This window comes from Agrobacterium sp. 5Ca50 (assembly GCF_055381905.1).
The window spans coordinates 1,024,475-1,080,449 of the sequence record NZ_AP026438.1; the positions used below are offsets into that span (position 1 = coordinate 1,024,475).

Here is a 55,975-nt window from a genome sequence, read left to right on the forward strand (position 1 = left end):
GAACCTTGTAGCCTGGGCCGAGATACTTGTTGATCGTCTTGGCCTTGGCCGGAGATTCTACGACGACGACATTCATATTATTGTTTCTCTGGACAAGGTTCCGCCAATAATTCCTGCCGCGCCCTTTGCCGACACACGGCTCTCAAGTCTTTCGACATGGACAGGGAATTGCTCCGGGTCAAGGGGGAAACGCAATTTTCTGTCCTGTAAAACAAATTGTATGAGTGGGTATTCCGCTGCCGTTTTACAATCGAAGATGGTTTTTTGCCCGTTTTCATCCATTGGAAATCAGCGATATCTTGCCCCCGGCATGGCGCTGGATGCGCCCGGCAATGTCCAGTTCCAACAGCACAAGCATGATGGCCGATGCCGACAGACCTGTGTGGCGAATAATGTCATCCATCTCGACCGGCGAGGGGCCGAGCGCATTGGCAACCAGCGAACGGTCATCGTCGCGCGGCTCGCTTATGTCGCGGTGTTGGGCCGGTTCACTGATGTGGCTGAACAGCGGCAGATCGGGCGCGACCAGCGGCGAGATCGCATCCAGCACGTCTTTTGCTTCGGTAATCAGCGTCGCACCGTCCTTGATAAGGCCGTTGGTTCCCTGACAGCGCGTGTCGAGCGGTGAGCCGGGAACCGCAAACACCAGCCGCCCGAAATCGCCAGCCAGTCGGGCCGTGATCAGAGAACCGGAACGCTGCGCCGCCTCGACAATGATCACGCCCAGCGAAACACCGGCAATCAATCGGTTGCGGCGTGGAAAGTCGCGGGCACGTGGCTCCCAGCCAAACGGCATTTCACTGATGGTCACGCCGCCATTGGCATAGATCTCATCCAGCAGCGAAAAGTTTTCCGGGGGATAGGGGCGGTCCAGTCCGCCGGCCAGCATGGCGACGGTGCCGGTGGAAAGGCTGGCTCGATGGGCGGCCGCATCAATGCCGCGTGCCAGACCGGAGGCGATCGTATAGCCTTCACGCCCGCAATCGCGCGCCATCATCGCGGCAAATTTGACACCGTTGATCGATGCGTTGCGCGAACCGACAATGCCAATGCTGGGGCGAGTTGCCGTGCTGCCGTCACCCCTCATGGCAATCAGCGGCGGCGCAGCATCAATTTCCTTGAGGGCTGGCGGATAGTCCGCCTCACCAATGCCGACGAAGCGCGCGCCAAAACGCTGGGCGATTTCAAGTTCGCGCTCAGCTTCGTTCAAGGTGGTAATATGAAGGTTGCGGGTGGAGCCGCCCCGCCGCGACAGATCGGGCAGGGCATCCAGTGCCTTTTCGGCGCTGCCAAAATGATTGATCAACTGGCGGAAGGTTGCAGGGCCGATATTTTCGCTGCGGATAAGCCTCAGCCATGCAATTTTCTGTTTTTCGGAAAGCGGCATGCCGCTCGGTCTTGCACCGTCATCCGGCATTTCGCGCCCCCGCTTAGGGCCGCACATGCTGTCAGCCCTTTTTCCCTATCTTGCTTTCCGTGCCAGCAATCAGTCTGGCAATGTTTTCGCGGTGTTTCCACCAGGAAATGATGCTCAGCAACGACACCAGCAGGGCCGTCTTTTCCGGGCCCAGTATCCACAATGCAACCGGAATGACAAGCATTGCAACCAAGGCGGAAAGCGAGGAATAACGCGTGGTGAAGGCGCACAGCAGCCATATCAGTGCAAAGGCCAGCATCATGCGCCAGTCAGCACCCAGCAATACGCCGATATAGGTGGCAACACCCTTGCCGCCCTTGAAACCCAGCCAAACCGGGAACAGGTGACCGATAAAGGCGAAAAAGCCAGCAACCAGCGAGGCTTCATAACCCCACAGCTTGGCTGCGAGAAGCACGGCAACCGTGCCTTTCAGCGCATCGCCCACCAGTGTTGCGGCAGCCAGTTTCTTATTGCCGGTGCGCAGGACATTGGTCGCGCCGATATTACCGGAACCGATCTTGCGCACATCGCCCAATCCGGCCATGCGCGTCAAAAGCAGGCCAAACGGAATGGAACCGAGCAGGTAGCCGAGAAGTGCAGCCGCCGCCAGAAGGGCAGGCGCCGTTTGCAATGTCATGAGTTCACTCATTCAGTCCCCCTTATGCGCATCGGCTAGAGAACCGGACCCAATTTCCGGAAAGCCGATGCGTCATTCTATATATAGAGCATTGTTGTGTAGTGTCTTTAAAGACGCCTGTGCTCTACGCGCTGTACACCAGCTTGCCTGCCACGTAGGTCGAAACTGCCCGGCCGCTGAACCGCGCATCTTCAAACGGTGTGTTTTTGGATTTAGAGACCAGTGCATCCCTTGAAACCAGCCATGGCTCGTCGAGATCGATCAGCGTGATATCCGCCTTGGCACCCGGCTTGAGCGTGCCGGCATCCAGGCCGAAAATCTGTGCCGGACGGGTGGACAGCGCATCGATCAGGCGCATGAGTGGCACATGGCCGCTGTGGTGCAGACGAAGAGCTGCCGCCAGCATGGTCTCCAGACCTACGGCACCGCTTGCCGCATCACCAAACGGCAGGCGCTTGGTGTCAACGTCCTGCGGGTCATGCGAGGACACGATGATGTCGATCGTGCCATCCTTCAGTGCTTCAACCATGGCCATGCGATCATCTTCGGCGCGCAATGGCGGCTGCAGCTTGAAGAAGGTGCGGTATTCGCCAATGTCGTTTTCGTTGAGTGTCAGGTGGTTGATGGAAATGCCGCTGGTGGCTTTGACACCACGGGACTTGGCAACCTTGATCGCTTCTGCCGATTCCGGCACGGAAATCTTGGCCGCGTGGTAGTTGGCGCGGGTCAGACCGGCAATGCGCAGGTCACGCTCCAGCGGAATGATCTCGGCTTCTTTCGGCACGCCGGACAGGCCGAGCCAGCTTGCAAAAAGCCCCTCATTCATGTCGCCGCTGCCGATATATTTGTCGCGGGTTTCAAGGGCGATCACCGCACCCAGTTCGCGGGCATAGGTCATGGCACGTCGTAACACCAGCGTATCGGACAGCGCGTGGCGACCATTGGTGAAGGCGACCGCACCGGCTTCCTGCAACAGGCCGAACTCGGTCATTTCCTCACCCTTCAACCCCTTTGTCAGGGCCGCTGCCGGGTGCACGTTCACGATGGCCTTGTCACGCACCATCTTTTTGACGAACTCGACCAGCGCGATGTCGTCAATGACAGGATCGGTGTCCGGCATCATGATGAAGGATGTCACGCCACCGGCGGCCGCTGCACGCGAAGCGGATTCGATGGTTTCGCGGTGTTCGGCGCCGGGTTCGCCAATAAACACGCGGGCATCGACCAGGCCGGGAACGGCAAGCAGACCCTTGGCGTCACGGACGGTGGCACCTTCAGGCGTGCCTTGGTTTTGCGCATCCTTGCCAGCGGCGAGGATCGTGCCATCGGCGTCGATGATGATCGTGCCGGTTTCATCGATATTGCGGGACGGGTCGATGATACGGGCGTTCTTGAGAACGGTTGCGACGCTCATGCGCGTTCTCCCTGATTTTGCGAAAGAAGCAGGGTTTCCATGACAGCCATGCGCACGGCGACACCCATTTCAACCTGGCTTTCGATCACGCTCTGTGGGCCATCGGCCACTTCGGAGGCAATTTCGACACCACGGTTCATCGGGCCGGGGTGCATGACCAGCGCGTCTTCCTTGGCGGCTTTCAGCTTTTCGGCATCCAGTCCGTAATAATGGAAATATTCGCGCACCGAAGGCACGAAGGAACCGGCCATGCGCTCACGCTGCAAACGCAGCATCATCACCACGTCGGCACCTTTCAGACCCTCCGCCATGGAGTGGTACACTTCCACGCTCATGTCGGCGATACCGGATGGCAGCAGAGTTGGCGGTGCAACCACACGCACCCTTGCACCCATCTGATTGAGAAGAATGATGTTGGAGCGGGCGACGCGCGAATGCAGCACGTCACCGCAGATCGCAACCGTAATGCCGGATAGACGGCCCTTGGCGCGACGGATCGTCAGTGCATCAAGAAGCGCCTGAGTCGGGTGCTCATGCTGGCCATCGCCGGCGTTCACCACTGAGCAGGCCACTTTTTGCGCGAGAAGCGCGGCGGCACCAGCCGAGGAGTGGCGCACGACCAGCACGTCCGGCCGCATGGCGTTCAGTGTCATGGCCGTATCGATCAGCGTCTCACCCTTTTTGACGGAGGAGTTGCCAACCGACATGTTCATCACATCGGCGCCCAGACGTTTTCCGGCCAGTTCAAAAGAAGACTGTGTGCGGGTGGATGCTTCGAAGAACAGGTTGATCTGCGTCAGACCACGCAGAGTGGTGGTCTTTTTCTCGCGCTGACGGCTGATTTTGACAGCCTCATCGGCCTTGTCGAGAAGAGTGGTGATATCCTGATGAGAAAGGCCCTTGATGCCAAGCAGATGGCGGTGGGGGAAGAAGACCATGCGGTGTGCCTCCTGACGGGCGCCGCATCTTCCCTTGAAAATGCCCGGAACGCCCGAATGCTGTATCCGTGCGCTCCCATTCGCTGTGAACACGCCTGTGGAGTGCCGCGGAATTCGGTCCTGCGCTCTATAGAGAACGCATCGGCGTGGGGCAAGCGTCCGATGGTGGATGAATGTGAAAACGTGATGATGTTTCCCCCACTTGCTTTATATCAAGGCGTGAACCGAGATGAATGGGCAGTGTCGGGACAGGTTGAGCGGTCACCACGGCCGTTCAGGGTGAATTGGAAACGATAGATATGCAGTCCTATTCCGCTTTTGCATTTGCCATTCTTGCGCTGTTGCTGACACCGGGCCCGACAAATACGCTTCTCGCCTTGTCCGGTGCCGGGCGAGGGGTGCGCGCATCGCTGCCTTTGATGCTGGGCGAAATCTGCGGTTATCTGCTGGTTGTCGTGCCGCTGACCATGCTGGCATCGGAGTTTCTGGCCACGCACACCGCCATTTCGCAGGCAATCAAGCTGTGTTCGGCGGTCTGGGTATCGTTTCTGGCGATTCGCCTGTGGACATTGCCACAGTCGACAGCCACCGCACATGCCATCACCGTGCGCCGCGTTTTCGTCACCACATGCCTTAACCCCAAGGCAATCATCATCGCACTCGTGTTAATGCCGCAGGGGTCGGTCGCGGAACTTCTGCCCTATATCGCCATGTTTTCCATGCTGATCATCTGTGTGGCACTCGTTTGGTTGTCGGCCGGTTCTTTCTTCATTCGCGGCGCCAGCGAACATTCGCCACGACTGGTACGCTGCGTTGCCTCGGTATTTCTGATGGTGCTGTCGCTTGGCCTTGCCGGAAATGTCTTCGGTATTTTGTAAGGCTGGTTGCAAGGCAGAGAAAGTTGCACATGGGGGAATGGAATTGCCACGACAGCTTCTGATGGGTGGCATTATCCAATATGACCCCCATGCAATTTGGAAAAAACTCAGCTAGAAGCAATTCATGACTCAGAATTCCCGGACTGAAGAAGCGCTCGCCGAATTGAATCAACCTGCCCCATGGGCGGGAATCAATGCCTATCGCTCGGACCCTCTTATCGTTGACCTGACATCGGATCTGGCGCGCCCGTTGCGTGACGAATTCGACCAGCTTGGACGCTATGTTACCTCGCCTGAGGCGCAGGAACTTGCCCGCATGGCAAATCAGGGCGTGCCGCAGTTGCGCACCCATGGTCCGCGTGGCGAGCGTCTGGATCAGGTTGAGTTTCATCCGGCATGGCATGCGTTGATGCGCCGTTCCATGGCGTCGGGCCTGCATTCCAGCGCCTGGGAAACCAATCCCGATACCCGCGGCAACGAGCATAAGGCACGTGCCACGCGGTTTTATCTGACAGCGCAGCTTGAAGCCGGCCATCTGTGCCCGTTGACCATGACCAGCGCCTCGGTGGCCGCTCTCATGGCATCGCCACGCGTCCAGAAAGAGTGGGCGCCGAAAATCCTGTCGCGCAAATATGATTCGACCAACAAGCCGGCCATGCAGAAAACTGCCGTCACCGTCGGCATGGGCATGACGGAAAAGCAGGGTGGCACTGATGTGCGTGCCAACCGCACCAGCGCAGAACGGGTGGGCGAGGGTATCTATCGTCTGTCCGGCCACAAGTGGTTCCTGTCAGCGCCGATGAGTGACGGTTTCGTCATGCTGGCGCAGATGGGCGACGGCATGGGTTGCTTCCTGGTGCCGCGCATTCTCGAAGATGGTTCGTCCAACGGCCTGCGCCTGCAGCGCCTGAAGGACAAGCTCGGCAATCGTTCCAACGCGTCGGCCGAAGTCGAATTCACCGATGCCTTCGGGTACATTCTGGGCGATCCCGGTACCGGCATTCGCACCATTCTCGACATGGTCACGCTGACACGGCTTGATTGCGCGCTGGCCTCTGCCGGTATCATGCGCGCCTCGCTGGCGGAAGCGGTGCATTACACCCGTGGTCGTCAGGTATTTGGCAAAAACCTGATCAGCCAGCCGATCATGACCCGTGTTCTGGCCGATATGGCGTTGGATGTGGCAGCTGCCACGGCGCTGTCTTTCCGTCTGGCGTCTGCCTTTGACAATGCGCGTAACAATCCGGCCGAAGCCGCTTATGCACGCGTCATGACGCCAGCCGTCAAATACTGGTGCTGCAAGATCGCGCCTGCCTTGATCTACGAATCCATGGAATGCCTGGGTGGCAATGGTTACGTCGAAGAGCGCCCGATTGCCCGTCATTACCGTGAAGCCCCTGTGAATGCCATCTGGGAAGGCTCCGGCAACGTCATGGCGCTGGATGTCCTGCGGGTGCTGGAACGGGGCAAGGATCTGTTCGAATTGGTGTTCAGCGTTCTTGAACGTGACCTTGGGCCATCTGGCAAGAAGACCACCGAAGTTCTGCGTGCCGCCATTGCGCTGTGCGAGCGTGATGAGGGTGCAGCCCGCCTGCTGATCGAACAGCTGGCACTGGCCGCAGCGGCCGCTGAACTGTGCCGACTGGGAGCAGGACGCATCGCCGATGCCTTCCTGGAAACCCGTCTGGCGGGTGGCTGGCGTTCGACCTATGGCATGCTGGATTCGCGCTTCGACGCCTCCTACATCGTCGACCTGCTTTATCCGCCTGTTTCATAAAGCCTGACTGCCCATGACAGCCTTGATCGAAAATATCTATGATCCGGCGCTGGTTGAGGGGCAGTCTGCGCGTTTCATCATCCTGACCGGCTGCTCGGGCGGCGGAAAGTCCTCGTTGTTGTCAGAACTGGCAAAACGCGGTTTTGACGCCTGCGAGGAGCCGGGCCGCCAACTGGTCAAGGAACAACTCTATATTGGCGGCGATGCGCTGCCTTGGCAAAACCTGTCGGCTTTCATCGATCTGACGATTTCGCGTTCCATCAATTTCATGATCGAGGCTGCCAAACGTCCCGGCGTGACGTTTTTTGATCGCGGTATTATCGATCAGATCAGTGGCGCGGCCCATGCCGGTCTTGAACCAAAACCGTGGTTTGAAACGGCGGCCCGCAGATTCAGGTATAACGAGACGGTATTTGCCGTTCCGCCATGGCGGGAAATCTACCAGACGGACAGCGAAAGACAGCATGGTTTTGACGATGCTGTGGCCAGTTACGAGGCCTTGATTCAAAGTTACAGCGATTATGGCTATCGCGTTGTAACGATTCCCAAAACAAATGTTGAGGATCGTGCGGATTTTCTGCTGAAAACAATTTCCAATCGCGATTCTATGCAGTAATCCGGCTAACAGCATGTCTCCCGGTGGTGAAACACATCAGGGGTAAAGACAGGCGACACAACATGACAACAGACAGGTCGCATGAATCAGATTGATGACGCAGCGCGCTGATAACGGCGCACCGCGTTGAAAGTTTTTTCTGTTTTCCGGCAACAACAACAGACAGTTAGACGCCTTGCTCGAATCGATACTTGAAACAAAACCGGCCCCGCGCATCAAGGATCGCGCCGCGACGGAAAAGATCATCTTCAATGCCGCAAAAGCTTTGCTGGCAGAGGAAGGCTTTCAGGGCTTCGGCATCAACGCCGTTGCGCGCCGTGCTGGCTGCGACAAGCAGTTGATCTATCGTTATTTCGGCGGCCTTGAAGGTCTGGTCGATGCGATTGGCGAAGACCTTGGCTCCTGGGTCAAGGACCGCATTCCAGAAGACACCGGCGGCATGTTTCTGCTGACCTATGGCGACCTGATGGAAAAGCTGGCGCTGTATTTCATGGATGCGCTGCGAGAAGACCCGCTAGTCTGCAAGATCGTTGCCTGGGAAGTGTCTGACAGTTCCCCGCAAGTGACCCGTCTGGCGGAAGCCCGTGCCAAGTCGTTAGCCAAGTGGCTGGAACGGATGAAGGGATCGCTGGCGGCACCCAAGGGTGTTGATACCGCCGCCGTTAATGCCGTTTTGTTCGGGGCGATCCAGCACATTGTTATTTCTGCTGCCACCAGCGGCCAGTTTGCCGGTGTCCCGATGAAGACGTCGAAGGATTGGGAAAAAATTGAAACCGCTGTCAAGCGACTGGTGAGGGGCGTTTACGGCTGAGATCGCCTGTATATCAAGGTATGTAAGTAAATCAAAATGCAAACCCGTCGGAACTTATCCGACGGGTTTTTGTTGTTTTGGCGGAGGGAAAGTTTTCCACAGTTGGACGGCTCACGTTAACCATGTTTTCATGTTGTGTTTGCGCCATCATTTCTGCAGGTCCACATTACGTTAATGATTTGTTAACCATGCGCCGGTTGAGCGTATGCAGAGGAACCGCCGTGTACCGTTGGATATCCTTGTGCGTCATGATGACGTTTTTTGCATTCTTGCCGTTGGACATTTATGCTCCGACTGTGAACCTGTGTATAATGGCCTTCGCCAGATGGATCGTCGTGTCCGGTCTGCCTTACGGTGTGTTTAATCAGGAGCAGGCGGCATGAAGTGGTTTCTGATTTTGTGGGCCGGGCCAATCACGCTTCTGGGTAGCTGGTACGGTCTGTCATACTACGACATGAGCTTCGGCATCTTTATGCTGACGCGTGAAGCGCATGAGTTGGTGTTCAATATCTATGGAAATATTCTCGGCATTCCGCCCGAGACAATTCCCCCATTGGTGGCACGCGCCATCGTGGTCGACAGCCTGATCGTGTTTGCGATCATGGGCTTTCGCAAGCGCAAGGCCATTGCCAAATGGTGGCGGGGAAATGCTCAGTCTTCAGATGGCAGCGAGATCGTCCTGCCGAGTGCCGACAATCTGTCCAGAGCGCCTTGAAGAATAAAGCTGGCGGCGGCCGAATCGATGCGTTCGGCCCGCTTGGCACGGGAAACATCCATTTCCAAAAGCGCACGTTCTGCCGCAACCGTTGAAAGACGCTCGTCCCAATAGACAAAGGGCAGGTCGGTTTTTTCACCCATTGAGCGCACGAAGGCGCGGGTTGCCTGAACACGTGGTCCCGCAGAACCGTCCATGTTCATTGGCAGGCCTATAACAAAGGCCAGAACTTTTTCCTTCGCCGCGAAATTCAGAAGAACCTGCGCATCCTGCGTAAACTTTACCCGTTTGATCACCGGGCGAGGGGTGGCAAACCGTCGTGAAAGATCCGACATGGCAAGGCCTATGGTCTTTGTGCCAAGGTCGAGACCTGCAATGGCCTGACCCGGTTGCAGAACCTGCGCCAGTTCCTCAATGGTAATGTTCGCCATGGTTCTGCCCTGTCATGATGTGTTTATCGTTGCTGACATATGACATTTTCTACCGTAACAGAAACGAAAATCTGAATTGAAATCAGGAGATACACGATGAAACTGACATGGCTTGGTCACTCCGCTTTCCGTCTTGAAACCGGAAATGCCAAAATTCTCATCGATCCGTTCCTGACGGGTAACCCATCCTTCACCGGCCAAGACGCCAAGGATGTGGCAAGCGGTATCACCCATATCCTTTTGACTCACGGTCACGGTGACCATGTTGGCGATACGGTGCGCTTGGCGCAGGAGACGGGTGCCACGGTTCTGGCCAATGCCGATCTCGGTGCATGGCTTGGCACCAAGGGTGTTGAAAAGATCGAAGTCGGCAACACCGGCGGTACCGTCGCGTTCGAAAAGTTCGGCTTTTCCGCCACCTTCACCAATGCGCTGCATTCTTCCGCACAGATCACCGAAGACGGCGTTTCGCACGCACTGGGCAATGCCAATGGCCTGATGCTGCATTTTGAAGACGGTCCAACCGTCTACCACATGGGCGACACGGATATTTTCTCCGACATGGCGCTGATCAACGAGCTGCACCAGCCTGAAGTTGGCCTTGTGCCGATCGGTGACCGCTTCACCATGGGTGGTGCGGTTGCAGCGCTCGCCTGCCAGCGCTATTTCAACTTCCGTTATGTCGTGCCTTGCCACTATGGCTCGTTCCCGATTGTCGATCAGACACCGGAAAAGTTCGTCGCTGGCATGGAAGGCGCCCAGTCCACGGTTGAAACGCCGAAAGCCGGGGCAAGCATCACGTTCTGATATTCTACCGTTGCGAATGACGGGCATGAACATTATAGCGAAGTAAAGCAGTTTCAGGAAAACCGGCCGCCGGTTTTTGCTGGAAACAGCACAAGAACACGAAAGGGCCGGTCACAGCTCCCGAAAGGGCGGTTACCGGCTCTGGATATTCCATCGGAGAAGAAACATGTCCGTCGATCTCGCCACCGTAAAACGCGTTGCGCAACTTGCCCGTATTGCCGTCACCGAAGACGAAGCAAACCAGATGCTGGGCCAGCTGAATGGCATCCTTGGCTTTGTGGAGCAGCTCTCGGAAGTGAATGTCGATGGCGTTGAGCCAATGACGTCAGTTACGCCGATGGAGATGCGCAAGCGTGCCGATGCCGTGACTGATGGCAACAAGGCGGAAGACATTGTGGCCAATGCGCCGGTGTCCGAACGGAACTTCTTCATGGTTCCAAAGGTCGTCGAGTAAGCCTTGGATATACTGGCGCGAAACGCGTGACGCAGTTTCGCAAATGCCAGTGCCAGACAGGAACTTGATAACCGCATTTGCCAGTCCGATTTTCTAAAATTCGAAAGCCGTTGCCGATATGACCGAACTGACCAGCCTCACCATTGCCGAAGCACGCGACAAACTGCATGCGAAGGATATTACCGCCGTCGAACTGACGGACGCCTATCTTGCGGCTATTGATGCTGCCAATGAAAAGCTGAACACCTATGTCGCCACCACGCCTGAAAAGGCACGTGAGATGGCAAAAGCGTCTGACGGGAAGCTGGCAGCCGGCAAGGGCGGTGCGCTCGAAGGTATTCCGCTTGGCGTCAAGGACCTGTTCGCCACGCGCGATATCCACACGCAGGCCTGCTCGCACATTCTCGATGGCTTCAAGCCAAAGTACGAATCGACAGTCACGCAGAACCTGTGGGACGCCGGTGCGGTTCTGCTGGGCAAGCTGAACATGGACGAGTTCGCAATGGGCTCTTCCAACGAAAGCTCTTATTACGGTCCGGCCATCAACCCATGGCGCGCCAATGGTTCTGACCAGAAGCTGGTGCCTGGCGGTTCCTCCGGTGGTTCGGCCGCTGCCGTTGCTGCACATCTGTGCGCCGGTGCAACCGCAACCGATACTGGTGGCTCCATCCGTCAGCCTGCTGCCTTCACCGGCACAGTCGGCATCAAGCCAACCTACGGCCGTTGCTCGCGCTGGGGTATCGCAGCCTATGCATCCTCGCTCGATCAGGCCGGTCCGATTGCCCGCGACGTGCGCGACGCCGCCATCCTGTTGAAGACCATGGCAAGCGTAGACACAAAGGATACCACGTCGGTTGATCTGCCGGTGCCGGACTATGAAAAGGCCATTGGCCAGTCGCTGAAGGGCCTCAAGATTGGTATTCCAAAGGAGTACCGCATCGACGGCATGCCGGAAGAAATCGAAAAGCTCTGGGCACAGGGTATCGAGTGGCTGAAGGATGCGGGTGCGGAGATCGTCAACATCTCCCTGCCGCACACCAAATACGCTCTGCCAGCCTATTATATCGTCGCACCTGCCGAAGCCTCTTCCAACCTTGCTCGTTATGACGGCGTTCGTTACGGCCTGCGCGTTGACGGTGGCAACATTGCCGAAATGTACCAGAACTCCCGCGCTGCCGGTTTCGGCAAGGAAGTTCAGCGCCGTATCATGGTTGGCACCTATGTGCTGTCGGCCGGTTATTACGATGCCTATTACCTGAAGGCGCAGAAGGTTCGCACGCTGATCAAGCGTGACTTCGAAAACGTCTTCCATGAAGGCGTTGATGCCATCCTGGCGCCAATCACCCCGTCGTCTGCATTCGCCATTGGTGATGAGGAACTGGCATCGGATCCAGTCAAGATGTACCTGCAGGACGTGTTCACCATTACGGTCAACATGGCTGGCCTGCCGGGTCTTTCGGTTCCTGCCGGTCTTGATGGCAAGGGTCTGCCGCTTGGTTTGCAGCTCATCGGCAAGCCTTTCGAGGAAGAAACGCTGTTCAAGACAGCTCATGCCATTGAACAGGCTGCAGGCAAGTTCACGCCTGCCAAGTGGTGGTAAGCACCTTTTACATTCGCGCTATGAACGAGGCTGACCGTGAAGCGGTCGGCCTTGTTGGTTTTCGGGCATGGCAATCCAGCAACGCATTCGAGGATGTCTATCTCGATCCATCAGTCATTGAGCGTGTCCGGGGTGAATTTGCGCAATTTGCCGCCACATCAACCAGCGATATCGCAGTGGTCGAGATCGACGGTGAGATTGCCGGCTGGGGTGCGCGGGATGGTGAGCCCAACCACATTTCTGACCTTTGGGTCGGCCCTGAATGGCAGGGGCGTGGCTTCGGTCGCGCACTGGTTGAGCATTTTCTGCAGAAGATGCGCGCAGCCGGCATCGGGACCGTGACGATCAGCACCCACGCTAAAAACGTCTCAGCCATCCGCCTTTACGAACGGTGCGGTTTTCAAATCGTCTGGCAGGGCCAGCAATGGTCTGACAGCATGAAGGTGGAACTGCAAAAGGTGCGGTTGGAACAGGTGCTCTAATCTGCAGAAATGCACCGGGCAGCATTGCTACCGCCCGGCACAGCCATTTACCTGTTGTCGAGTTCACCGCGTACCAGTTCCAGCCCGCGTGTGGTGATGCGATAAGGCTTGCCACCGGCAGACGCGATGGCCCGCTTGCGTTTCAGCTTGCGGAAGGTCTCTAGGTTGAGACCGCTGAAAACCCAGCCGTCACGGGTGTAAAGGCTCAGCTTTTCGATTTTGCGATTGTCGTCTCGAACGAGTTCTATTCTGCCGCCTTGCGCGAGCAGGTGAAGGATGCGCTGTTCGGCGCGTGAAATGTCCATTTTCGGAAATCCGGTCGGCGTCCTCAAGGACGCATGAAAACACACCCGGGTGCCATAAAAGCATCCGGCTCGGTTTCATTTGGGCCCGGCGCGCAAGATACTTGCGGGCAGGGCCGTTACCGGGACTCCGATTGAGAGAACATAAAGGCTCCTTCGTTACATTTTCTGGTTAGCGGGCAGGGCCGCCATGGTCAAGTCCAGGTGATTCTCGTGTTGTGCGCATCCTGTTTCAATCCGTGTTGCTGTGTTCGCATGGCCACAGAACACGGCCACGGCGGTAAATGAGACAACTCTCAAATATACATGTTGAATGAAGAGCTTGGCGAAAGCTTGTACTGGTCAAATGCGGGAATGAATGGTCTACTGCAACCGGACGATCGGAGGTAGCATTTGGTCAGCATACGCAATGCGCGGGAAGACGAAGCGGCATCACTTGCAGCCCTGGGGTTGCGGGCCTGGGAAATGGCCATGGCGCCGATTGGCGTTACCAAAGCGCTCAGTGAAAACGCCCGATCTGCCTTTGAAAATTTCACGCTGTCCTCGTGGCTGAGCATTACGGTCGCGGAACTGGATGGCGAAATTGTCGGTTGGGCGGCCCGCGAACACTTCGATGACAAGATCAGCGATTTCTGGATCGGGCCGCAATATCAGCGCAAAGGCGTGGGGGCATTGCTTCTTGCCGATGTCGAACGGGAAATTATCGAGCAGGGCTTCACATCGGTGCGGGTGGAAAGCCATGCCCAGAACGAGCAGGCCATCGCTTTTTTCCAGAAGCATGGCTACAGCGTGAACTGGTTGACCGTGACCTATGCGCCGAAGCTGGACCGCGACGTGCAATCCATCGGCTTGAGCAAGCAGTTGGTCGAGGAGCCGAAGGATACCTACGGCCCCGGATTTTGAGGTGTTGCACAGCCGCCCGAATTATGGGGCAGGCGACACGATCTCGTAGGTGCATTTGAACGAGTTGGCGGCGATCCGGTAGGTGTCCTTTTCGTCTGCTGGCACCTGCACAATAGCATCGCCCGGCTTGGCAACCATGCTTTCACCCCAAGGCGCGGTGAAGGTGAAAGCGCCGGTTTTCTCCGACACAATGAAATAGTTCATCTCGCTGCCAAGCGGCTTGAAGGCGCTGTAACCCTGCGCATCGGCTTTTGATTGCGCCTCGCCATAACGCTGTGGAAACTTGGCGGCCTTGACCAGTATCTCCTCGTTGCCGGTTTCCGGGCAACGGTTGCGAACAACCCAGTCACCGGCTTCTGCCGGTTTGGATTTGGTTTCGACACCTTCACCCTTGATGATGGTGACAATAACCTCTCCCGCCACTGCGGGGCGGGCATCGACGTCCTTGGTCTTGCGGGCAATGCCCGTCAGCTTCTGTGCCTTGGCGTCGGTCATCAGGGCGACCTGATCCTTCACCGGTGCATCCTGGGCGGGCGCCATGCCGGCAAAAAAGAGGCTGCTGCGAGTGATCCGTAAAAGAGGGAAGTTTTGTTCATGGCGATAATCTCTGTGTGAGGCGCAAAACGCTGACGGAACCGATAGAGTATGGTGCGATACCCAATATATTTTCCAATTGTGTGACAAGGCAACTTGTCTCGGCTTCAACAGCGCGACAAGTCTTGCGCATGCAGCACATTTGTTTTACCCCACAAACAGAAAAGAATGTATCCCGCGAGCTTGATATGACCCTTGTAGATGTGCGCACACCAGATCCGAAACGCTTCATTCCCGGTGCTACCGGCGATTGGGAAATTGTGATCGGAATGGAAGTCCACGCACAGGTTTTGTCCAATTCGAAACTTTTCTCAGGCGCATCCACGTCGTTCGGCAATGCGCCAAACGCCAACGTGTCGTTGGTTGATGCTGCCATGCCAGGCATGTTGCCGGTCATTAACCAGGAATGTGTTGCACAGGCCGTTCGTACAGGTCTTGGCCTCAAGGCCCAGATCAACAAGCGTTCGATCTTTGACCGCAAGAACTATTTCTATCCGGATTTGCCGCAAGGTTACCAGATTTCGCAGTTCAAGGACCCGATTGTCGGCGAGGGCAAGATCATCATCTCGCTCGGACCGGACCGTCAGGGCAATTTTGAAGATATCGAAATCGGTATCGAGCGTCTGCATCTGGAACAGGATGCCGGCAAGTCGATGCATGACCAGCACCCGACAATGTCGTTTGTAGACCTTAACCGTTCGGGCGTTGCCTTGATGGAAATCGTCTCCAAGCCTGACATGCGCTCCGCCGATGAAGCCAAGGCTTACATGACCAAGCTGCGCGCCATCGTGCGTTACCTTGGCACCTGCGATGGTAACATGGACGAAGGCTCGATGCGCGCTGACGTCAACGTTTCCGTACGCAAGCCGGGCGGCGAGTTTGGCACACGGTGCGAAATCAAGAACGTCAACTCCATCCGTTTCATCGGTCAGGCCATCGAATCCGAAGCCCGTCGTCAGATCGGCATTCTCGAAGACGGCGGTTCGATCGATCAGGAAACCCGCCTGTTCGATCCGGTCAAGGGCGAAACCCGCTCGATGCGCTCCAAGGAAGATGCGCATGACTACCGCTATTTCCCAGATCCGGACCTGCTGCCGCTGGAATTCGATGACGCTTTCATTGAAAGCCTGAAGGCTGACCTGCCGGAACTGCCTGACGACAAGAAAGAACGTTTTGTAAGCGAACTGGGCCTGTCGGTTTATGACGCTTCCATTCTGGTGTCTGAAAAGGCAATTGCCGATTATTATGAAGCCGTTGCGGCTGGTCGCGATGCCAAGCTGGCTGCGAACTGGATTATCAACGACTTGCTGGGCGCCTTGAACAAAGCCAGCAAAGGCATTGAAGAGACTCCTGTTTCTGCCGATCAGCTCGGTGGCATCATTGACCTCATCAAGGCTGAAACCATCTCCGGCAAGATCGCCAAGGACCTGTTCGAAATCGTCTGGAACGAAGGCGGCAATCCGGCCGAGTTCGTTGAAAGCCGTGGCATGAAGCAGGTGACAGACACCGGCGCCATCGAAAAGGCTGTGGATGAAATCATCGCCGCCAACCCGGATCAGGTCGAGAAGGTCAAGGCAAAGCCGACCCTTGCCGGCTGGTTCGTTGGTCAGGTGATGAAGTCCACCGGCGGCAAGGCCAATCCACAGGCCGTCCAGGCTCTGGTCAAGGCCAAGCTGGGCATAGAAGAATAAGGTCGTTTTGACAGAGATGGGGCCGGGACCGGAAAAGGTGCCCGGCCTTTTCTTTTTAGAAAAAGGAATTTTATCATGTTTTTCGTTCGCACAGCGAGTGAGCGCGATATTGAGAAAGTTCGCACATTGCTGGCCCAGACATGGCACGCCACCTATGACCCGCTCTACGGCGAGGACAAGGTCAAGCAGATGATTGCCAGCTGGCATTCGCCACAGGCCATCAAGGAGCGCATCGAGAAAAAGGGCGGCGAGTTTCTGGTTGCAGATGATGGCAAGCGTCTCGGCGGCATGGGATATGCTGCCATGTCCACCAAGATGACCAAGACGGCATTGTTGTATCAGCTTTATGTTGCGCCGGAATTCCAGCGCCAAGGCGTAGGCAGAGACATTTTTGCCGAACTGGAAACCTGCTTCCCCGACGCAGAAATCATGCGCCTAGAGGTCGATCCCAACAACAAGCCCGCGATTGCCTTCTATCAAGGCGTTGGTTTTGTCGAGGTTGATGAAATCGAGCGGATGGCCGGCGTTGAAGGTCTGCCCGGAATCGTCATGGAAAAGAGCCTGCGCAGATGAAGATCTCGGCCGAACAACTGACGATTCGCGAGGCGCAGGAGCGTGATATTCCAGCGCTTGCCGCCATTTACGCCGCTGACGAGGTTGGCTCGCACGGCGACACGACCGACCCGGAGGCGCTTGCTGATTACAGCAGGGCCTTTGATACCATTGCCGCATCCCCCAATGAAAGCCTCTATGTGGTGGAGTTGGAAGGCGAAATCGTCGGTACGTTCCAGACGGTCATTCTCAACAAGCTGGTCGGCCGTGGATCGGTTTCCATGGCCATGGAAGCAGTGCAGACGCGGTCTGACATGCGCGGGCAGGGCATTGGCGCCATCATGGTCGATTACTGCATCGACAAGGCAAAAAAGCTGGATATTGGCACGGTGCAGCTCGTCTCGAACGTGGCGCGGCTGGATGCGCATCGCTTTTACGAACGGCTTGGCTTCGAGAGGCGACATTTCGGCTTCAGAATGAAGCTGAAATAACATTGTGATGATTGGAAATACTGGACAATCGCGCCGCATGGCGGCATAAGCTGATGCCAGCATGCTGCGCTTGCGTAGGCGCTTGCATGGGCAAGCCGAAGGAACGGATATGAAGACTCTTATCACTCAAATCTTCACCTGGTGGAATGGCCAGACGATCGGAGCGCGCTTTCACACATGGCGTTTCGGCAAGAAGGTAGGGCAGGACGAGTTGGGTAATATCTACTACGAAGGCGGCACAACCTCCTGGGGAATGCCGCGTCGTTGGGTTGTTTACAACGGTTACGCAGAAGCTTCCGCAATTCCGCCAGGCTGGCACGGCTGGATGCACTACCGCACCGATGTGCCTCCTTCGCAGGAAGACTACAAGCCACGCGACTGGCAGAAGGCACACCAGCCAAACCTCACAGGCACGTCGCAGGCTTACCGCCCGAAGGGCTCGCTTGCTGTTCCTGGCGAACGTCCTCGCGTGACTGGCGACTACGACGCCTGGACACCGGGCAACTGAATCAGGCTGCTGCACGCTTTTCGCCATATTCGCACTATAGCTGGAAAGCAGGTTTGCTTTGGCGTGCTTGCGGTTTCAATTCTTGAGGGACGGTTTGATATGAGGAAATTCACGCGGGATGGTTCTTTGCGTGTGCTGGCTGTTATTGCACTGGCATGCCTGCCTTCCCTCGCAGTAGTGAACAATGCTGCTGCGGAGCGTATTTCCAACAAGGTTGCCGTCTTCTCCGGTATCGACAAGATCACCGGCCGCATCACGTCTTTTGATGTTTATATCGATGAAACCGTACAGTTCGGCGCGCTGCAGGTGACACCGAAGGTCTGTTATTCGCGTGACGAAACCGAAGCGCAGAAAATCGATTCGTTTGTCGAGGTCGATGAAATCACCCTCGATCGTAAGGTACGTCGTATCTTTACCGGCTGGATGTTCGCAGACAGCCCCGGTCTCAATGCCGTTGAACACCCGATCTATGATGTTTGGCTGACAGGCTGCAAACAGCAGTCGGAAGTCGTTGCTCCATCGCAGACCAACTGAGAGAGCGCGTCGCGCTCCTCGGAAAACCCCAGACTTTTCAAAGCCGACACATGACGACCAAGCGCCTCCTTTTATTGGCACGCGCTTTTTGTGCTGAAATCTCGGTGGTGTCGTGATAGCAGGTGAATAGCTCACACCGCAGGTGAGGGGCTCAGATGCTGGCCCTTAAAAACGAATCGTCGGCCGGTCGACGGCCTTTTCCAGCATCTTGGCATAGTCTGCCTTGGGAACGTCGATGGCACCGAAGGTCATCAGATGTTCGGTCGTGAACTGCGTATCGAGCAGGGTAAAGCCCTTTTCCCGCAACCGCTCGACCAGGTAGACGAGACAGATCTTCGACGCGTTGGTGCGGCGGGAAAACATGCTTTCACCGAAGAATGCCGAGCCCAAAGAAACCCCGTAAAGTCCGCCGACCAGTTCATCACCTTCCCAGGCCTCAACACTGTGGGCGTGGCCCATCATGTTCAACTCGCTGTAAAGCGCGCGAATGGTGGCATTGATCCAGGTGCTGGGCCGGTCGGAGGCTTCCGCCGCGCAACCGCCAACCACGGAATCAAACGCCGTGTCGAAGCGGATATCGAACGGTTTGCGCCTGATGGCTTTGGCAAGACTTTTGGAAACATGGAAAGCGTCGAGAGGAATGATGCCTCTGACTTCTGGCTCGACCCAGAAAATCTCCGGGTCATCAGCCGAATCGGCCATGGGAAACAGGCCAACGGAATAGGCGCGCAGCAGTATCTCGGGTGTTATTTCCGCGTTTCTGCTGCGTCGCCCAGCCATTTTTAGTGTGCGTCACCGGCCAGATATTTTTCCAGCCAGTGAATGTCGTAGTCACCCTTCAAGATGTCCTCGTTCTGCAGGAGGTCCTGGAACAGGGGCAGGGTGGTCTTGATGCCATCCACAACGAACTCGTCGAGCGCGCGGCGCAGACGTGCAATGCATTCCTCACGGTTACGACCATGCACAATCAGCTTGCCGATCATGCTGTCGTAATAAGGCGGGATCTTGTAGCCCTGATAGGCACCGGAATCGACGCGAACGCCAAGACCGCCCGGGGTGTGGAAATAGGTCAGCGTGCCAGGGGATGGTACGAAGGTGCGTGGGTCTTCAGCATTGATACGGCATTCGATGGCATGGCCATTGAACTTGATATCAGCCTGCGTAACCGAGAGGCCCTGACCGGAAGCAACGCGGATCTGCTCCTGCACGAGGTCCATGCCTGTGATGGCTTCCGTGACCGGATGCTCCACCTGCAGACGAGTGTTCATTTCAATGAAATAGAACTCGCCGTTTTCGTAAAGGAACTCGATGGTGCCTGCACCGCGATATTTCAGCTTGCGCATGGCATCGGCGCAAATCTCGCCAATGCTCATCCGCTGCTCGACGGTCAGAGCAGGAGAGTTTGCTTCTTCCAGGACCTTCTGGTGGCGGCGCTGCAAGGAGCAATCGCGTTCACCCAGATGCACGGCATTGCCTTCACCGTCACCGAAGACCTGAACTTCGATGTGGCGTGGTTTGCCAAGGTATTTTTCCATGTAGACAGCATCGTTGCCGAATGCTGCCAGAGCCTCGGAGCGGGCCGTGGAAACGGCTTCGTCCAGATCGGCCTCGGTCTTGGCAACCTTCATGCCACGGCCGCCACCGCCTGCCGTTGCCTTGATAAGCACCGGGAAGCCGATCGACTTGGCGATTTCCATCGCGTTTTCCGGCTTCACTTCACCATCAGAGCCGGGAACGACGGGAATACCCAGTTCCTGGGCTGTCTGCTTGGCGGTGATCTTGTCACCCATGATGCGGATATGGTCAGCGGTCGGTCCGATGAAGGTAATGCCATGCGCATCGAGAATGTCTGCGAACTTGGCATTTTCCGACAGGAAGCCGTAACCGGGGTGAACGGCATCCGCGCCGGTGATTTCGCAGGCCGCAACAATCTGGTGAATGTTGAGGTAGCTGTCGCGCGACGGAGGAGGGCCGATGCAAACGCTTTCATCAGCAAGGCGCACATGCATCGCATCCGCATCCGCCGTGGAATGCACGGCAACGGTTGGAATGCCGAGTTCCTTGGCGGCGCGCAGTACACGAAGCGCGATTTCGCCACGGTTTGCTATGAGGATCTTGGATACCATGCTTATCCGCCTTATTCGATGACCACGAGGGCTTCACCATACTCCACAGGCTGAGCGTCGTTGACGATGATTTCCGTGACCTTGCCGGACTTTGGAGCCGGGATCTGGTTCATGGTCTTCATGGCTTCAACGATGAGAAGCGTCTGGCCTTCCTTGACGGTGGCACCAACTTCGATGAATGCGCGGGCGCCTGGAGCTGGCGACAGGTAAACCGTGCCGACCATAGGCGAAGTAACGGTGTTTGCCGGGTTGCGGGCAGGGGCAGCAGATGCCGCTGGCGCTGCGAGCGGCGCCGGTGCTGCTGGGGCAGCTGGTGCCGGTGCTGCATAAGCAGGAGGAGCCGCTGCGTAAACGGTTGCTGCCGGTGCGGAGCGCGAAACGCGAATGCGCAGGTCGTCCTGCTCGATTTCGATTTCCGACAGGTCGGTGTCGTTGAGAATGTTCGCGAGATCGCGGATCAGTTCCTTGTCGATACCGTTTTTCTTTTCAGCCATAACGAGACCCTATTCTCTTGTTTATTCTTATTGCGTGATATTCTTCAGTGCGTTGAGCGCCATGATGTAGCCGTATGGGCCGAAGCCGCAAACCATGCCTTTGGCGGCGGGCGCTATCATCGATTTGTGGCGGAATTCCTCGCGGGCGTGGATATTGGAAATGTGCACTTCCAGTACCGGCACGGAAATAGCGCGAATGGCGTCATGCAACGCAATTGACGTATGCCCGTAAGCACCCGGATTGATGACGACGCCGATCGCGCGGTCGTCGGCTTCGTGAAGCCAATCGACCAGCACACCTTCATGATTGGACTGGCGGCAATCCACCTCAAAGCCGAGCGACTGGCCTGCCTCGCGGCAATCCTGCTCAATATCTTTCAAGGTTTTTCCGCCGTAAATACCCGGCTCCCGCTTCCCAAGCATGTTCAGATTGGGGCCGTTGAGGACGAGGACTAGCTTGCTCATGTACGGTTCCGTCAAAAATTCAGCGCCACCTATAGACTTTAAGGCGATCAAGGAAAAGCCCTGTTCGCCTTAAAGCACGGGTTGTCCTTAATCTTCTGGTCATCAACGGCATTTTGATGTGGATAGTTTGCCTGAAACGGCAAGACCGGCGCTACCGCACGGCACGAGCGTGATTCCCGTTTTGGCACAGAAAAACCGCTCGTCGATGTCTTGAAAAGGCGGAAGCCTTGTTCCCAACCTGATGATCGGGGTTAGGCAATTCCCGTGACCGGCACGGGAATTGAAGACCTTGAAGACGCGAGGCGCAGGCTGCTCTGTTACGAGCAGGTTGCCTTGCCGCAGGTGCGCATATTGGCAATCTTCTCTTTCAGTGGATCAGCGCCAACGGCGCCGAATACGGCCTCGGTGCCGATGATGTAGGATGGAGTGCCGGTAATGCCGAGGTTGTTGGCAAGCGAATAGGCTTCCTGCACCTGTGGGGTATTGGGGCTTTCTTCCATCGACTTGCGAATGGCGGCCTCATCGATACCGAGCGAGGTTGCGACTTCCATGGCGCTGTCTTCATTGGCGCGACCGGTGCTGCCAAGCAGCGTGCGCTGGAATTCCGGGTACTTCTCCGGCGCTATCAGCTTCACGGCATTTGAAACCTTGTGGGCAGCCAGCGACTCAGGACCAAGGATCGGAAATTCCTTGAGCACGACGCGAATGTTCTTGTCGGATTTCAGGATGTTGTCCATGTCACTCATGGCGCGCTTGCAATAACCGCAGTTGTAATCGAAGAACTCGACCAGCGTCACGTCACCCTTCGGGTTGCCGAGGCTGATATCGAATTTCGATTCGAAAAGCGCTTTCTGGTTGCTGCTAACCGCCTCTGATGCCTTGGCGTTGCGTGCCTCAGACTGTTTGCGCTCAAGCGCATCCTGCACTTCCAGCATGATCTCCGGATTGGCGATCAGGTATTCCTTGATATACGCGCCGATTTCCTTTTTCTGCTGGTCATCCAGTGCGTGAGCAGGGGCGCTGATGCCAACTGCCGTAAAGGCCATGACGCTGGCAAGCGTTGCGGATGCTAGTGAAAATTTCATTTCGGCCTCGTTGTCATTGAAAGACGGTAGCAAACATATGTTGCGGTGTTTGCAGATTAATTCATTTTACGGCAAGCCATAAACGCCACAACCGAAAAAATAGCGCCCATTGTCGCGGCGGCTGGATTGTTATTGGCAAAAGAATGCGGCAAGTCTCCGACTTGAAAGCGGCACACGTCCTCAAAACAACACATCCCTGTGCGCAACAGTTTTACCACCACACATCTTGCTTCACCAAACCCTAACCATTTTGGGGGCTGATGCTGGAGAAAATAAGAGAGGCTTCGTTTTGATTCCTGTTTCCAGCCGCAGTGCCGTTGAACCCTTCCATGCCATGGACATTTTGGCGGAAGCCAATCGTCGCAAGAAAGACGGTCGCCCCGTCATTTCCATGTCACTTGGCCAGCCAGCCCATCCCGCGCCCAAAGCCGCTCTCGCGGCGGCCAGCGAAGCGCTGAAACACGGGAGGATTGGTTACACCGATGCGCTTGGCCTGCTTGAGCTGCGTGAAGCCATTGCCGGTCACTACCGCGTGCAGCATCGCATTGATGTTGACCCGGCGCGCATTGCGGTAACGACAGGCTCTTCCGCCGCCTTCAATCTGGCATTTCTGAGCCTGTTCGATGCAGGCGATGCGGTTGCTATCGCCAGACCCGGCTACCCGGCCTATCGTAATATTCTCAAAGCACTCGGCCTGAAGGTTGTGGAAGTGCCAGTGACGGCTGAAACGGGTTTTACGCTGACGCCAGCAAGCCTTGAGCGGGCGGAAACCATTGCCGGCTGCAAGCTGAAGGGCGTTCTACTGGCAAGTCCAGCCAACCCGACCGGTACCGTCACCGGACGTGAGGCACTGAAGCGGCTGGCAACCTATTGCGAAAGCCGCTCCATCGCTTTCATTTCCGACGAGATCTACCACGGACTGACATTTGTCGGCGAGGAAACCTCCGCGCTGGAAATCACTGATCAGGCTGTCGTCATCAATTCATTCTCGAAATATTATTGCATGACCGGCTGGCGTGTCGGCTGGATGGTGCTGCCGGAAAGTCTGGTGCGCCCGGTCGAATGTCTTGCGCAGAGCCTTTATATTTCTGCTCCGGAACTGTCTCAGATTGCTGCTGCCGCCGCTTTTGGTGCAGCTGAAGAACTGGATGTCTACAAGGAAAGCTACCACACCAATCGTGACTTCCTGATGGAGCGTCTGCCACAGATCGGCCTGCCGCTGGCGTCGCCGATGGATGGTGCCTTTTACGCCTATGTCGATGTTAGCCGCTTTACCAATGACAGCATGGATTTCGCCAAGCGCATGCTCACGGAAATCGATGTTGCAGCTACACCGGGCATGGATTTTGACCCCACAGAGGGGCACCGTGCCCTGCGTATTTCCTATGCCGGTGCCGTCTCTGACATCGCCGAGGCGGTTGGCCGCATGGCCGGCTGGCTGAAAGAAAAGCGCTGATTTCAGCGCTTTGATCTAAGGGATAAAAGAATCTGATTTCAGTGCCTTGCGGCGATTTGCGGAATCAAACCCGCAGGCACTTGAATCAGTTTATCAACCGGCATTGTTGTCGGCAGTTTCACAGACAAACGTGTTATCAAAAGCCGTGCGGCCTTTGCTGGTGAAGGTCAGAACCCGACCTTCCGCACGCTTGATCCATTGTTTGTCCAACATGGCGTTGAGCAGCGATGCACCGAGCGAACCACCGAGGTGGTGGCGTCTTTCACTCCAGTCCAGGCAGTGCAGGCAGACCGGACGACGCGCCTTTTGCAGACTTTCCAGATCAATACCGAAGTCGGAGAAAAACTGCTGGCCCTGATCGGTCAGCGCAATGGTTTCATCTTGCGAAATCACCAAACCGCGCTGGGTAATGCCGTGCAGCAATTGCACGCCGCTTTCCCCGGCCAGATGGTCGTAACAGACCCTTGCTTCACGCAGCGCCGCGTCCTTGGGGCCGGTGCGCACCCGAACGGCGCCGGTGCGCTGGGCAAGCCCCATCAGCGCTTCCAGCACCTGCGCCACATCTTCGCCCGACAGACGGAAATAACGATGCCGTCCCTGTTTTTCGGCTTTCAGCAGATTGGCGTCGCTCAGCTTGGAGAGGTGCCCGCTGGCCGTCTGTACCGTGACGCCGGCAGCGTTTGCCAATTCGCTGACGGTCAGCGCGCGGCCATCCATCAGCGCCGTCAGGATGTTGGCGCGGGCCGGGTCGCCGATCAGAGAGGCGATAGTTGCGATAATGGGTCCGTCTTTCATAGTTCGATCATAGCCGAAGCATTGACGTACAGCAATGGCGTAGACCGGAGGCATGTCATACGAAAGGAAATCGCCATGCTGACCTGCTTTATTCGATATGAGATTAACCCCTATAAGGTTGATGCATTCGAACACTATGCCCGCAATTGGGGACAAGCCATTCCACGCTGTGGTGCGGAACTGATCGGGTATTACGCGCCGAAAGAGGGCTCTAGCACCATTGCCTACGGCGTCTATAATATTGAGAACCTCGCCGCCTATGAAGCCTATCGTGCACGTCTGGCCGCCGATCCGCTCGGGCGTGACAACTACGAATTTGCCAGGCGCGAACAATTCATCCGCCGCGAAGACCGGCTATTCCTGCAACTGGCGTCCGCACCACATGGGGAGAGTGAGCGATGATATCTGTGATATTCGAGGTGTGGCCGGCCGAAGGTGAACGGCAGCACTATCTCGACATAGCCTCCAGATTGCGCGAAGACCTCCAGACTATTGACGGGTTTATCTCGGTCGAGCGGTTCCAGAGCATCACCAATCCCGACAAGATGCTGTCGCTTTCGTTTTTTCGAGATGAGGAAGCGGTCAAAGCCTGGCGCAATCTCGATGCCCACCGCGCGGCGCAATCCGCAGGCCGCAATGGCGTCTTTGCCAATTACCGTCTGCGTGTTGCCAGCGTTATCCGTGATTATGGCTTAGATGAGCGCGAAGACGCCCCGCCGGACAGCCGCCAGCGTCATGAAGCATAGTCGCTGAAACAGAGGACTGGCGCACCAGCCATTTTTCCTCTCGCCAATCTGTCAGACAAAAGAAAACACCCGCAGCGTCGTTGCGGGCGTCTTTTGTATTCGTCACGCTTTATCGCGGCGCTTTGGCGAAACCTTTAACGAGAATTGGCCCTGTGGGTCTGCCAGTCGGTGATCCTCCCGCCGTTTCCAGCGTGATTTCATAGAGCTGTTCGCCCTGCGGTTTGGGCAGGGCCGGTCCTTTCAGAGCTGCAGAGCGGCTGTTTTCCAACAGTCCAAGCGACACTGGGCCCATGTCCTGAGAGGGCAGGGTCCACACCTGCAACGTCTTGCCTTCTGGGACAGTGAAATCTGCAAGCAGCTTCACCGTCGCTTGCTCGTTGCCGAAGTCTTCGACGATTGCCTGTGCTTCACCCTTGGCATCAAGCAGAACAGCGATCACGACAGGATCGGGTCTGGTGAGCAGGCTCCAGCCGAGTGTCACGGCAAGCAGCACTGTGGCCGCAAGCGAAGCCATCGCAGTCCAGCGCCAGCCAGACTTGATATTGTCATTGCTGGCGGCAGGGGATGGCGCTGTGGCGATCTCAGGGGTAGGGCGCGCAGCCGAAATACCGGCATCAATCCTCTGCCAGAGTTCCTCCGGGACGTCCAAAGGGTCGGCCGTGGCATCAAGCGGCAGAAAACGGTCACGGCTTGCTTCAACGGCGGCACGCAGTTCGGCGTCGCGCTCAAGGCGGACCTCGAAGGCCGCAGCCTCCATTGGCTCCATCAGGCCAAGAACATATTCATCGGCAAGGTGTATGATGTCGTGTTCAGGGTTGGTGCCGGTCATCGCATGCACTCCCTCAATGCGGAAAGTCCTCGTTTTATCCACGACTTTGCGGTGCCAAGCGGCAACCGCAGGCGTCCGGCAATTTCGCCGTGTGTATAACCACCGACATAGGCCATGAGGATCGTTCGTCGTCGCGTTTCTTCCAGTGCGCCAAGACATTCATGCAGGCGGCTGCCACTTTCCAGACGTTGCCAGGAGGCCATGATCTGATCGATCTGTTCACGGTCCTGCAATTCCTCAAGTTTGTCGCTGGTAACAAGATCTTCGCGTTTGCCATCCCGCAACATATTGAGCGCGTGATTGCGAATAACAGCATAGATCCAACCACGTGCCGAACCGCGGCCCGGTTCAAACTGATGCGCCTTGGTCCATATGCGGATGAACCCTTCTTGCACGGCTTCCTCAGCAAGATCACGCCGCCTCAAAATGCGCTGGGCGACAGCCACCAGCCGTCCGGCTTCACTATCATAAATATGCCGCAGGGCTTTGCGGTCACCTTTTGCACAGGCTGCAAGCGCAGCGCTCAAATCTTCGCTTTGATCCTGCATCACCTGCAAACAGTTCTCCTCCCGAACATTTCTCTCAAACGGGTATCTCACAGATAGGGCGCCTGTTCCAGACATCAGCTTGTCCTGTTTTTTGAACGCAAGGCTTCATCATTCTCTGTGGGGTTACCCCTCAAAGGCGCAAATGGATGCAGCATAATTTTTTTATTTGCCTGCATCCAAACGGCATCTCCCGTGTGTCTACCCATTGAGAGGCGCTTCACAGGTGTTGAAGCGGGGTTCTCTGAAACAGATATCCAAAGGGAGAAATGCCATGCACATGATCCGTTCCGTACTGATTGCTTCCACCGCCGTTCTAGCTGCCGCATCCGCACATGCCGCACCTGTTCTTGGCCTGACCGGCGACAAGACGTTGGTGATGTTCGACACAGACAAACCGGAAGTTTCCAAAACCATGGATGTGACCGGTGTCGACAAGTTGGTGGGCATTGATTTTCGTCCTGGCAACAAGACCGTGGTCGGCGTAACGCCTGAGGGAACCATCGTCACCATTGATCTGACCAGCGGTGCCGCAACCGAAGTGGCCAAAATGGACAAGCCGCTGGCAATGACGGACGCGCCTGTGGTCGTTGATTTCAATCCGATGGCAGACCGTCTGCGTTTCATGACCGGCACCACCAATCACCGTGTTCACCCTGATACCGGTGCTGTGACGGTTGATGGCACATTGGCCTATGAAGACGGTGATATGCACAAGGGTGAAACCCCCAACATCGTCGCGGCCGCTTACACCAATTCCTGGGGCAAGCCTGAAAAGACTGCGATGTACAATATCGATGCCACCATTGGTGCGCTGATCCAGCAGACCAAACCAAATGACGGTACGCTCAAGGCAATCGGCAAGTTGGGTATCGAAACGACACCAGCCACTTACGCTTTCGACATTCAAGGTGCGGAAGACGGCAAGAACACCGCCTATCTTGTCGCCAATAAAACCCTCTACACTGTCAATCTTGAGACCGGTGCTGCCACGCAGGTTGGTGCAGTCACTGGTATCGACAACGAGGTGAGGGATATCGCTATCTTGCCTGCCATGTGAGGCAGCAACAGCTGAAACCTCACGCTAAGCAGTGAATCAAAAAATGAAAAAGCCGCCCGTAAGTGACTCTACGGGCGGCTTTTTTTGCATTTTATAAGGCTTCTATCAGAAGAAACCGCGGCGCTGCCACCAGCCGCCCTTACGCGGCTTTGGATCATCGCCATCACCTTCGTTCGAGGCTGTGGACGTTACCACAGGCTCGGAAGACGAAACATTCTCACCACGGTTGGCGCGGACGGGTTTTGCGTCATCACTCAGATCGGCAGAAGCTTCACCAACTTCTTCAATCGCGGCGTCGACAACCGTCTCTTCAACAACCACCGGCTCTACGGTTTCAACCTTGGCCTTGGCAGGTTTTTCAGCTTTGGGAGCAGCAACAGCCTCTTCAGCTGGAGCTTCTTCCTGTGCCTTGGCCTTGCGAGTGCGGCGTGGCTTCTTGGCTTTTGGCTCTTCGGACACCACTTCGCCGCTACCGCCTTCAACGACGCTGGCCGCCGCGGTTTCCACAACGACGACGTCGCTTTCGCTGGCAACAGCGGTTTCAACCGCAACGCCTTCATCGGCAGTGCTGTTGTCGTCACCATCAGTTTCACCCGAGGCTTCGATATCGTTCTCTTCATCGGAGCGATTGCGACGACCGCCGCGCTTGCCACGACGGCGACGCTTGCGCTTGTTTTCTTCGTCAGACGAACTGTTGTCAGCCGAAACTTCATCGGCAGTCTCGTTGGTGTCACCACCAACGGTTTCTACGCCGTTGTCAGCATCGTCATCGCTCTCGTCGCCTTCATCATCGCCCTCGGCACCATTATCCTGTGCCTGCGCGTCCTGACCGTTCTGGCCGCCCTTGCGACGACGACGACGACGACGCTTGCGCTTGCCGCGATTGCCATCTTCATCACCCTCAGCGCGTGCTGGCTGGGCAACTGGTGCCTTGATGATTTCTTCCTCGTCTTCGTCCTCTTCGATTTCGAAGACTGGATCATCTTCTTCTTCGATCACAGGCAGAAGCTGGAGCAGGCTTTCAATTCTAACCGGGTTCTCGACAGGTTCGCCACGATCGATGGCAAAGTGCTGCGAGCCAACGCTGGCATCGGCGGCGATGATGATCGAAACGCCGAAGCGGTTTTCATAATCGACAATCGTGCCACGCTTGTGGTTGAGCAGGTAAAGGGCAGTGTCCGGCGTTGAACGCACAGTGATGTTGTGCGTTGTGTTGCGCAGCAGATATTCCTCGACGCCACGCAGCACGTGCAGGGCGATGGAAGACTCGGAGCGCACGTGGCCGGTGCCGCCGCAATGCGTGCAGACCTGTGTTGTGGATTCCAGAACCGAAGCGCGAATGCGCTGGCGGGACATTTCCAGAAGGCCGAAATGCGAGATGCGGCCAACCTGAATGCGGGCGCGATCGTTTTTCAGGCAATCCTTCAACTTCTTCTCGACGGAGCGGTTGTTGCGCTTTTCTTCCATGTCGATGAAGTCGATGACGACAAGACCGGCAAGGTCGCGCAGGCGAAGCTGACGTGCAACTTCTTCCGCTGCCTCAAGGTTCGTTGCCAGCGCGGTTTCCTCAATGGAATGCTCGCGGGTCGAACGGCCCGAGTTGACGTCGATGGAAACCAGAGCTTCTGTCTGGTTGATGATCAGGTAACCACCAGATTTCAGCGTGACCTGCGGCTGCAGCATACGGTCAAGCTGCGCTTCGATGCCGGAGCGCGAGAAGATCGGGTGAATATCACGGTACGGCTGAACCACCTTGGCATGGCTCGGCATCAGCATCTTCATGAAGTCTTTTGCTTCACGGTAGCCTTCTTCGCCGGACACGATGATTTCGCTGATGTCGCGATTGTAGAGGTCGCGAATCGAACGCTTGATCAACGAGCCTTCCTCGTAAACGAGGCAAGGGGCTGTGGAGTTCAATGTCAGTGTGCGGACATTTTCCCACAGGCGCATCAGGTATTCGAAGTCGCGCTTGATCTCGACACGTGTACGGTTGGCACCTGCTGTACGCAGGATAACGCCCATGCCGTTCGGCACTTCCAGATCGCGTGCGATTTCCTTCAGGCGCTTGCGGTCCTGCGGCTGGGTGATCTTGCGGGAAATACCGCCGCCACGAGCCGTATTCGGCATCAGCACGGAGTAACGGCCGGCCAATGAAAGGTAGGTGGTCAGGGCTGCGCCCTTGTTACCGCGTTCTTCCTTGGCAACCTGAACCAGAATAATCTGGCGGCGCTTGATGACTTCCTGAATGCGGTACTGCTTGCGTGGCTTGCGCGCTACGCGATCAGGAACCTCTTCCATGGCATCTTCTGCGCCGACGGATTCGATAACTTCCTTCTCATGGTCGTCGTCATCGTCATCATCGTCGTCAGAGCCATTGCGGCGAAGACCTTCGACCTCTTCCGAAATCGTGTCGGCGTCAACCATCGCAGCCATTTCGCCGCCGGGGGTCTCGTCATCGCTGCCGGAAGCTTCGGCGGATGCTTCTTCTTCAGCATCGGCCTTCTTCTTGCGGGGGCGGCGTACGCGCTTCTTTGGCTTTTCTTCCTCGGCAGGTGCCTCAATGTTGGCGGCTTCTGCTTCTACATCTGCAGGCGCAGCTTCACCTTCGGCAGTTTCCTGCGGCGCGGCGGATTGCGGCTCTGATGTGGCGGAGACTTTCGCATCAGTGCTCAGCGGTACAATGCCGATGTCCGGCTGGTCAGCTGTGGAAAGATCAACTGTCGCTGTATGGTCGTGCGGTGCATCCGCTGGCTCGAAATCATCGCTACCGCGATGTTCTTCTGCTTCTGCTCTCAGAAGTGCCTGACGATCCGCAAGCGGGATCTGATAGTAGTCGGGATGGATTTCTGCGAATGCCAGAAAGCCATGACGGTTCCCACCGTAATCGACGAAGGCTGCCTGAAGCGATGGTTCTACCCGGGTTACCTTTGCAAGGTAGATATTGCCCCGGATCTGCTTCTTGTGCTCGGATTCGAAGTCAAACTCCTCAATCCGGTTGCCTCTGACGACTACAACCCGCGTCTCCTCTTCGTGGGAGGCGTCGATAAGCATTTTGTCTGCCATGTAATCTCTGCTCCTCGACGCGACCCCGTGACAGACGAGGATCGTACCGCCGAAAAGGCGGTTCTCCCGTATCTATGAGAGGGTGCGTCGGAAATGATGTTTACCGCTTGGCGCGCGTCAACTGACAACAGCGAGGCGAAGGGCAATGCAAAATGCTTGCCGCTTTGGCCTTGTATGTAAGAAAGCTGTTGCAACGACACCATTTGCCCAAGCCGGTAATACGATAATAACTGGCCCCTTGAGGCCGATGAGTTTGCCCTTCCAGAAGGGCGGACGGTGGCATGCCACCGGGTATATGCCCGGCTCATGCCGGAATTGTTCCAGTTTCAGGAAAAATGTAGCGACGGCAGATGATTCCCGTTTTGCAGCGCCAGCGTCTTTACGATTGGCAGCCCTACGGGTATCTATCCCGTTAACATCTAAACCCTCAATTTGTGTTGTATGGTTTATCCGGCTCAATAGCAATAGGCACGCTAAATATGCCATATTGCTGGAGTAATTCAGGCGTTAACAAATGCTTCACCAATGGCTGTGAATGTGGTCTGACACGGACCGAAACAGGGCAGGGCGGCGCGGTTTCGAGAGGCATTGGGGGCTTTTGAAAGCACTTTTGCTAAAATGACGAATATGAAAAAAAGATTTGGGCTGTCATGATTATTGCACAAATGCGGGCGGCAATCCGGTGCTCGACGCGTATTACGCTGCGAATCACCATTGCAGCCACTCTGACGGCAGTCACTTTCTTCTCCGTTCCAAACGCTGCTTTTGCAATCGGCGAGAGTTCAAGGATGGTGGCGAGCGCGGCCCGCATCGCCGGAAATGAAGCCCGCACCCGCGTTGTCATCGATTTTGCCGAAGAGCCGGAATTCGAGGTGCATTATCTCGATTCGCCGGAGCGTATCGTCGTTGATCTTCCATCCACCGATTTTGCATTCCCTGCCAAGGATCTCGAGGCTGCCGGCCTTTTCCGTGACGTGCGTTTCGGCACGATGGACGAGGGCCGCGCCCGGATCGTTCTGACCGCCAAGAAACCGGTGCGCCTGGCCATATCCGAGGTGCAGCCAAATTCTGAAGGTAATGGCGTTCGTCTGGTGCTGGATGCTGAAATCACCGACAAGGCGACCTTCGCCAATCTGGTCAAGGACCAGAGCTGGCAACCGCCATCTCCAGTCACCACCGCCTCGGTCGATGGCGTTGTCAGCGGCAAGAGTGACCGGCAGGCCCAGTTCATCATCGCAGTTGATGCCGGCCATGGCGGCATTGATAATGGTGCGCAGGGCGGCAAGACCGGTACGCATGAAAAAGACATTACCCTTGCCTTTGCCAAGGAACTGACAGAGCGGCTGAACAAGGAGCCCGGCATTCAGGCCGTGCTGACGCGCGAATCCGACGAGTTTCTGGCCCTTTCCGAGCGTGTGCAGATCGCCCGCCAGAAAGGCGCTAATCTTTTGATTTCTCTGCATGCCGATACGCTCAAACAAAAGGGCATTCGTGGCGCAACCGTCTACACCATTTCAGACCGCGCATCCGACCGCATGGCGGCTGAACTGGCTGAGCGCGAAAACCTGTCCGACGAACTGGCCGGTGTTGCCATGCCGGCAAGCCAGCCGGAAGTGGCCGATATCCTGCTCGACCTGACACGGCGTGAAACACAGGCGTTCTCGGTGACCTTAGCCGGTAATATCCTGGCATCGTTTGAAGGGCAGATCGGCCTGATCAACAACCCGCACCGCTATGCCGGTTTCCGCGTTTTGCAGGCACCTGATATTCCCTCCATTCTCCTGGAAATGGGCTTCCTGTCCAATCCGGAAGATGAAAAGCTGTTGCTCGATGTCGAGTGGCGCAAAAAGCTGGCCGATGTCATGGCAAAGGCGGTCGGAAAATATCACAATCAGTTCGTCGCCAACGGCGGTTGAGGCGTCCTCTTTCCAGTAACTTTTTCGTGGGGTCGTGGCTTTTGCGGCGCCATATACAACCACAGGGTTTGCTGCGGAACAGGAAGTTCTCAGCTATTTGACCTGTTGCGATAAGGTAACCCTTGGCCGGAAAAGGTCTTGGCAATGGCCCTAATGCCCGCTTTACTGGGGTAGGGCCCTATTTTACTCACATTCCCGTCGTTACTCGGCATATGTGTGGGTGACTCGTCGCTTTTGCATAAAAGACTTTGTTTGGTGTGGCTTATGACCGGCTATATTGGCAAATGCTGATGTCCCGGCTTGTCATTGCCGGAGTGGTGTGCAAAACCGCACCGACTATGCGAAAATGCGCTTGATGGTGAGCGCGAATGCCACGTTCGGATTATCGGTAGCTTTATATGATAAGACTGATTGGATATTTCTTCGGTATTGCAAGCGCGCTTTTCCTGTGCGCTGCTGCAGGGGCTGCGCTTTATCTCTACACCCTTCGCGAGCAATTGCCGGACTATGCCGTTCTCAGCTCCTACGAGCCGCCGGTCACGACCCGCGTTCACGCCGGTAACGGTGCCCTGATGGCAGAATATGCGCATGAAAAGCGCCTGTTCCTGCCCATCCAGGCCATTCCAGACCGCGTGAAAGCTGCGTTCCTTTCCGCAGAAGACAAGAATTTCTATAATCACCCCGGCGTTGATATCTACGGTCTTGGCCGCGCTATTCTGGTCAACATCCAGAACCTCGGTTCCGGCCGCCGTCCGGTTGGTGCATCGACCATTACTCAGCAGGTCGCCAAGAACTTCCTGCTGACCAACGACCAGACCATCGACCGCAAGATCAAGGAAGCGATTCTGTCCTTCCGCATCGAGCAGACCTATTCGAAAGACAAGATTCTTGAGCTTTATCTCAATGAAATCTTCTTCGGAATGAATGCTTACGGTATTGCCGGTGCCGCACTGACCTATTTCAACAAGTCGGTCACCGAACTGACCATTGCCGAAACTGCCTATCTGGCATCGCTGCCGAAGGGTCCGGCCAACTACCACCCGTTCCGTTACGAGAAGGCTGCTCTTGAGCGCCGTAACTGGGTGATCGACCGTATGGCCGAAAATGGCTACATCAACACCGCCGATGCGTCGGAAGCAAAAACTCAGCCGCTTGGCGTAAATCTGCGTCGCGGCGGTGCCCACCTGTTTGCGTCTGACTACTTCGCCGAAGAAGTCCGTCGCCAGATCGTTGATAAATACGGCGAGAAGGCCCTGCTGGAAGGTGGCCTTTCGGTTCGTACCTCGCTTGACCCGGTCTTGCAGGTTGAAGCGCGCAAGGCGCTGCAGGACGGTCTTCTTGATTATGACGAGCGCCGTGGTTTCCGTGGCCCTGTCGATGAGATTGACGTATCCGGTGATTGGGGCGCTGCCCTTGCCAAGATCCGTCCGCTGCGCGACGTGCCGGAGTGGAAACTGGCCGTGGTGCTGGATGCTGGCGACCAGTCCGTTGATATCGGCATGCAGCCGGAAACCGATGCCGGTGGCAAGGTTGTTCAGGACCGCGTCCGTGCAAGCATTCCAGCGGAAAACATGAAATGGGCTTACCGCGATGCGACCGGCAAGCGTAACACCGCCAAGTCGCCAAGTGGCGTTCTGAAGGCTGGTGACGTTGTCTATGTCCAGGCATTGACAGAAAACGGCAATACGTTCCGTCTTCGTCAGCCACCGAAAGTGCAGGGTGGCCTCGTTGCCATGGACCCGCATACCGGCCGCGTTCTCGCCATGGTTGGCGGTTTCTCCTACGGTCAGTCGGAGTTCAACCGTTCCACGCAGGCCATGCGCCAGCCGGGTTCGTCGTTCAAACCGTTCGTTTACGCTGCAGCGCTCGACAATGGGTATACGCCAGCTTCCGTTGTGATGGATGCGCCGATTGAGATCGTCTCTGGCGGTCAGGTCTGGCGTCCGCAGAACTACGGCGGTGGTTCCGCTGGTCCGTCGACACTGCGTCTCGGTATTGAGAAGTCTCGTAACCTGATGACCATCCGCCTTGCAGACGACATGGGCATGAACCTTGTTGCGGAATATGCGGAACGTTTCGGTATCTATGACAAGATGCTGCCGGTTCTCGCCATGTCGCTTGGTTCGGGTGAAACGACCGTGACCCGTATGGTCTCTGCCTACGCGGTTCTGGCCAATGGCGGCAAGCAGATCAAGCCAACCGTGATCGACCGTATTCAGGACCGTTACGGCAAGACGATTTTCCGTCACGAAGAACGCACCTGTGAAGGCTGCAACGCGCAGACCTGGTCAGGTCAGGACGAGCCGACCATCATCGATAACCGCGAACAGGTTCTCGACCCGATGACAGCCTACCAGACAACATCCATGCTGGAAGGCGTCGTCACCCGTGGTACGGCCGCTGGCAAGATTCCGGTCAAGGATCGTCCGGTTGCTGGCAAGACAGGCACCACCAACGATGAAAAGGATGCCTGGTTCGTGGGTTACACACCGGACCTCGTGGCTGGCCTTTACATTGGCTTCGATACGCCAGCACCGCTTGGTCGTGGTGGCACCGGTGGTTCGCTTGCAGCGCCAATCTTTGGCGAGTTCCTCGCAGCTGCTGCCAAGCACACACCGCCCGGCAAGTTCATCGTGCCTGAGGGCATGCAGTTCATCGCCGTCAACCGCAAGACCGGCATGTATGCCAATGAAGGTGATCCAGACACGATCATGGAAGCCTTCAAGCCAGGCACCGGCCCGGCTGACAGCTTCTCGGTTATCGGCATGGAAAACTACATGTCGCCGGAAGATATCATGCGTGCCTCACCACAGGCACAGCAGGCCATTACCAACGGTGGTGGCGGGCTTTACTAAGCTCCAGAAAACAATGCAGCGAAGGCGCGGGTCTTTACATCCGCGCCTTCGGCATTTATGCACCGGGGCCAGTTTTACTGAGTGGATGAAGACGTCCAGAGACTTTCAACGAAGGTGAAATAGCAGCGAAATGCGCAACGAGATTGTGAATGTTGTCGACGAAATCAAGCAGGCCATAAGCCTGCTGAGGAGGCATCTTTGACTGGGACCAGGCGATAAGACGACTGGACTGGTTGAATAACAAGGCAGAGGATCCAAACCTCTGGAACGATGCCACAGAAGCACAGAAGCTGATGCGTGAGCGCCAGCAGCTTGACGAAAGCATCAGCGGCGTCAAAGCCCTCGAGCAGCAGGTCAACGATAATATCGAATTGATCGAGATGGGCGAGGAAGAAGGCGATCAGGATATCGTCAAGGATGCCGAAGAGGCATTGAAGGCGCTGCGCAGCGAAGCCAACCGCCGGCAGGTCGAAGCGATGCTGTCTGGTGAAGCCGACGCCAACGACACCTATGTTGAAGTTCACTCCGGTGCTGGCGGTACTGAAAGCCAGGACTGGGCCAGCATGTTGTTGCGCATGTACACCCGCTGGGCTGAACGCCAGGGCTTCAAGGTTGAAGTGCTGGAAGTGCATGACGGGGAAGAGGCGGGCATCAAGTCTGCAACCATTCTCGTTAAGGGCCACAATGCATTCGGCTGGATGAAGACGGAATCGGGCGTTCACCGTCTGGTGCGTATTTCGCCCTATGACAGCAACGCGCGCCGTCACACCTCGTTCTCGTCGATCTGGGTTTACCCTGTTGTTGATGACTCGATCCAGATCGATATCAATGAAAGCGATTGCCGCATCGATACCTACCGTTCGTCGGGTGCCGGTGGTCAGCACGTTAACACCACCGACTCGGCCGTCCGTATCACGCATATTCCAACCGGTATCGCTGTGGCCTGCCAGCAGGAACGCTCTCAGCACAAGAACCGCGCCAAGGCGTGGGACATGTTGCGTTCGCGCCTTTATGAAGTCGAACTTCAAAAGCGCGAAGAAGCGGCCAATGCACAGGCAGCCTCCAAGACCGATATCGGCTGGGGTCACCAGATCCGCTCCTACGTTTTGCAGCCCTACCAGCTGGTCAAGGACCTGCGTACCGGTGTGGAAAGCACCGCTCCGAGCAACGTGCTGGACGGCGATCTGAACGAGTTTATGGAAGCCGCACTGGCTCACCGCATCAGCGGCGGTGCCGATGTTGAGGTTTCCGACATCGACTGATTTCAATATCTCCGTAAGGTGTATTGAAAACAAAGCATTAGAGCCTGTTGATGAATCAGATCGTGAGCGACTTGATTCAGTTTGACAGCACTAAAAGAACCCGCCGATCATGATCGGCGGGTTTTCTTTTGGCGGCAAGGCGCTGCCTGAGATCAAGACCCGGGAGAAGACCAGGTATGTGGGGCATTCATTTGCTCGGGCATAAAAAATCCCCGGTCATGGCCGGGGATTGATCTTGTCGGAAGTGATTGGTTCAGAACCGTCGCAGGCGGCTGCCCCACAGCGTTCAGTTCGAAGCTTTCTCGATCTTCATGTCGCCCAGCTCATCGATCAGCACGGTCCAGGCTTCAGTCTCTGTCGACATCGGATCGGTCTTCAGGTGAACGGTAACAAACAGGCCCGGCACATTGCCGTTGCCTGACGAGCTTTCCGGACGAATGTCGGTGACATAGGCCTTGAACTTCGAAAACTCTTCCAGCTCCACCGTTTGGATGAGGTCAGGGCCATTTGGCGTGTAGGCAATCTGCTGCAGAAAGATGCGTGCCGTGCCGTCATTCTGTCGCATCGCAACGACCTTGTAATAACCACGGCGTGGCGGTGCGGCCGCAGGAGGCGCTGCTTCCGAAGTCGCTGTCGTGGTCGCTGCTGCAGCGGGGGCCGGCTCGTCTTCCCAAAGGCCGCTGCTGGCGACGAAAATGGCAGCGACAGGCAGGTCCTCGATGGGGGAGGTTGGTGTCGTCTGCGCGTGAACGGCTTGCAGCGAGAGCGCAAGCAGTGCGGCTGTCAGGAGGGTTTTTGTAACAAGACCTGGCATTTTCATCATTTCATCAGTTCGTGAATTGTTCAGCGAGAATTCGGTCCGACCATGAGCGGTCAGGATCGGACAAAATCACCGCAGTTCTATCCTGGGATTGTGCGATACGCACACTTACCACGGATTTAACCTCGGTGTGATCCGCAACCGCATTGACGGGGCGTTTTTCAACTTCCAACACATGAATATCCACCGTCACCTTGTTCGGTAACAATGCACCACGCCAGCGGCGCGGACGAAACGCGCTGACCGGGGTCAATGCGAGAAGGGGTGATTCCAGTGGCAGGATCGGCCCGTGGGCGGAGAAGTTATAGGCAGTGGACCCTGCGGGCGTTGCAACCATAACGCCGTCACAGATCAATTCCTCCAGCCGTATCTTGTCATCGACGGTGACCTTCAGCTTTGCAGCCTGGTGCGACTGTCGGAAAAGACTGACCTCATTCATGGCTAGCGCGGTAAATTCCGCTCCATGCACATCCGTCGCGATCATTTTTAATGGGTGGAAATCATTGCCGGTGGCAATCGCCACACGCTCATGCAGGTTGTCGACGCGGAAATCATTCATCAGGAAACCGACTGAGCCGCGGTTCATGCCATAGACACGTTTGCCGGAATTCATGGTTTCATTGAGGATCTGCAATAGAAAGCCATCGCCACCCAGCGCAATGATGACGTTTGCCTCGTCAAAGGGGGCGTTTCCATACCGGGCAATCAATGCTTCGCATGCGGCGCGGGCATCCGGTGTGTTGGCGTGGACAAATGATAGCGACTGTTGTGAACCGGACATGCAATCTACCTTTTGGAACAGTACCTTGGTACAGGAAGTCAGGAGGGTGCGACAAGCTCTTTCAGGTCTGCAGCCGGCGCGTTTTATGATGCATGGCCTGATATTTTCGAACAAACGTCACAATGATGGGCTCCCTGCCTGATTTGATGCACCCTATAGGCGGAAAATGGCAGTTCCTTATGACGGTGTCTGAAAATATGCGGGCGTTATGAAAACTGTTCACCATGCGCACGATTAATGGCGCTCGGACTTTATCAGTTGCAATGCCCATCATTTGCGGGCTTGCAGAGAAAGCCGGGGTCGGGCAGGTTGCGGCAAAAGCATAAGGAATAAAAAACGGCAGGAGACTGGTGTGGCGATCGAATACAGTATCTATGATGTTTTTACCGACAAACGTCTTGAGGGAAATCCTCTCGCAGTCATGTATGATGCTGATGCGCTTGACGACAAGACGATGCAGGCTATCGCCCGCGAGATGAACCTGTCGGAAACCGTGTTCATCCGCAAATCAGATAACCCTGCCTATGCCGCATCCTTACGCATTTTCACCCCCGGTGGTGAACTGCCCTTTGCAGGCCACCCGACCGTTGGGGCTGCCGTGGCACTGGGGGAGCGTAACCCCAATAGCGGTGACGTCGATATGGTCTGCGTTCTCGAGGAGAAGGTAGGACCGGTCCGCTGCGCCATCCGGCTTCGCAACGATGCGCCGGGGTTTGCCGAATTCGATTTGCCGCGAAAGTCTTCCCGTATCGATCTGCCGCTTGACCGCGCGAAGCTGGCCGATGCACTCGGTGTCAGCGAAGGCAATATCGGCTTTGAAAATCACGTGCCGTCGATCTGGACGGCTGGTGTGCCATTCCTCCTGGTGCCGCTACACAATATCTCCACCATCAGGGAAATGGATTTTGATCCGCAGTTGTGGGAACGCTCGGCGCCGCTGGTGGAGGGGAGGCTGGCTGCCTGCTACGTTTACTGTCGTGGTGGTGTGAACCACACCGCCAAATTTCATGCGCGCATGTTCTCGCCTGAAATGGGCATTGCCGAAGACCCGGCAACCGGTTCGGCCGCGGCTGCTCTATCCGGCGCCATCCATCATTTTGACGGCCTGTCCGACGGGCATTATCCGGTGATGATAGAGCAGGGCGTCGAGATGGGTCGTCCGTCCTTCATCCATCTGCATATCGATGTGAAAGACGGTGATATTTCCCGCGCACGCATTGGCGGCAGTGCCGTCCGAGTGGCCCACGGCACCATGGATATTTGATAACAGCCTGAAAATTGGAACCATTTTTGTGGATTGCCCGTTTCCCTGGCAGAAGGAGAAACGCGATGCAACACACGGGTAACGGCTCAGGTAGAAGTGGTAACCGTCAACTGACGGCCGCAAATGGCGGAGCAAACTACTCTCCAAACATCATCCATTTGCATGGAACCCATGTGGCAATGATCTTTCGGCGTTTCTGTCCAAATCCTCTCGATCTGCGCAGCGAGCGCCGGTCGGTGACGGATAAAGGTTCTGACGAACACGGTAAGAAAGCGTGATTTCGTGATTCTGGAATTGCGGGTTACTCTTCTCGCGCAGTGAAACAGCGAAAGGAGAATGAAATGAAGGCAATTCTCATACTCGCCTCGACACTTGCGCTTTCGGCCCCTGTAGCGTTTGCCGAATGCGCTGGACATGCCAAGCTGAATACATCAGCTGCAGTCGATACTGAAATCAAGACGGCAAGCATTGCCAAAACGGCAGATCAAAAGACCGATGAAGTCTTGATCATGCAGAAAAAAACTGAAACGCCCGAAACAGCTCGGCAAACAGAATAACAATATTGGTTTGATGTGATCCCTCGTGCCCTTTCTCCAGTCGGGCGCGGGGGATTTTTTACGTCACAACGAATGCGAAAATGATATGTCCGACGATGGAGATGGCCAGAGCGCCAAGAAGAACGATAAGCAAAATGCGGCTCATGACCCATCCTCGAAATCTGCATGAAAGACATGATGCGAGAGGCGGCGAAGTTACTTCGCAGTCTCTAATTTCACAGTCATTTCAGGAAGTTAATGGTGGGTGATGTAGGGCTCGAACCTACGACCCGCTGATTAAGAGTCAGCTGCTCTACCAACTGAGCTAATCACCCGCCGCCGCCCTCAGGCGGTGTGAGGGGGGCTATAAAGAGGAAAAAAAGGAATGTCCAGCGCGGAAATGAAATTTCTTCGTTTTTTATGACAAAAAAATTTCACTCACACTGGACACGCCCATCTTTTTCCCGAAGATCGACGGTGGAGAATGCTCTCGGGAATGTATGTTAGTCGTTTGTAAATACAGGAGGAATCACCTCCGGAATGCACGTCCGACGGCAATGAGTATGCACGCGCCAACAAAGCCAGCAATGAGATAGCCCAGCCAACCGGTCAATACGACGCCGAACAACGATAGTATCGCATTGGCGACAATCGCACCGATGATACCAAGGATGATGTTCATCAACACGCCAAGATTGCTTTTCATGAACTGTTCAGCGAGCCATCCGGCGACACCACCAATGACAATTGCTGCAATCCAGCCAACACCTGCAGATTCCATGATTTCCTCCCACGCTAACTGCAAGTTTAAATTTGGTGATTCTAATATTAAAATACAAGGGAAAACAGCGGCTCTACAGCGTTTCTGGCCTAAAAAAGGACATCAGAAGTCGCTTGGAAGCCCTATTGTCGCGGCAATCGTTTTTCATAAACCGCTACGCGCATTATTTTGCGGCAAATTGCACGCCGAATTGCGGGTAGTCGAGGGGGATTGAACAAGGGCTCAAGGCCATTTTGCCGGGCCAATTTTCGATCCTTCACACAGGTTTTGAATATTTTTGCGTGACACGTATGAAACTGATGTTCGTTGTGTGCTTGTTTAAACAGCGTGATGAATTTCAGATTCGGGTCGCAAGTGATTCCGTACGCCGGAAAGGTAATTGACGTGTTTGGCATTCCTGACGCCCGGCGTTTGCCGCGGCTAGCTGTATTGATTGTTCTGTTGTCGCTCAGTGCTTTGTGTGCCGTGCCTTCGTTGGCGCTATCGCAGGATGGAGTACCGGCGGATGCGTCGTCACCGATTGAGCAGATGCGGACCGACCTGCAAAACAACAAGGCTGCACTTGGTAAACTAGCAGAGACCGTTGAAGCGGCAAAAGATGATGATGCCAGACTGGTGGACCTTAAGGCCCAGTCCGATGCCATTGCGTCCAACGCGGTTAAATCTTCGGTCAGCCTGCGCCCACGTTTTGAGGCCGCCAAGACCCGTCTCGATGAACTTGGCGAACCGCCGAAGGATGGCCAACCGCCAGAAGCGCCGATCGTCACCGAAGAGCGCAGCCGTTTGATTGCCGAGAGAGCTGACATCAATGCACTGACGGGCGAGGCCGAACAACTGTCCACGCAGGCCAGTCAGTTGTCCAACCACATTACAGATCTGCGCCGGTCTCTTTTCAAGGATACGCTTTTCAAGCGCACCGAGATTTCGCTGAATGTGTTTTCGGCTGCCGGTTCGTCGCTGGTCAACGAAGTGTCGTCCTTCCAGCGGGTGGTTGGTAGCTGGTGGACCTTCGTGTGGAACTACAAGCCGCTTCAACTGTTGTCTGCCATCTTCCTGTCGTTGCTGGCCGCCATGCTGTTTCTGGTCGGCGGCTACAAGTTCCTTGGCAGCCACATGGAACGCAGCGCCTTCTCGGGCGAGCCGGGTTATATCCGCCGCCTTTCGGTGGCCTTCTGGTCCACCATGGTGCAATCGGCCACGGTCGTAGCCTTCCTGGTGGCATCGGCGTTTTTGCTTGAAAACTTCAATGTGCTGCGTTCAGACATTGCGCCCATCGTCTTTACGGCCATGGGCTTTACCGGTCTGGTTTACTTCGTCTGGCGCCTGACCTATGCGGTGTTTGCGCCCAAGCACCCGAACTGGCGTCTGGTTCGTGTCAGCAATACCGGCGCGCACCACCTGACTTGGGCTGTGCTGGCCATGACCGTGGTCAATGGTTTCGACTATCTGCTGAGCGGTATCAGTGAGGCGCTGTATTCACCTGTTATCCTGACGGTGGTGAAAAGCTTCGTTGCATCGGTCATTGTCGGTATCATCCTCATCATCATGTCCTTCATGCACCCGGTCATGCAGAAGGATGCAGATCCGGCCGCACCCGGACAACGCCTACCACGCTGGATGAACGTGTTGTTTCGTCTGGCCGGCCTGTTTATCATCGGTGCGTGTTTGACGGGATATGTTGGCCTTGCTCGGTTTGTGTCGACACAGATTGTCGTCACCGGTGCCGTGCTGGCTACCATGTATATTGGCATTCTCTCCGGCAAGGCGATTTCCAAACAGGGCATATTTGCCGATTCCGTCGCTGGCAGTTTCCTGTACCGGCGTTATGGCCTCGGTCCTGTGTTTCTTGACCAACTGGGACTTGTTGCCGGTCTTGGCATCTATGTTGTCGCACTTGCCTTTGGCGTGCCGCTGATCCTGTTTTCCTGGGGTTTCCAGCCCGGCGATATCGAGAACTGGGGCTACCGCTTGCTGACTGGTATTCCGGTTGGCAACACCAATATTTCGCTGCTGGCGGTGTTCGGTGGCATCGCGGTTTTTGCAATTGGCTACATCATCACCCGCTGGTTCCAGCGTTGGCTGGACAACAATGTCATGGCGCGCAGCAAGGCTGACGCCGGTGTGCGCAACTCGGTCAAGACGGGCATTGGTTATCTCGGTATCGCCATTGCCGCCATCTTCGGTGTTTCCTCCGCCGGGCTTGACCTCTCCAACCTCGCACTGGTGGCCAGCGCGTTGTCTGTCGGTATCGGTTTTGGCTTGCAAAATATCGTGTCCAACTTCGTGTCAGGCCTTATCTTGTTGGTGGAGCGTCCATTCAAGGTCGGCGACTGGGTGGTCACAGGCGCGACCGAAGGCACCGTCAAGCGCATCTCGGTGCGTGCGACCGAAATCGAAACCTTCCGCCGCCAGTCAATCATCGTGCCAAACTCCGAGTTCATCAATTCTCCGGTTGGCAACTGGACGCACCGTAACCGCATTGCCCGTTCGGAAATTCCGGTTGGCGTCAGCTATGAGGCTGATCCAGGCAAGGTCATGGACATCCTGCTGGAACTGGTGCGCGCCCAGCCGCTTATTCTGAAAAATCCTGAACCGCATGTTGAATTCTTGCGCTTTGGCGACTTCTCGCTTGATTTCGAAGTGCGCTTCTTCCTGGCCGACCTGTCGGACGGTTTGCCGGTTCGCAACCAGTTGCGGATCGATATTCTCAGACGCTTCCGCGAGGAGGGCATTGATATCGCCTCGCCACAGCGCAATCTCAATGTGCATGTCGACCGTGACAACTCGCAGGCTCTCGCCAGCAAACTGGTGGAAGAGAGCGAGAAGCTCGCGCGGAAAGAAAAGGACGCAGGCGAGGGCGGAAATGTCGAGGTGAAGCCTGAACCGCAACAGGTTGAGGCGGCGGCGAACACAAAAGCGGCCGACAAATCTGCTGACGGTGTGTCCACTAGGCCAACCGTCAAGTCGACAGACAAGAAAGGCTGATTGCCACTATTCAGCCTCTATTCATGGCGTGCCCCTTAGAATCACCGCATACTCTTTTTGACGAAGAGATTGGGCTATCAAGGGGGCGGCTACATCAGCCGAAAACGCATGAAGCATGTATTGTCCGTGATGACGGTTATTGTTCTGTCTGCGACAGCGGCTGTCTCGGCTACTATTACCAATAGCGACGCGGAGCCGGCCTCTCTCGCCGTTAGCGAGGGTGGAAATAGGTTTGATGTGGTGATTGCACCTGGTGCCTCGGAACAGGTCTGTGCCTCCAATTGTTTCGTTACCTTCCCGAATGGCGACCGCATTGCGCTGGAAGGCACGGAAAATGTTGAAATCGTCAAAGGCTCTGCTGTCGTCAAGTAAGGCGCGCAGTGACGATTTTCCGTGTTTTAAAAGCAATTTGCTAACCGTCGCGGCAAGCCTTGCGCATGTCGTAAACAGGCACCTGATATCGCTCCCGAATTGCATATTCTGACATCCGCCAGCAGTTTCGCAAAAGGCCGCACCAAAAGCGGCCGGCATGCCTCAGAGGGATTTCGGATTATGAAAACACATGCACGGGCCGTTGTTATCGGGGGTGGGGTTGTCGGTGTCTCGACGCTTTATCATCTGGCCGCCAAGGGCTGGAGCGACAGCATCCTGATTGAGCGCAAGGAACTGACATCCGGTTCCACCTGGCACGCTGCTGGCCTGCTGCCGCTGTTCAACCTCAGCTATTCCGTGGGGCAGATCCACAAATATTCCGTCAAATTCTATGAGGAATTGCAGGAAGAAACCGGCATGAATGTCGGTTTCTCCAAAGTGTCCAACATTCGTCTGGCACGCAGCAAGGATCGCTGGGACGAATTTATGTATTATGCCGGTATCGCCGAAACCATTGGTGTCAACGTCAAGCTGCTGACCCCGGAGCAGTTGAAGGAAGTCTGGCCGCTGGCAGAAACCGACGGCATTCTCGGCGCAATCCAGCACCCCGATGATGGTTACATTCAGCCGGCCGACTTGACACAGGCACTGGCCAAGGGTGCGCGCGACAAGGGCGCCACCATTTACCGCAACACCACGGTCACCGCCATCGAACAGCTGGAGGACGGCAAGTGGAAGGTGACGACCGACAAGGGGGAGGTGATTGCCGAACACGCCATTTCCTGCACCGGCAATTTTGCCCGCAAAACCGGCGAGATGGTTGGCATCAACATTCCCGTCATCCCGGTCGAACACCAGTATATCGTCACAGAACCGCACCCGGCCATTCTCGAGCGCAAGGCCAAGGGCCTGCCGGAAATGGGCGTTCTGCGTGAATCCGACAGCGCCTGGTACATGCGTGAGGAAGCCGGTGGTCTGATCCTTGGTCCTTACGAACATGGTGCGCCGGTCTGTTATGTTGATGGCCCGTCGCCGGAAAGCGAATACGAACTGTTCCAGGAAGAGCTGGAACGCCTGATGCCGCACATCGAAACGGCAATTGCGCGCGTGCCGATCTTCGGTGAGGTTGGTATCAAGAAGGTCTATAATGGCGCGATTGCCTATACGCCGGATGGTAACCCGATTGTGGGTCCTGCACCCGGCCTGAAAAATTTCTGGCTGAATGAGGGCCATTCCTTCGGTATTACCGCAGCCGGTGGTGCCGGCTGGCAGCTCGCGGAATGGATTGTCGAAGGAGAACCAAGCCTCGATATGATGGGCGTCGATCCGCGTCGTTTCGGCCCCTATGCGACCGAGGGCTATCTCATTGCCAAGAATGAAGAGGCCTATGCCAACGTGTTCACCATGCATTACCCGGATGAGGAGCGTGCTGCGGCGCGTCCACTCAAAACAACACCTGTCTACGATCGCCTGAAGAAACTCGGTGGCGTGTTCGGCTCTGTCTATGGCTGGGAGCGTGCCAACTGGTATGCGCCAGAAGGTTACGAACTGCCCGAAAGCGAAAAGGGCGTCGGCGTCGATGTTCTGACCAACCACAATTATGCGCCACCGCTCGATGATGGACGCACAGTTGAAAAATGGTCTTTCCGCCGCTCCAACTATTTCGAGCATGTCGGCAATGAGGTGAAGAATGTCACCAACAATGTCGGCGTTCTCGACATGTCGGCCTTTGCCAAAATGGAAGTGTCAGGCCCCGGCGCACGGGCTTGGCTGGACAGCATTCTCGCCAATGCCATTCCCAAGAAGCGCGGCCGTATTGCGCTGACCCACCTGCTAACACCGGCCGGCGGCGTCAAGGCGGAATTCACGGTTTATGAATGGGCGCCGGGTCGTTTCTACCTAGTTTCGGCAGGCGGTCTGGAAGCCCACGACCATGATGTTCTGCGCCGTCTGGCACCGACAGATGGTTCGGTGGTGCTGCAGCCAATCACCCAGAAATACGGCGTGCTTGTTCTGGCCGGCCCCAAGTCGCGTGACCTGTTGAAGAAGCTGACCCGCACTAGCCTCGACAACAAGGATTTCCCATGGCTGACCGCCAAGGAGATCTCGGTTGGTGTGGCGCGTGCCCATGCCCTGCGCGTCAACTTTGTTGGCGAATTGGGCTGGGAACTGCATCACCCCATCGAAACCCAGAACTATATTTTCGACCAGTTGATGGAGGCCGGTGCCGAGTTCGGTATCAAGCCGTTTGGTATTCGCGCCATGGTGTCGATGTCGGTCGAAAAGTCCTATCGCAACATGGGACGTGAGCTGTCGGTGGAATATAACGCCTACGAATCCGGCCTTGATCGTTTCTTGCGCCCGGAGAAATCCTTTATCGGCCGCGATGCGCTGGTCGCCTATAAGGAGAAGGGCGTCAAATGGGTATTCTCGACACTGGTGGTCGAGGGCAATACGGACGTCGATGCGCGTGGCTCGGAGGCAATTTACGATGCGGACGGTACGCTGGTCGGTCGTGTGACGAGTGGCGGTTTTGGCTGGCGTGTCGGCAAATCTCTGGCGCTCGCCATGCTGGCACCGGAGTTTTCTGAAATCGGCACACAGCTAAAAATCAAGATCCTCGGCAAGTTGTATGACGCTCAGGTGGTGGCAGAAAGCCCGTTTGATGGCGATAACCAAGTACTGCGGGCCTGATTTGCCCGTGTAAGGCAACAAATCAGCTCTGGCGTAGGTGTCCGGGGCTGATTTTAAATAGTGTATATCAGCAATACGCGATTAATTATTCCGCAAAAACTATTGGTTACAGTCCGGCGCAGAGGGGCTTTGTCCACAACCGGGGGTGTCATGAACTTTTTAGGAATTACCGGGATGCAATATTCCGGTGTACCGTTTTCTGCGCAACGCATCATTCTTGCCGAAGACACCAACGTCTTTACCCAGCTGGTCAGCACACGCCTGATGGATATGTTGGGTGTACAGGTTACCATTTGCCGCAACTTCGAAGAGTTGCAGGAAGCTTATGATGCCGCAGATGGTCCGATTGATTTGGCGATTTCCAACATCAATCTGCCGGGCGCTGAAAACGGCGAGGCGCTGGAATATCTGATCGATCTTTCCGTGCCGACCATCGTGTTCACCAGCACGTTCCATGAGGCGACCCGCGAAAAGCTGATTGCCAAGGATGTGGTCGATTACATCATCAAGGACAATGTGTTTGCCGTGGATATGTTGACGGAATCGGTTTGCCGTTTCCTGACCAACAGCCGCCATCACGTTCTGATCGTGGACGATAGCCCAACCGCGCGTGCGCTACTGTCCAGCCGTTTGAAGCGTTATAACTTCCGCGTCAGCCTGGCCGAAAGCGGTGCCAAGGCGCTGCAGATCCTCAAGGACAACCCGGATATCGGCCTTGTCGTGACGGATTACAACATGCCTGATATTGACGGTTTTGAACTGACGCGCCGCATTCGCACCATGCGCGGTTCGCATGAATTGCGTGTAATCGGTGTGTCGTCATCGACCAATCGTCTGTTGTCGGCACGCTTCCTGAAGGCCGGCGGCAATGATTTCATGCTGCGACCTTTTATCGATGAAGAGTTCTATTGCCGCGTCAACCAGAACCTCGACACGCTGGTACAGATCCGCATGGCAAAGGTCGGTCGCGCCGCCTAAGTGGTTGATATTGTAAGCTTAAATTCTAAAAACGCCCTCTATGGCAACATAGGGGGCGTTTCGCCGTTTTGACTGCCGGTGCGATATTTTTGCTTCGCCAGCGAATAATTAGGCCGCCATTTTCTTTCGCTCCTTGTTGGTGGCGAAATTCGTTCCTATCTTCACCCCGTAGCGTGTGGGGAGGATGCGCGGGAGAATGGCTGGCTTTTTTCAAAAGCCTGCTGAGCAAATGGAGCATTCCTTGGATATCACTGAACAGGCTGCGCAGGTTAAGCCCCTTGCGCCTTGGCCTACCACCCCGAACGATATTCTTGACTGGCTGATCAACGGAACCAGCCAGGAGCCCTTTATTGACCATTTGCTGAAAGGCCTGTGTGAGCGCATTGCCGCCTACGGCCTTCCACTGGCCCGCTCGTCCATGCATTTCAGAACCCACCATCCGGAATGGTTGGGTGCGCGCCTTTTGTGGGAAACGGGCTTTGACGAAGTCCAGATCGACATGTTTGGCCGTGATATGCTGCGCAGCGGCCAGTACATCAAAAGCCCGGTCAACGAAATCCTCGATGGTGCCGACGAGCTTCGCAAGAAGCTGGACAAAGAGATTGAGAATGGTGGCTGGCACGATTTTTATCATGAGCTGAAGCAGCAGGGCATTACCGATTATGTTGCCTGGCCGGTGATCCACACCCGTGGAAAACGCCATGTGGTGACTTTTGCCACCAAACAGCAGGGTGGTTTTTCGCCTGAACATATCGTCTTTCTGAAAGACCTTCTGCCGGTGTTGTCAATGGTGACGGAAATCCGCGTCAAGAACATCATGGCGCGGACTTTCTTGGAGACCTATGTCGGCCCTCACGCCAGTGAACAGATTTTGGCTGGTGCAATCACCAGAGGCTCGGGTGCTACCATGAGCGCCGCCATCATGATCTGCGACCTTCGTGGCTTTACCGAAATCTCAGATCTCTGGCCACGCGATGACGTGATTGAAATGCTTAACGGCTATTTCGATGCACTTTCCGAGCCGGTTGAAAATCACGGTGGCGAAATCCTCAAATTCATGGGCGATGGTCTGCTTGCTGTTTTCCCGATGGACAATGAAAATGCCTGCCACAATCTGCTGGAGGCGATCCGCGAAGGCCAGAAGGGCATGGAACGTCTGAATGCCGAAAACCAGCGGCGCGACAAGCCTAACCTGCGTTACGGCGTTGGCGTGCATGTCGGGGACGTGATGTATGGCAATATCGGCTCTAAGCGACGGCTGGATTTCACAGCCATCGGCCCGGCGGTCAACATCGCATCGCGGCTGGAAAGCCTGACCAAGGAAGTCGGCCACTCTGTGCTGTTCTCCAAGGAGTTTGCGAAAAAATCCGGTCACTGGAAAGAGTTGAAGCCGCTTGGCAGTTTCATGCTGCGCGGTCTCGGCGAACCTTTCGAGGTCTATGCCATGCCCGAAGAAAGCTGATCGAAGAAAACTGATTCAGCACCCGCGCATTTTCCGCTGCATTCCCTCAGAATGAGATGCCCGAATGTGGCTTCTGTTCTGTCGCAAAGACCCTGTCGAGCGCATCGATATCGGCGCGGTCACCGCGCAGGCGACCGGACGCAGCTAGTGACCAGGCCGGGGATGCGCCAAACACCAGTTCCGTCAACGTGTCGATTGGCAGGCTGATCTTTGGTGTCTCACTCGATTTTGCCGCGCCATCTGCGCCAACCGTCCACGCGCCATTATTGTCTGCGATCAGCGGATCGGTGACCTCTATCACCACACGGGCCTTGCTGTCGTAAGACCGGGCGTTCAGCAGCTTCTGCAGATCGAGTGGGCGTATCCAGCTTTCATCACGCAGCTCCGAGGTCTGAACGGCGCGCAGATTTTCGACCAGCCGCGGCAATGGATCATCGACGGGACGTGATGGCAAAATGACCTTGTGCAGAATATCCTGCGACAACACATGGCCGAGTAGCGCCCGCCAGGCATCGTCATCATGAGCGATCAGATCATCGACAATGGCCGTGCGCTGCGTTGAGGTAAACCAGTTGTCCGTTGCCTGAATATGGAAACGGATATAACCGCGTTCCGCCCCTTCAGCGCCAACCACCACGGCATGATGCGGGGTGGATGCACGTCGGGTGCGAAACTCCTGAATTTTCCACCAGCCGTCCCAGCGTTGCAGGCTGGCGGAACGTGGCGAGGGCGCTGCAGCGGCAACCCTCCGGAACAGGTCAAAACTCTCATAGGCATCAACCACGCGCAAGTCCTTGCGCCGCTCTGGCCGTGGTCGCCCGCCATTGGCAAGGTCAACATCCTGCCGCACCGCCCAGGAGGCGATGCCATATCCGTAACGTCCATAGATACGCGCGTCCGATGCACGCAGGCCCGCCACCACATAACCTTCGGCTTGGGCGCGCTTTAACTGCTCGCTTAACAGCGTACGGGCAATGCCGTTGCGTGTCTGGGTCGGGGCGACGCCAACATGTGTCACTGCGAGGTGACTGACGTAATTGCCACCGGGTAGGGCAACAGAACCGCCATAACCATTGACCACGCCCTGCAGCTCACCATCGATAAATCCACCAAGCGGTGAACCGCTTTCCAGATAGGCGGTTTCGACCTTCGCATCGGCGTGACCAATGTCGCCAATGCCAAGCATGGCTTGACGAAACTGGGCAAAGGCCTGTCGCTTTTCTTGCGTGCTGGTAAGGGCGCGAACCTCTATCGGGCGGGTCTGTTCAGTCATGTGGGGTATCCCGAAAATTGAAAGCAGCAAGGCATGCGCACTGCATTATCAATGCGCAGCCGTCTTTTGTGTCCTGTCAGGGCAGGACACCAGTCTCTACATCACGACACCGGTGCCAGCAGACCACGGGATTTCAGGCGGGCGGCAGCGCCTTCACCGAAATGCCATGCTTCTTCCAAATGCGGTTGGCCGGAGAAGATGAAATGATCAAACCCTGCCTTGTGGTAGGTCTCGATCAGGTCTGCCACCTGTTCATGGCTTCCGACCAGCGCGGTTCCTGCGCCACCGCGCACGAGGCCGTAACCGGACCACACACCGGGATGGATTTGCAGTTCACGGGCTGATTTTGGCAGGCCATCCCGTTCGGCATGCAGCGCCCTCATATGGCTTTGGCCGACGGATTCCGATTTTGCCGCGAGGCTTTTGGCGTTTGCCACCTGATCAGGGGAAACCCAACCGAGCAGCTTGTCGGCCACCGCCCATGCCTCATCTTCGGTGTCGCGGGAAATCACATGCAGGCGAATGCCAAATTTCAGGTCGCGACCCTTCGCCGCCGCCTGCGCCTTCAGCTTTTTGATGTTGTCAGCTTCAAGTTCTGGCTGACGCCCCCAGACCAGATAAACGTCGGAATGCGAGGTGGCGACTTCGGTTGCTGCACCGCTTGCGCCACCAAAAAAGATCTGCGGCAGGCCGTAAGGGGCCGCATTGATGCGCGCTTCGCGGATGTCGTAATGTTTGCCCTTGAAGGAAAACGGCTCTTGGGCGGTTTCGTCGGAGACGCCGCGCAGCACCTGAATGAACTCTGCCGTCCGCTCGTAGCGTGCATCGTGGTCGAGGTGGTCGCCAAACCGCGCCTGTTCAAAACGGTCACCGCCGGTCACCACGTTGAGCAGCAAACGACCCTGCGTCACCCGTTGGAAGGTAGCGGCCTGATGCGCAACCAGAGTTGGCGAAATCAGACCGGGGCGAAAGGCCACCAGAAATTTCAACCGTTTTGTCTCGGCAGACAGGGCCGCGGTGGCAATCCATGCGTCTTCGCACCACGTGCCGGTTGGGGTCAGCACAGCGTGAAAGGGCTGAGCTTCGGCCGCCCGTGCAACCTCACCAAGATAGGCGAGGGTGGGGGCGCGGTAACCGCCGGCAAAGTCGATAAGGTGGCTGTCATTGCCCGAACCAGTCAGTCCGCGGCTGTCGCCATTGGTTGGCAGATACCAGTGAAGATGAATTTTGCCACTCATGACCGGGTCTCCGAAGCGACCGATGAAGGTCGCTTCCGTCTTGATGAAATGCTGTTATGTGTCATGCGAAGTCTCGTTGTGTGAAGGAAGGAACCCGATGGTTTGCCTGTTCACGCCGGCCGGGTACGGCGGCGATGAGGGCGCGGGCATAGTCTGATTTTGGCGCGCGAATGAGCGCGTCGGCGGGAGCAACCTCGACAATCTGGCCGCGCTGCATCACCGCAATCCGGTCGGCAATCGAGGCGGCAACGCGCAGGTCGTGGGTGATGAACAGCATCGACAGGCCAAATTCCTTTTGCAGTTCAGTCAGCAACGTCAGAACCTGCGCCTGCACCGAAACATCAAGTGCCGAGACCGGTTCATCGGCCACCAGCAGTTTGGGCTGCAACATCAAGGCGCGCGCCAGTGCGATACGCTGGCGCTGGCCGCCGGAAAAGGCGTGCGGCTTGCGGTCGGCTGCCCGCACATCGATGCCCACGCGCTGCAAAAGCTCGTTCATCCGTGCTTCTGCATCATCCTTGCTGGCCCCGAAATGCAGAACAGCCTCCGTCAGGATACGGCGAATGCTGTGGCGCGGGTTAAGCGAGGACTGAGGATCCTGAAACACCATCTGCACCAGCGGCCGCCGCTCACGCGTAAACAGATCTTTGGCGCTGACGATGTCCTCTCCGGCAAACCGGAAGGTGCCGGCATCCCTTTCGATAAGCCCGGTAATCACCTGACCGAGCGTTGATTTGCCGGAACCGCTTTCCCCGACCAGAGCAAGCGTCTCACCTTCTCGCAGCAGCAGGTCAACGCCACCAAGCGCTGCCACCGGTTCACGTGCTGCGCGTAGCAGGCGGCGCGGGGCAGCATGGGTCTTGCGGATGCCGTCAAGCTGAAGCAGCACCGAACCGTTGACCGGTGGGCGATGTCTTTTGTCATCAAGGTCAGGCACAGCCGCCAGCAATCGGCGCGTATAGGGGTGCTGTGGATGCACCAACAGATCGGCGGCACTGCCAGCCTCAACGATTTCGCCGTTTTCCATCACCACGATACGGTCGGCAATGTCGGCAACCACCCCAAAGTCGTGGGTGATGAACAGCACCGCAAGGCCGCGCTTTTCACGCAGATCAATGATCAGCCTGAGGATCTCGGACTGGGTGGTAACATCCAGCGCCGTGGTCGGCTCATCGGCAATCAGCAGTTCCGGTTCGCAGGCAATGGCCATGGCAATCGCCACCCGCTGCCGCTGCCCGCCCGACAGTTCATGCGGATATCGCTGGCCGATCTTGTCGGGCTCCGGCAGTTTCATAGCCGCAAACAGTGCGGCGATCTTGTCTTTCGGTGCCGGAAAGCCATGGGCCTCAAGTGTTTCCGCCACCTGACGACCAACCGTCAACAGCGGGTTAAGGGCGGTCATCGGCTCCTGAAAAATATAGCCAATGCGCGCGCCACGCAGTTTGCGCAGCTGCACGTCATTGAGGGACAGAACGTCTTGTCCGTCAAAGGTCAGGGTACCGCCTGTAATCTTCAATGTGTTGCCGGGCAACAGGCCGGCAATGGCAGAGGCGAGAACCGATTTACCTGAACCGCTTTCACCCACGATGCACAGCACTTCGCCGCGTTCAATCGACACCGTTGCATTGGAAACCGCAAGTGATCGGTCTGCGCCCTTGGGGAGGGCGATGTTGAGCCTGTCTATGGCAACAAGCGGGGGGTGTTTCTGGCTCATGGCTGATGCCTCCCGGCATGTTTGGGGTCCAGCCAGCGCTCCAGCCCGTCACCAACCAGATTAAAGGCCAGCACGGTGAGGAAAATTGCCAACCCCGGCAGGGTGGAAAGCCACCAGTTGACGCTGAACGAGGTACGGCCAGAGGCCAGCAGAAAACCCCAGGACACGGAATCGCGGCTGCCAAGCCCAAGAAAGCTGATGCCGGATTCAATCATCACAGCGCCTGCAATCAGCAGTGAGGCCTGCACCACCACCTGTGGCAGCACATTTGGCAGCACATGCAAAATGGCGATACGCAGATGCGACAGGCCACTGACCCGCGCCGCTCGTACCCAGTCGAGACGCCGTATCGACAGCACTTCGGCCCGCACAATGCGGACGATGGGCGGCCATGAGATGAGCGCGATTGCAAACACCACAGTCCAGCGGGTTGGTGAGAGAATGGCAACGATCATGATCGTCAGCAGAAAACCGGGGATCGTCTGGAAAAACTCGGTGATACGAATGATCAACTCGTCGGCAATTTCACCGAAATAACCGGCCAGCAGCCCAAGCGTCACACCAAGGCTGACGGCAAACGCCACGACACTGACAGCCACGGCCAGCGTTGCCCGGCTGCCATGCACAAGACCGGCGGTCAGGTCACGTCCCAGCATGTCGGTACCGGCCGGGAAACCGGGCGAGAGAGGCGGCAGGTTTGGCCGGGCGACCATACGCCATGGATCACCGGGGTAGATCAGGTCTGCAAAAATCACCAGAAATGCCAGTGCGGCCAACACCACAAAACCGAAAATCACGGGTGGTCTGAGCAGGGGATGGTTTGGCCAAAAGTTCATACCGTTCCCTCCCGGTCTAGGCGCGGGTCAATCAGTCGGTAGGCGGCATCGGCAATCAGATTGGCGAGGATCACTCCGAAGGACGACACGATGAACACCGCAAGAAGCACATTGTAGTCACGGGTGGTCAGCGCGTTGAAGGCCAGCCGGCCGATGCCTGGCCATGCAAAAACCGTCTCAACAAGGATCGAACCGCCAATCAGCTGGCCAGCCTGCAAGGCGGCAATGGTAATCGTCGGAAGCAGGGCGTTGCGCAACAGATGGTCACGCCAGATGCGCCAGGGCGACAGACCCTTGGCCCGCGCCGTGCGAATGAAATCCATGCCGGACACCTGAAGCAGTGCGGTGCGCGATACCCGGGCGTGAATCGACATATGGAAAAGGCCGAGTGTCAGCACGGGCAGCACCATATGGGCCAGACGATTGACAAAGGCTGGCCATCCGCCTTGCGAGGCGATTGCGGGTGTTTCCATGCCGTAGGATGGCAGCCAGCCGAGCTTGACGGCAAAGATGATGATGAAGACAAGGCCGACCCAGAACATCGGCATGGCAAAAAATGCCACCGATATCGTGGTGATGACGCCATCCAGCGCCGAACCCGGTTTTCTGGCTGCAAGGGCACCCAGTGTCACGCCGAGAACGACCGAGAACAGAAAACCGCTGATCGTCAGAACAAGCGTTGCCGGAACTTTTTCCAGCACGATGTCAATCACCGGTCGCTGGTCACGATAGGACAGTCCAAAATCGAATGTCGCGACACTCTGCAGATATTTCCACAGTTGCAGATAGACCGGCCCATCCAGTCCGAGGTGACGGCGCAAGTCTTCGACAAAGGCCGGGTCACTGCCACCCTGGTCGCCAGCCAGAATGAGCGCCGGATCACCCGGCGCCAGACGCAGCAGCAGGAAACTGCCGATGACCACGAACAGCAGTGTCAACAGCGCCTTGGAAAGCCGCAGCCCAATGGCGTAGGCGGCAAGTGCCGACCGGCC

The 55,975-nt window shown here is 56.4% G+C and carries 54 protein-coding genes and 1 tRNA gene (2 of these 55 cut by a window edge); 29 read left to right on the forward strand and 26 right to left on the reverse strand.

The window, feature by feature from the left end; translation table 11 throughout:
• From topA to ACZ5FM_RS04935, 5 genes are all read right to left on the reverse strand, one after another.
• Nucleotides 1-76: the beginning of a type I DNA topoisomerase gene (gene topA, locus ACZ5FM_RS04915; protein ID WP_464039861.1), read on the reverse strand. It extends 2,618 nt beyond the left edge of the window; 76 of the gene's 2,694 nt are visible here — the first part of the coding sequence; its start codon is at nucleotides 74-76; its stop codon lies off the left edge, out of view.
• Nucleotides 77-274: 198 nt separating this feature from the next.
• A complete protein-coding gene (gene dprA / locus ACZ5FM_RS04920) occupies nucleotides 275-1,417 on the reverse strand; it encodes a DNA-processing protein DprA (protein ID WP_464039862.1) in 1,143 nt (380 codons plus the stop codon).
• A 31-nt stretch (nucleotides 1,418-1,448) separates the two neighbouring features.
• Nucleotides 1,449-2,066, reverse strand: coding sequence for a glycerol-3-phosphate 1-O-acyltransferase PlsY (gene plsY, locus ACZ5FM_RS04925; protein WP_259145166.1), 618 nt, complete (start codon nucleotides 2,064-2,066; stop codon nucleotides 1,449-1,451).
• 112 nt (nucleotides 2,067-2,178) lie between these two features.
• A complete protein-coding gene (locus ACZ5FM_RS04930; RefSeq protein WP_464039863.1) occupies nucleotides 2,179-3,468 on the reverse strand; it encodes a dihydroorotase in 1,290 nt (429 codons plus the stop codon).
• Complete coding sequence (locus ACZ5FM_RS04935; RefSeq protein ID WP_192487590.1) at nucleotides 3,465-4,406, reverse strand: aspartate carbamoyltransferase catalytic subunit; 942 nt, start codon at nucleotides 4,404-4,406, stop codon at nucleotides 3,465-3,467. The genes ACZ5FM_RS04930 and ACZ5FM_RS04935 overlap by 4 nt, the downstream gene beginning before the upstream one ends.
• A 299-nt stretch (nucleotides 4,407-4,705) precedes the next feature.
• On the opposite strand from ACZ5FM_RS04935, the gene ACZ5FM_RS04940 reads away from it, so the two are divergent.
• The 5 genes from ACZ5FM_RS04940 to ACZ5FM_RS04960 all read left to right on the forward strand — a co-directional run bounded on the left by ACZ5FM_RS04940 (nucleotide 4,706) and on the right by ACZ5FM_RS04960 (nucleotide 9,203).
• Nucleotides 4,706-5,284: a LysE family translocator gene (locus ACZ5FM_RS04940; RefSeq protein ID WP_464039864.1), complete on the forward strand. Its 579-nt coding sequence runs from the start codon at nucleotides 4,706-4,708 to the stop codon at nucleotides 5,282-5,284.
• 124 nt (nucleotides 5,285-5,408) lie between these two features.
• The gene (locus ACZ5FM_RS04945; protein WP_250982775.1) at nucleotides 5,409-7,061 is read left to right on the forward strand and encodes an acyl-CoA dehydrogenase family protein; all 1,653 of its coding nucleotides are present in this window, start codon (nucleotides 5,409-5,411) and stop codon (nucleotides 7,059-7,061) included.
• 13 nt (nucleotides 7,062-7,074) lie between these two features.
• Nucleotides 7,075-7,677, forward strand: coding sequence for an AAA family ATPase (locus tag ACZ5FM_RS04950; protein ID WP_250982774.1), 603 nt, complete (start codon nucleotides 7,075-7,077; stop codon nucleotides 7,675-7,677).
• A 175-nt stretch (nucleotides 7,678-7,852) separates the two neighbouring features.
• The gene (locus ACZ5FM_RS04955; RefSeq protein ID WP_192487887.1) at nucleotides 7,853-8,488 is read left to right on the forward strand and encodes a TetR/AcrR family transcriptional regulator; all 636 of its coding nucleotides are present in this window, start codon (nucleotides 7,853-7,855) and stop codon (nucleotides 8,486-8,488) included.
• A gap of 379 nt (nucleotides 8,489-8,867) precedes the next feature.
• Entirely contained in the window at nucleotides 8,868-9,203 is a 336-nt protein-coding gene (locus ACZ5FM_RS04960) for a DUF6105 family protein (RefSeq protein WP_192487594.1), read from the forward strand.
• Here ACZ5FM_RS04960 and ruvX read toward each other — a convergent pair.
• Nucleotides 9,140-9,634, reverse strand: a complete 495-nt coding sequence (gene ruvX, locus ACZ5FM_RS04965; protein WP_275640927.1) for a Holliday junction resolvase RuvX — start codon at nucleotides 9,632-9,634, stop codon at nucleotides 9,140-9,142. The two genes, ACZ5FM_RS04960 and ruvX, sit on opposite strands and share 64 nt — an antisense overlap.
• 96 nt (nucleotides 9,635-9,730) lie before the next feature.
• Between ruvX and ACZ5FM_RS04970 the strand changes: the two genes are divergently transcribed.
• The 4 genes from ACZ5FM_RS04970 (at nucleotide 9,731) to ACZ5FM_RS04985 (ending at nucleotide 12,977) form a co-directional block, all read left to right on the forward strand.
• A complete protein-coding gene (locus ACZ5FM_RS04970; RefSeq protein ID WP_192487596.1) occupies nucleotides 9,731-10,441 on the forward strand; it encodes a metal-dependent hydrolase in 711 nt (236 codons plus the stop codon).
• A gap of 166 nt (nucleotides 10,442-10,607) precedes the next feature.
• Nucleotides 10,608-10,895 (forward strand): Asp-tRNA(Asn)/Glu-tRNA(Gln) amidotransferase subunit GatC, encoded by a 288-nt coding sequence (gene gatC / locus ACZ5FM_RS04975; RefSeq protein WP_192487597.1) that lies wholly within the window; start codon nucleotides 10,608-10,610, stop codon nucleotides 10,893-10,895.
• A gap of 118 nt (nucleotides 10,896-11,013) precedes the next feature.
• On the forward strand, nucleotides 11,014-12,495 hold the full coding sequence (gatA, locus tag ACZ5FM_RS04980; protein ID WP_464039865.1) for an Asp-tRNA(Asn)/Glu-tRNA(Gln) amidotransferase subunit GatA: 1,482 nt from the start codon (nucleotides 11,014-11,016) through the stop codon (nucleotides 12,493-12,495).
• 20 nt (nucleotides 12,496-12,515) lie between these two features.
• Nucleotides 12,516-12,977 (forward strand): GNAT family N-acetyltransferase, encoded by a 462-nt coding sequence (locus ACZ5FM_RS04985; RefSeq protein ID WP_275640930.1) that lies wholly within the window; start codon nucleotides 12,516-12,518, stop codon nucleotides 12,975-12,977.
• Between the two features lie 47 nt (nucleotides 12,978-13,024).
• On the opposite strand, the gene ACZ5FM_RS04990 is transcribed toward ACZ5FM_RS04985, so the two are convergent.
• Complete coding sequence (locus ACZ5FM_RS04990; protein WP_259145138.1) at nucleotides 13,025-13,282, reverse strand: YjhX family toxin; 258 nt, start codon at nucleotides 13,280-13,282, stop codon at nucleotides 13,025-13,027.
• Nucleotides 13,283-13,672: 390 nt separating this feature from the next.
• Here ACZ5FM_RS04990 and ACZ5FM_RS04995 point away from each other — a divergent pair, with 390 nt between their 5' ends.
• Complete coding sequence (locus ACZ5FM_RS04995) at nucleotides 13,673-14,182, forward strand: N-acetyltransferase family protein (RefSeq protein WP_464039866.1); 510 nt, start codon at nucleotides 13,673-13,675, stop codon at nucleotides 14,180-14,182.
• Between the two features lie 21 nt (nucleotides 14,183-14,203).
• Here the strand turns inward: ACZ5FM_RS04995 and ACZ5FM_RS05000 are convergent, their stop codons facing one another.
• Nucleotides 14,204-14,698, reverse strand: a complete 495-nt coding sequence (locus tag ACZ5FM_RS05000) for a hypothetical protein (protein WP_464039867.1) — start codon at nucleotides 14,696-14,698, stop codon at nucleotides 14,204-14,206.
• A gap of 266 nt (nucleotides 14,699-14,964) precedes the next feature.
• On the opposite strand from ACZ5FM_RS05000, the gene gatB reads away from it, so the two are divergent.
• From gatB to ACZ5FM_RS05025, 5 genes are all read left to right on the forward strand, one after another.
• The gene (gene gatB, locus ACZ5FM_RS05005; protein WP_464039868.1) at nucleotides 14,965-16,467 is read left to right on the forward strand and encodes an Asp-tRNA(Asn)/Glu-tRNA(Gln) amidotransferase subunit GatB; all 1,503 of its coding nucleotides are present in this window, start codon (nucleotides 14,965-14,967) and stop codon (nucleotides 16,465-16,467) included.
• Between the two features lie 75 nt (nucleotides 16,468-16,542).
• Nucleotides 16,543-17,040 (forward strand): GNAT family N-acetyltransferase, encoded by a 498-nt coding sequence (locus tag ACZ5FM_RS05010; RefSeq protein ID WP_275640932.1) that lies wholly within the window; start codon nucleotides 16,543-16,545, stop codon nucleotides 17,038-17,040.
• Nucleotides 17,037-17,510, forward strand: coding sequence for an N-acetyltransferase family protein (locus ACZ5FM_RS05015; protein ID WP_464039869.1), 474 nt, complete (start codon nucleotides 17,037-17,039; stop codon nucleotides 17,508-17,510). The genes ACZ5FM_RS05010 and ACZ5FM_RS05015 overlap by 4 nt, the downstream gene beginning before the upstream one ends.
• 109 nt (nucleotides 17,511-17,619) lie before the next feature.
• A complete protein-coding gene (locus ACZ5FM_RS05020; RefSeq protein WP_192487604.1) occupies nucleotides 17,620-18,018 on the forward strand; it encodes an NADH:ubiquinone oxidoreductase subunit NDUFA12 in 399 nt (132 codons plus the stop codon).
• A 99-nt stretch (nucleotides 18,019-18,117) separates the two neighbouring features.
• Nucleotides 18,118-18,552 (forward strand): DUF2155 domain-containing protein, encoded by a 435-nt coding sequence (locus tag ACZ5FM_RS05025; protein WP_192487605.1) that lies wholly within the window; start codon nucleotides 18,118-18,120, stop codon nucleotides 18,550-18,552.
• A gap of 165 nt (nucleotides 18,553-18,717) precedes the next feature.
• On the opposite strand, the gene aat is transcribed toward ACZ5FM_RS05025, so the two are convergent.
• The 5 genes from aat to ACZ5FM_RS05050 all read right to left on the reverse strand — a co-directional run bounded on the left by aat (nucleotide 18,718) and on the right by ACZ5FM_RS05050 (nucleotide 22,722).
• Nucleotides 18,718-19,332, reverse strand: coding sequence for a leucyl/phenylalanyl-tRNA--protein transferase (gene aat, locus ACZ5FM_RS05030; RefSeq protein WP_464039870.1), 615 nt, complete (start codon nucleotides 19,330-19,332; stop codon nucleotides 18,718-18,720).
• 2 nt (nucleotides 19,333-19,334) lie between these two features.
• Complete coding sequence (gene accC, locus ACZ5FM_RS05035; RefSeq protein WP_192487607.1) at nucleotides 19,335-20,678, reverse strand: acetyl-CoA carboxylase biotin carboxylase subunit; 1,344 nt, start codon at nucleotides 20,676-20,678, stop codon at nucleotides 19,335-19,337.
• 11 nt (nucleotides 20,679-20,689) lie between these two features.
• A complete protein-coding gene (gene accB, locus ACZ5FM_RS05040) occupies nucleotides 20,690-21,172 on the reverse strand; it encodes an acetyl-CoA carboxylase biotin carboxyl carrier protein (protein WP_192487608.1) in 483 nt (160 codons plus the stop codon).
• A gap of 27 nt (nucleotides 21,173-21,199) precedes the next feature.
• Complete coding sequence (aroQ, locus tag ACZ5FM_RS05045; protein WP_192487609.1) at nucleotides 21,200-21,637, reverse strand: type II 3-dehydroquinate dehydratase; 438 nt, start codon at nucleotides 21,635-21,637, stop codon at nucleotides 21,200-21,202.
• Nucleotides 21,638-21,954: 317 nt separating this feature from the next.
• Complete coding sequence (locus ACZ5FM_RS05050; protein ID WP_464039871.1) at nucleotides 21,955-22,722, reverse strand: DsbA family protein; 768 nt, start codon at nucleotides 22,720-22,722, stop codon at nucleotides 21,955-21,957.
• Between the two features lie 334 nt (nucleotides 22,723-23,056).
• On the opposite strand from ACZ5FM_RS05050, the gene ACZ5FM_RS05055 reads away from it, so the two are divergent.
• Nucleotides 23,057-24,178, forward strand: coding sequence for a pyridoxal phosphate-dependent aminotransferase (locus tag ACZ5FM_RS05055; RefSeq protein WP_464040420.1), 1,122 nt, complete (start codon nucleotides 23,057-23,059; stop codon nucleotides 24,176-24,178).
• 93 nt (nucleotides 24,179-24,271) lie between these two features.
• On the opposite strand, the gene ACZ5FM_RS05060 is transcribed toward ACZ5FM_RS05055, so the two are convergent.
• Complete coding sequence (locus tag ACZ5FM_RS05060) at nucleotides 24,272-24,973, reverse strand: ArsR/SmtB family transcription factor (RefSeq protein WP_464039872.1); 702 nt, start codon at nucleotides 24,971-24,973, stop codon at nucleotides 24,272-24,274.
• 75 nt (nucleotides 24,974-25,048) lie between these two features.
• Between ACZ5FM_RS05060 and ACZ5FM_RS05065 the strand changes: the two genes are divergently transcribed.
• Together ACZ5FM_RS05065 and ACZ5FM_RS05070 are read left to right on the forward strand one after the other, a co-directional pair.
• On the forward strand, nucleotides 25,049-25,375 hold the full coding sequence (locus ACZ5FM_RS05065) for an NIPSNAP family protein (RefSeq protein ID WP_464039873.1): 327 nt from the start codon (nucleotides 25,049-25,051) through the stop codon (nucleotides 25,373-25,375).
• Nucleotides 25,372-25,719 (forward strand): antibiotic biosynthesis monooxygenase family protein, encoded by a 348-nt coding sequence (locus ACZ5FM_RS05070; RefSeq protein WP_464039874.1) that lies wholly within the window; start codon nucleotides 25,372-25,374, stop codon nucleotides 25,717-25,719. The genes ACZ5FM_RS05065 and ACZ5FM_RS05070 overlap by 4 nt, the downstream gene beginning before the upstream one ends.
• A gap of 109 nt (nucleotides 25,720-25,828) precedes the next feature.
• On the opposite strand, the gene ACZ5FM_RS05075 is transcribed toward ACZ5FM_RS05070, so the two are convergent.
• Together ACZ5FM_RS05075 and ACZ5FM_RS05080 are read right to left on the reverse strand one after the other, a co-directional pair.
• Entirely contained in the window at nucleotides 25,829-26,548 is a 720-nt protein-coding gene (locus ACZ5FM_RS05075; RefSeq protein WP_464039875.1) for an anti-sigma factor, read from the reverse strand.
• On the reverse strand, nucleotides 26,545-27,096 hold the full coding sequence (locus ACZ5FM_RS05080) for a sigma-70 family RNA polymerase sigma factor (RefSeq protein WP_312945927.1): 552 nt from the start codon (nucleotides 27,094-27,096) through the stop codon (nucleotides 26,545-26,547). Before ACZ5FM_RS05080 ends, ACZ5FM_RS05075 begins: the two co-directional genes overlap by 4 nt.
• A gap of 271 nt (nucleotides 27,097-27,367) precedes the next feature.
• Here ACZ5FM_RS05080 and ACZ5FM_RS05085 point away from each other — a divergent pair, with 271 nt between their 5' ends.
• Nucleotides 27,368-28,153, forward strand: a complete 786-nt coding sequence (locus ACZ5FM_RS05085) for a DUF4394 domain-containing protein (protein ID WP_275640940.1) — start codon at nucleotides 27,368-27,370, stop codon at nucleotides 28,151-28,153.
• A 105-nt stretch (nucleotides 28,154-28,258) separates the two neighbouring features.
• Here ACZ5FM_RS05085 and ACZ5FM_RS05090 read toward each other — a convergent pair whose 3' ends face one another.
• Nucleotides 28,259-31,216 carry an Rne/Rng family ribonuclease gene (locus ACZ5FM_RS05090; protein ID WP_464039876.1) on the reverse strand — a complete coding sequence of 986 codons (2,958 nt, stop codon included), beginning with the start codon at nucleotides 31,214-31,216 and terminating at the stop codon, nucleotides 28,259-28,261.
• Nucleotides 31,217-31,881: 665 nt separating this feature from the next.
• Between ACZ5FM_RS05090 and ACZ5FM_RS05095 the strand changes: the two genes are divergently transcribed.
• From ACZ5FM_RS05095 to prfB, 3 genes are all read left to right on the forward strand, one after another.
• Nucleotides 31,882-33,132 carry an N-acetylmuramoyl-L-alanine amidase gene (locus ACZ5FM_RS05095; RefSeq protein WP_464040421.1) on the forward strand — a complete coding sequence of 417 codons (1,251 nt, stop codon included), beginning with the start codon at nucleotides 31,882-31,884 and terminating at the stop codon, nucleotides 33,130-33,132.
• A gap of 398 nt (nucleotides 33,133-33,530) precedes the next feature.
• Complete coding sequence (locus ACZ5FM_RS05100) at nucleotides 33,531-35,987, forward strand: penicillin-binding protein 1A (RefSeq protein WP_192487619.1); 2,457 nt, start codon at nucleotides 33,531-33,533, stop codon at nucleotides 35,985-35,987.
• A 130-nt stretch (nucleotides 35,988-36,117) separates the two neighbouring features.
• Nucleotides 36,118-37,249 (forward strand): peptide chain release factor 2 gene (gene prfB, locus ACZ5FM_RS05105; RefSeq protein WP_250982753.1). Its coding sequence is split into 2 segments (ribosomal slippage): nucleotides 36,118-36,186 and nucleotides 36,188-37,249, totalling 1,131 coding nucleotides; the frame shifts between segments, so codons are not numbered across the junction.
• Between the two features lie 286 nt (nucleotides 37,250-37,535).
• Here prfB and ACZ5FM_RS05110 read toward each other — a convergent pair.
• Together ACZ5FM_RS05110 and ACZ5FM_RS05115 are read right to left on the reverse strand one after the other, a co-directional pair.
• Nucleotides 37,536-38,072 carry a hypothetical protein gene (locus ACZ5FM_RS05110; protein ID WP_464039877.1) on the reverse strand — a complete coding sequence of 179 codons (537 nt, stop codon included), beginning with the start codon at nucleotides 38,070-38,072 and terminating at the stop codon, nucleotides 37,536-37,538.
• 4 nt (nucleotides 38,073-38,076) lie between these two features.
• Nucleotides 38,077-38,850 (reverse strand): NAD kinase, encoded by a 774-nt coding sequence (locus ACZ5FM_RS05115; RefSeq protein ID WP_250982751.1) that lies wholly within the window; start codon nucleotides 38,848-38,850, stop codon nucleotides 38,077-38,079.
• 352 nt (nucleotides 38,851-39,202) lie between these two features.
• On the opposite strand from ACZ5FM_RS05115, the gene ACZ5FM_RS05120 reads away from it, so the two are divergent.
• Together ACZ5FM_RS05120 and ACZ5FM_RS05125 are read left to right on the forward strand one after the other, a co-directional pair.
• On the forward strand, nucleotides 39,203-40,114 hold the full coding sequence (locus tag ACZ5FM_RS05120; RefSeq protein ID WP_464039878.1) for a PhzF family phenazine biosynthesis protein: 912 nt from the start codon (nucleotides 39,203-39,205) through the stop codon (nucleotides 40,112-40,114).
• 341 nt (nucleotides 40,115-40,455) lie between these two features.
• On the forward strand, nucleotides 40,456-40,671 hold the full coding sequence (locus ACZ5FM_RS05125; protein ID WP_464039879.1) for a hypothetical protein: 216 nt from the start codon (nucleotides 40,456-40,458) through the stop codon (nucleotides 40,669-40,671).
• A 238-nt stretch (nucleotides 40,672-40,909) separates the two neighbouring features.
• On the opposite strand, the gene ACZ5FM_RS05130 is transcribed toward ACZ5FM_RS05125, so the two are convergent.
• Nucleotides 40,910-40,985: transfer RNA gene (locus ACZ5FM_RS05130), tRNA-Lys, on the reverse strand.
• Nucleotides 40,986-41,179: 194 nt separating this feature from the next.
• A complete protein-coding gene (locus ACZ5FM_RS05135) occupies nucleotides 41,180-41,431 on the reverse strand; it encodes a GlsB/YeaQ/YmgE family stress response membrane protein (RefSeq protein WP_192487625.1) in 252 nt (83 codons plus the stop codon).
• Between the two features lie 330 nt (nucleotides 41,432-41,761).
• Here ACZ5FM_RS05135 and ACZ5FM_RS05140 point away from each other — a divergent pair, with 330 nt between their 5' ends.
• From ACZ5FM_RS05140 to ACZ5FM_RS05160, 5 genes are all read left to right on the forward strand, one after another.
• The gene (locus tag ACZ5FM_RS05140) at nucleotides 41,762-44,416 is read left to right on the forward strand and encodes a mechanosensitive ion channel domain-containing protein (RefSeq protein WP_464039880.1); all 2,655 of its coding nucleotides are present in this window, start codon (nucleotides 41,762-41,764) and stop codon (nucleotides 44,414-44,416) included.
• Between the two features lie 108 nt (nucleotides 44,417-44,524).
• Nucleotides 44,525-44,788, forward strand: a complete 264-nt coding sequence (locus ACZ5FM_RS05145; protein WP_250982747.1) for a hypothetical protein — start codon at nucleotides 44,525-44,527, stop codon at nucleotides 44,786-44,788.
• Nucleotides 44,789-44,968: 180 nt separating this feature from the next.
• Nucleotides 44,969-47,482 carry a GcvT family protein gene (locus ACZ5FM_RS05150; RefSeq protein ID WP_464039882.1) on the forward strand — a complete coding sequence of 838 codons (2,514 nt, stop codon included), beginning with the start codon at nucleotides 44,969-44,971 and terminating at the stop codon, nucleotides 47,480-47,482.
• Nucleotides 47,483-47,632: 150 nt separating this feature from the next.
• A complete protein-coding gene (locus ACZ5FM_RS05155) occupies nucleotides 47,633-48,460 on the forward strand; it encodes a response regulator (RefSeq protein WP_192487629.1) in 828 nt (275 codons plus the stop codon).
• A 229-nt stretch (nucleotides 48,461-48,689) separates the two neighbouring features.
• A complete protein-coding gene (locus ACZ5FM_RS05160) occupies nucleotides 48,690-49,922 on the forward strand; it encodes an adenylate/guanylate cyclase domain-containing protein (protein ID WP_441296659.1) in 1,233 nt (410 codons plus the stop codon).
• A gap of 46 nt (nucleotides 49,923-49,968) precedes the next feature.
• Here the strand turns inward: ACZ5FM_RS05160 and ACZ5FM_RS05165 are convergent, their stop codons facing one another.
• From ACZ5FM_RS05165 to ACZ5FM_RS05185, 5 genes are all read right to left on the reverse strand, one after another.
• Nucleotides 49,969-51,195 (reverse strand): GNAT family N-acetyltransferase, encoded by a 1,227-nt coding sequence (locus ACZ5FM_RS05165; protein ID WP_464039883.1) that lies wholly within the window; start codon nucleotides 51,193-51,195, stop codon nucleotides 49,969-49,971.
• A gap of 101 nt (nucleotides 51,196-51,296) precedes the next feature.
• Nucleotides 51,297-52,433, reverse strand: coding sequence for an LLM class flavin-dependent oxidoreductase (locus tag ACZ5FM_RS05170; RefSeq protein ID WP_464039884.1), 1,137 nt, complete (start codon nucleotides 52,431-52,433; stop codon nucleotides 51,297-51,299).
• Nucleotides 52,434-52,494: 61 nt separating this feature from the next.
• Complete coding sequence (locus tag ACZ5FM_RS05175; protein ID WP_464039885.1) at nucleotides 52,495-54,147, reverse strand: dipeptide ABC transporter ATP-binding protein; 1,653 nt, start codon at nucleotides 54,145-54,147, stop codon at nucleotides 52,495-52,497.
• Nucleotides 54,144-54,983: an ABC transporter permease gene (locus ACZ5FM_RS05180; RefSeq protein ID WP_192487634.1), complete on the reverse strand. Its 840-nt coding sequence runs from the start codon at nucleotides 54,981-54,983 to the stop codon at nucleotides 54,144-54,146. The genes ACZ5FM_RS05175 and ACZ5FM_RS05180 overlap by 4 nt, the downstream gene beginning before the upstream one ends.
• Nucleotides 54,980-55,975, reverse strand: partial view of an ABC transporter permease gene (locus ACZ5FM_RS05185; protein ID WP_464039886.1) — the 3' portion only. 48 nt of this gene lie beyond the right edge of the window; 996 of the gene's 1,044 nt are visible here — the last part of the coding sequence; the start codon falls outside the window, past its right edge — the gene reads right to left on this strand; it ends in the stop codon at nucleotides 54,980-54,982. Before ACZ5FM_RS05185 ends, ACZ5FM_RS05180 begins: the two co-directional genes overlap by 4 nt.

Bases quoted from the DNA above. Each gene is read 5' to 3' on its own strand.
- ACZ5FM_RS05180 (WP_192487634.1), bottom strand. From the start codon at position 54,983: ATGAACTTTTGGCCAAACCATCCCCTGCTCAGACCACCCGTGATTTTC.
- ruvX (WP_275640927.1), bottom strand. From the start codon at position 9,634: ATGGCGAACATTACCATTGAGGAACTGGCGCAGGTTCTGCAACCGGGT.
- ACZ5FM_RS05070 (WP_464039874.1), top strand. From the start codon at position 25,372: ATGATATCTGTGATATTCGAGGTGTGGCCGGCCGAAGGTGAACGGCAG.
- ACZ5FM_RS05015 (WP_464039869.1), top strand. From the start codon at position 17,037: ATGAAGATCTCGGCCGAACAACTGACGATTCGCGAGGCGCAGGAGCGT.
- ACZ5FM_RS05135 (WP_192487625.1), bottom strand. From the start codon at position 41,431: ATGGAATCTGCAGGTGTTGGCTGGATTGCAGCAATTGTCATTGGTGGT.
- gatB (WP_464039868.1), top strand. From the start codon at position 14,965: ATGACCCTTGTAGATGTGCGCACACCAGATCCGAAACGCTTCATTCCC.
- ACZ5FM_RS04985 (WP_275640930.1), top strand. From the start codon at position 12,516: ATGAACGAGGCTGACCGTGAAGCGGTCGGCCTTGTTGGTTTTCGGGCA.
- ACZ5FM_RS05150 (WP_464039882.1), top strand. From the start codon at position 44,969: ATGAAAACACATGCACGGGCCGTTGTTATCGGGGGTGGGGTTGTCGGT.
- ACZ5FM_RS05160 (WP_441296659.1), top strand. From the start codon at position 48,690: ATGGAGCATTCCTTGGATATCACTGAACAGGCTGCGCAGGTTAAGCCC.
- gatA (WP_464039865.1), top strand. From the start codon at position 11,014: ATGACCGAACTGACCAGCCTCACCATTGCCGAAGCACGCGACAAACTG.
- ACZ5FM_RS05065 (WP_464039873.1), top strand. From the start codon at position 25,049: ATGCTGACCTGCTTTATTCGATATGAGATTAACCCCTATAAGGTTGAT.
- ACZ5FM_RS04950 (WP_250982774.1), top strand. From the start codon at position 7,075: ATGACAGCCTTGATCGAAAATATCTATGATCCGGCGCTGGTTGAGGGG.
- ACZ5FM_RS05020 (WP_192487604.1), top strand. From the start codon at position 17,620: ATGAAGACTCTTATCACTCAAATCTTCACCTGGTGGAATGGCCAGACG.
- ACZ5FM_RS05165 (WP_464039883.1), bottom strand. From the start codon at position 51,195: ATGACTGAACAGACCCGCCCGATAGAGGTTCGCGCCCTTACCAGCACG.
- ACZ5FM_RS05175 (WP_464039885.1), bottom strand. From the start codon at position 54,147: ATGAGCCAGAAACACCCCCCGCTTGTTGCCATAGACAGGCTCAACATC.
- accB (WP_192487608.1), bottom strand. From the start codon at position 21,172: ATGGCTGAAAAGAAAAACGGTATCGACAAGGAACTGATCCGCGATCTC.
- ACZ5FM_RS05080 (WP_312945927.1), bottom strand. From the start codon at position 27,096: ATGCAGGATCAAAGCGAAGATTTGAGCGCTGCGCTTGCAGCCTGTGCA.
- ACZ5FM_RS04970 (WP_192487596.1), top strand. From the start codon at position 9,731: ATGAAACTGACATGGCTTGGTCACTCCGCTTTCCGTCTTGAAACCGGA.
- ACZ5FM_RS05060 (WP_464039872.1), bottom strand. From the start codon at position 24,973: ATGAAAGACGGACCCATTATCGCAACTATCGCCTCTCTGATCGGCGAC.
- gatC (WP_192487597.1), top strand. From the start codon at position 10,608: ATGTCCGTCGATCTCGCCACCGTAAAACGCGTTGCGCAACTTGCCCGT.
- aroQ (WP_192487609.1), bottom strand. From the start codon at position 21,637: ATGAGCAAGCTAGTCCTCGTCCTCAACGGCCCCAATCTGAACATGCTT.
- ACZ5FM_RS05010 (WP_275640932.1), top strand. From the start codon at position 16,543: ATGTTTTTCGTTCGCACAGCGAGTGAGCGCGATATTGAGAAAGTTCGC.
- plsY (WP_259145166.1), bottom strand. From the start codon at position 2,066: ATGAGTGAACTCATGACATTGCAAACGGCGCCTGCCCTTCTGGCGGCG.
- ACZ5FM_RS05100 (WP_192487619.1), top strand. From the start codon at position 33,531: ATGATAAGACTGATTGGATATTTCTTCGGTATTGCAAGCGCGCTTTTC.
- ACZ5FM_RS05075 (WP_464039875.1), bottom strand. From the start codon at position 26,548: ATGACCGGCACCAACCCTGAACACGACATCATACACCTTGCCGATGAA.
- ACZ5FM_RS05140 (WP_464039880.1), top strand. From the start codon at position 41,762: ATGAATTTCAGATTCGGGTCGCAAGTGATTCCGTACGCCGGAAAGGTA.
- ACZ5FM_RS05085 (WP_275640940.1), top strand. From the start codon at position 27,368: ATGCACATGATCCGTTCCGTACTGATTGCTTCCACCGCCGTTCTAGCT.
- ACZ5FM_RS05110 (WP_464039877.1), bottom strand. From the start codon at position 38,072: ATGATGAAAATGCCAGGTCTTGTTACAAAAACCCTCCTGACAGCCGCA.
- ACZ5FM_RS05145 (WP_250982747.1), top strand. From the start codon at position 44,525: ATGAAGCATGTATTGTCCGTGATGACGGTTATTGTTCTGTCTGCGACA.
- aat (WP_464039870.1), bottom strand. From the start codon at position 19,332: ATGGCTGGGCGACGCAGCAGAAACGCGGAAATAACACCCGAGATACTG.
- ACZ5FM_RS04990 (WP_259145138.1), bottom strand. From the start codon at position 13,282: ATGGACATTTCACGCGCCGAACAGCGCATCCTTCACCTGCTCGCGCAA.
- ACZ5FM_RS05055 (WP_464040420.1), top strand. From the start codon at position 23,057: ATGGACATTTTGGCGGAAGCCAATCGTCGCAAGAAAGACGGTCGCCCC.
- ACZ5FM_RS05115 (WP_250982751.1), bottom strand. From the start codon at position 38,850: ATGTCCGGTTCACAACAGTCGCTATCATTTGTCCACGCCAACACACCG.
- ACZ5FM_RS05050 (WP_464039871.1), bottom strand. From the start codon at position 22,722: ATGAAATTTTCACTAGCATCCGCAACGCTTGCCAGCGTCATGGCCTTT.
- ACZ5FM_RS05025 (WP_192487605.1), top strand. From the start codon at position 18,118: ATGAGGAAATTCACGCGGGATGGTTCTTTGCGTGTGCTGGCTGTTATT.
- ACZ5FM_RS05155 (WP_192487629.1), top strand. From the start codon at position 47,633: ATGAACTTTTTAGGAATTACCGGGATGCAATATTCCGGTGTACCGTTT.
- ACZ5FM_RS05095 (WP_464040421.1), top strand. From the start codon at position 31,882: ATGCGGGCGGCAATCCGGTGCTCGACGCGTATTACGCTGCGAATCACC.
- ACZ5FM_RS04945 (WP_250982775.1), top strand. From the start codon at position 5,409: ATGACTCAGAATTCCCGGACTGAAGAAGCGCTCGCCGAATTGAATCAA.
- dprA (WP_464039862.1), bottom strand. From the start codon at position 1,417: ATGCCGGATGACGGTGCAAGACCGAGCGGCATGCCGCTTTCCGAAAAA.
- ACZ5FM_RS04930 (WP_464039863.1), bottom strand. From the start codon at position 3,468: ATGAGCGTCGCAACCGTTCTCAAGAACGCCCGTATCATCGACCCGTCC.
- ACZ5FM_RS05170 (WP_464039884.1), bottom strand. From the start codon at position 52,433: ATGAGTGGCAAAATTCATCTTCACTGGTATCTGCCAACCAATGGCGAC.
- ACZ5FM_RS04960 (WP_192487594.1), top strand. From the start codon at position 8,868: ATGAAGTGGTTTCTGATTTTGTGGGCCGGGCCAATCACGCTTCTGGGT.
- ACZ5FM_RS05125 (WP_464039879.1), top strand. From the start codon at position 40,456: ATGAAGGCAATTCTCATACTCGCCTCGACACTTGCGCTTTCGGCCCCT.
- accC (WP_192487607.1), bottom strand. From the start codon at position 20,678: ATGGTATCCAAGATCCTCATAGCAAACCGTGGCGAAATCGCGCTTCGT.
- ACZ5FM_RS04940 (WP_464039864.1), top strand. From the start codon at position 4,706: ATGCAGTCCTATTCCGCTTTTGCATTTGCCATTCTTGCGCTGTTGCTG.
- ACZ5FM_RS05090 (WP_464039876.1), bottom strand. From the start codon at position 31,216: ATGGCAGACAAAATGCTTATCGACGCCTCCCACGAAGAGGAGACGCGG.
- ACZ5FM_RS04935 (WP_192487590.1), bottom strand. From the start codon at position 4,406: ATGGTCTTCTTCCCCCACCGCCATCTGCTTGGCATCAAGGGCCTTTCT.